This window comes from Acinetobacter sp. NS-4, from assembly GCF_037402435.1.
Lineage (GTDB): Bacteria > Pseudomonadota > Gammaproteobacteria > Pseudomonadales > Moraxellaceae > Acinetobacter.
Genome location: NZ_JBBEUE010000011.1, coordinates 57,672 through 113,547 on the forward strand (window position 1 = coordinate 57,672; position 55,876 = coordinate 113,547).

The 55,876-nt window shown below is 40.8% G+C and carries 51 protein-coding genes, 3 tRNA genes and 4 pseudogenes (1 of these 58 running past the window's edge); 27 read left to right on the forward strand and 31 right to left on the reverse strand.

The annotated features are described in order from the left end of the window. Positions 1 to 351 carry the 5' portion of a D-alanyl-D-alanine carboxypeptidase PBP6B gene (locus WAE57_RS10150; protein ID WP_337710547.1) on the reverse strand. 960 nt of this gene lie to the left of the window's left edge, so the window shows 351 of its 1,311 coding nt (coding positions 1-351); it begins with the start codon at positions 349 to 351; its stop codon lies off the left edge, out of view. 179 nt (positions 352 to 530) lie between these two features. Here WAE57_RS10150 and WAE57_RS10155 point away from each other — a divergent pair, with 179 nt between their 5' ends. Beyond that, complete coding sequence (locus WAE57_RS10155; RefSeq protein ID WP_337710548.1) at positions 531 to 2,237, forward strand: M61 family peptidase; 1,707 nt, start codon at positions 531 to 533, stop codon at positions 2,235 to 2,237. 343 nt (positions 2,238 to 2,580) lie between these two features. Here the strand turns inward: WAE57_RS10155 and WAE57_RS10160 are convergent, their stop codons facing one another. The 3 genes from WAE57_RS10160 to WAE57_RS10170 form a co-directional block, all read right to left on the reverse strand. Beyond that, positions 2,581 to 3,471 (reverse strand): hypothetical protein, encoded by an 891-nt coding sequence (locus tag WAE57_RS10160; protein WP_337710549.1) that lies wholly within the window; start codon positions 3,469 to 3,471, stop codon positions 2,581 to 2,583. 66 nt (positions 3,472 to 3,537) lie between these two features. Beyond that, entirely contained in the window at positions 3,538 to 3,936 is a 399-nt protein-coding gene (gene uraH, locus WAE57_RS10165; protein WP_337710585.1) for a hydroxyisourate hydrolase, read from the reverse strand. 113 nt (positions 3,937 to 4,049) lie between these two features. Next, on the reverse strand, positions 4,050 to 4,838 hold the full coding sequence (locus tag WAE57_RS10170) for an rRNA large subunit pseudouridine synthase E (RefSeq protein WP_337710550.1): 789 nt from the start codon (positions 4,836 to 4,838) through the stop codon (positions 4,050 to 4,052). Between the two features lie 195 nt (positions 4,839 to 5,033). Here WAE57_RS10170 and icd point away from each other — a divergent pair, with 195 nt between their 5' ends. Together icd and WAE57_RS10180 are read left to right on the forward strand one after the other, a co-directional pair. Next, positions 5,034 to 6,287, forward strand: a complete 1,254-nt coding sequence (gene icd, locus WAE57_RS10175) for an NADP-dependent isocitrate dehydrogenase (RefSeq protein ID WP_337710551.1) — start codon at positions 5,034 to 5,036, stop codon at positions 6,285 to 6,287. Between the two features lie 155 nt (positions 6,288 to 6,442). Continuing rightward, on the forward strand, positions 6,443 to 6,988 hold the full coding sequence (locus WAE57_RS10180; protein WP_337710552.1) for a M23 family metallopeptidase: 546 nt from the start codon (positions 6,443 to 6,445) through the stop codon (positions 6,986 to 6,988). Positions 6,989 to 6,999: 11 nt separating this feature from the next. Here the strand turns inward: WAE57_RS10180 and WAE57_RS10185 are convergent, their stop codons facing one another. Next, positions 7,000 to 8,178, reverse strand: coding sequence for a YbfB/YjiJ family MFS transporter (locus tag WAE57_RS10185; RefSeq protein WP_337710553.1), 1,179 nt, complete (start codon positions 8,176 to 8,178; stop codon positions 7,000 to 7,002). Between the two features lie 231 nt (positions 8,179 to 8,409). On the opposite strand from WAE57_RS10185, the gene WAE57_RS10190 reads away from it, so the two are divergent. Further along, a complete protein-coding gene (locus tag WAE57_RS10190) occupies positions 8,410 to 10,386 on the forward strand; it encodes an acyltransferase family protein (RefSeq protein WP_337710554.1) in 1,977 nt (658 codons plus the stop codon). A gap of 65 nt (positions 10,387 to 10,451) precedes the next feature. On the opposite strand, the gene WAE57_RS10195 is transcribed toward WAE57_RS10190, so the two are convergent. Then, positions 10,452 to 11,882 carry a pyridoxal phosphate-dependent aminotransferase gene (locus tag WAE57_RS10195; RefSeq protein ID WP_337710555.1) on the reverse strand — a complete coding sequence of 477 codons (1,431 nt, stop codon included), beginning with the start codon at positions 11,880 to 11,882 and terminating at the stop codon, positions 10,452 to 10,454. Between the two features lie 228 nt (positions 11,883 to 12,110). Here WAE57_RS10195 and msrB point away from each other — a divergent pair, with 228 nt between their 5' ends. After that, positions 12,111 to 12,530 carry a peptide-methionine (R)-S-oxide reductase MsrB gene (gene msrB, locus WAE57_RS10200; RefSeq protein WP_086175922.1) on the forward strand — a complete coding sequence of 140 codons (420 nt, stop codon included), beginning with the start codon at positions 12,111 to 12,113 and terminating at the stop codon, positions 12,528 to 12,530. Continuing rightward, positions 12,527 to 13,009, forward strand: a complete 483-nt coding sequence (locus tag WAE57_RS10205) for a glutathione peroxidase (protein ID WP_337710556.1) — start codon at positions 12,527 to 12,529, stop codon at positions 13,007 to 13,009. The genes msrB and WAE57_RS10205 overlap by 4 nt, the downstream gene beginning before the upstream one ends. A 139-nt stretch (positions 13,010 to 13,148) precedes the next feature. Here the strand turns inward: WAE57_RS10205 and dapC are convergent, their stop codons facing one another. From dapC to WAE57_RS10230, 5 genes are all read right to left on the reverse strand, one after another. Then, positions 13,149 to 14,318: a succinyldiaminopimelate transaminase gene (dapC, locus tag WAE57_RS10210; RefSeq protein ID WP_337710586.1), complete on the reverse strand. Its 1,170-nt coding sequence runs from the start codon at positions 14,316 to 14,318 to the stop codon at positions 13,149 to 13,151. A gap of 25 nt (positions 14,319 to 14,343) precedes the next feature. Next, the gene (glnD, locus tag WAE57_RS10215; RefSeq protein WP_337710557.1) at positions 14,344 to 17,010 is read right to left on the reverse strand and encodes a [protein-PII] uridylyltransferase; all 2,667 of its coding nucleotides are present in this window, start codon (positions 17,008 to 17,010) and stop codon (positions 14,344 to 14,346) included. Positions 17,011 to 17,040: 30 nt separating this feature from the next. Continuing rightward, a complete protein-coding gene (gene purT, locus WAE57_RS10220) occupies positions 17,041 to 18,255 on the reverse strand; it encodes a formate-dependent phosphoribosylglycinamide formyltransferase (RefSeq protein WP_337710558.1) in 1,215 nt (404 codons plus the stop codon). Positions 18,256 to 18,418: 163 nt separating this feature from the next. Continuing rightward, complete coding sequence (gene ygaH / locus WAE57_RS10225; protein ID WP_337710559.1) at positions 18,419 to 18,766, reverse strand: L-valine transporter subunit YgaH; 348 nt, start codon at positions 18,764 to 18,766, stop codon at positions 18,419 to 18,421. Further along, positions 18,756 to 19,511, reverse strand: a complete 756-nt coding sequence (locus WAE57_RS10230; RefSeq protein ID WP_337710560.1) for an AzlC family ABC transporter permease — start codon at positions 19,509 to 19,511, stop codon at positions 18,756 to 18,758. Before WAE57_RS10230 ends, ygaH begins: the two co-directional genes overlap by 11 nt. 104 nt (positions 19,512 to 19,615) lie before the next feature. On the opposite strand from WAE57_RS10230, the gene WAE57_RS10235 reads away from it, so the two are divergent. Next, positions 19,616 to 20,095 carry a hypothetical protein gene (locus tag WAE57_RS10235; RefSeq protein ID WP_237786572.1) on the forward strand — a complete coding sequence of 160 codons (480 nt, stop codon included), beginning with the start codon at positions 19,616 to 19,618 and terminating at the stop codon, positions 20,093 to 20,095. A gap of 229 nt (positions 20,096 to 20,324) precedes the next feature. Continuing rightward, positions 20,325 to 20,501: a hypothetical protein gene (locus WAE57_RS10240; protein ID WP_337710561.1), complete on the forward strand. Its 177-nt coding sequence runs from the start codon at positions 20,325 to 20,327 to the stop codon at positions 20,499 to 20,501. Between the two features lie 116 nt (positions 20,502 to 20,617). Here the strand turns inward: WAE57_RS10240 and WAE57_RS10245 are convergent, their stop codons facing one another. Further along, on the reverse strand, positions 20,618 to 21,319 hold the full coding sequence (locus WAE57_RS10245; protein WP_337710562.1) for a Crp/Fnr family transcriptional regulator: 702 nt from the start codon (positions 21,317 to 21,319) through the stop codon (positions 20,618 to 20,620). A 97-nt stretch (positions 21,320 to 21,416) separates the two neighbouring features. Here WAE57_RS10245 and WAE57_RS10250 point away from each other — a divergent pair, with 97 nt between their 5' ends. After that, the gene (locus WAE57_RS10250; RefSeq protein ID WP_337710563.1) at positions 21,417 to 21,950 is read left to right on the forward strand and encodes an Mpo1-like protein; all 534 of its coding nucleotides are present in this window, start codon (positions 21,417 to 21,419) and stop codon (positions 21,948 to 21,950) included. A gap of 54 nt (positions 21,951 to 22,004) precedes the next feature. Here WAE57_RS10250 and WAE57_RS10255 read toward each other — a convergent pair whose 3' ends face one another. The 9 genes from WAE57_RS10255 to WAE57_RS10295 all read right to left on the reverse strand — a co-directional run bounded on the left by WAE57_RS10255 (position 22,005) and on the right by WAE57_RS10295 (position 31,314). Beyond that, a complete protein-coding gene (locus WAE57_RS10255; RefSeq protein WP_237786568.1) occupies positions 22,005 to 22,319 on the reverse strand; it encodes a hypothetical protein in 315 nt (104 codons plus the stop codon). A gap of 518 nt (positions 22,320 to 22,837) precedes the next feature. Beyond that, positions 22,838 to 23,929 carry a redox-regulated ATPase YchF gene (ychF, locus tag WAE57_RS10260; RefSeq protein ID WP_086175911.1) on the reverse strand — a complete coding sequence of 364 codons (1,092 nt, stop codon included), beginning with the start codon at positions 23,927 to 23,929 and terminating at the stop codon, positions 22,838 to 22,840. Positions 23,930 to 24,040: 111 nt separating this feature from the next. After that, positions 24,041 to 24,700 (reverse strand): methionine ABC transporter permease, encoded by a 660-nt coding sequence (locus tag WAE57_RS10265; RefSeq protein ID WP_337710564.1) that lies wholly within the window; start codon positions 24,698 to 24,700, stop codon positions 24,041 to 24,043. Continuing rightward, a complete protein-coding gene (locus tag WAE57_RS10270; RefSeq protein ID WP_337710565.1) occupies positions 24,681 to 25,751 on the reverse strand; it encodes an ATP-binding cassette domain-containing protein in 1,071 nt (356 codons plus the stop codon). The genes WAE57_RS10265 and WAE57_RS10270 overlap by 20 nt, the downstream gene beginning before the upstream one ends. 10 nt (positions 25,752 to 25,761) lie before the next feature. Beyond that, positions 25,762 to 26,598 (reverse strand): MetQ/NlpA family ABC transporter substrate-binding protein, encoded by an 837-nt coding sequence (locus WAE57_RS10275; RefSeq protein ID WP_337710566.1) that lies wholly within the window; start codon positions 26,596 to 26,598, stop codon positions 25,762 to 25,764. Between the two features lie 11 nt (positions 26,599 to 26,609). Next, positions 26,610 to 27,440, reverse strand: coding sequence for a MetQ/NlpA family ABC transporter substrate-binding protein (locus tag WAE57_RS10280; protein WP_337710567.1), 831 nt, complete (start codon positions 27,438 to 27,440; stop codon positions 26,610 to 26,612). Positions 27,441 to 27,455: 15 nt separating this feature from the next. Further along, complete coding sequence (locus WAE57_RS10285) at positions 27,456 to 28,877, reverse strand: LLM class flavin-dependent oxidoreductase (protein ID WP_337710568.1); 1,422 nt, start codon at positions 28,875 to 28,877, stop codon at positions 27,456 to 27,458. Continuing rightward, on the reverse strand, positions 28,877 to 30,100 hold the full coding sequence (locus tag WAE57_RS10290; protein ID WP_337710569.1) for an SfnB family sulfur acquisition oxidoreductase: 1,224 nt from the start codon (positions 30,098 to 30,100) through the stop codon (positions 28,877 to 28,879). The genes WAE57_RS10285 and WAE57_RS10290 overlap by 1 nt, the downstream gene beginning before the upstream one ends. 11 nt (positions 30,101 to 30,111) lie before the next feature. Then, a complete protein-coding gene (locus WAE57_RS10295) occupies positions 30,112 to 31,314 on the reverse strand; it encodes an SfnB family sulfur acquisition oxidoreductase (protein WP_337710570.1) in 1,203 nt (400 codons plus the stop codon). 380 nt (positions 31,315 to 31,694) lie between these two features. On the opposite strand from WAE57_RS10295, the gene WAE57_RS10300 reads away from it, so the two are divergent. Together WAE57_RS10300 and WAE57_RS10305 are read left to right on the forward strand one after the other, a co-directional pair. Beyond that, a complete protein-coding gene (locus WAE57_RS10300; protein ID WP_237786559.1) occupies positions 31,695 to 32,459 on the forward strand; it encodes a glutathione S-transferase family protein in 765 nt (254 codons plus the stop codon). A gap of 283 nt (positions 32,460 to 32,742) precedes the next feature. After that, positions 32,743 to 33,213 carry an Lrp/AsnC family transcriptional regulator gene (locus WAE57_RS10305; protein WP_086175902.1) on the forward strand — a complete coding sequence of 157 codons (471 nt, stop codon included), beginning with the start codon at positions 32,743 to 32,745 and terminating at the stop codon, positions 33,211 to 33,213. 364 nt (positions 33,214 to 33,577) lie between these two features. On the opposite strand, the gene WAE57_RS10310 is transcribed toward WAE57_RS10305, so the two are convergent. Further along, on the reverse strand, positions 33,578 to 34,327 hold the full coding sequence (locus tag WAE57_RS10310) for a YebC/PmpR family DNA-binding transcriptional regulator (protein ID WP_086175900.1): 750 nt from the start codon (positions 34,325 to 34,327) through the stop codon (positions 33,578 to 33,580). 113 nt (positions 34,328 to 34,440) lie between these two features. Beyond that, complete coding sequence (locus WAE57_RS10315) at positions 34,441 to 35,022, reverse strand: 1-acyl-sn-glycerol-3-phosphate acyltransferase (protein ID WP_086175899.1); 582 nt, start codon at positions 35,020 to 35,022, stop codon at positions 34,441 to 34,443. Between the two features lie 965 nt (positions 35,023 to 35,987). Here WAE57_RS10315 and WAE57_RS10320 point away from each other — a divergent pair. The 10 genes and pseudogenes from WAE57_RS10320 to WAE57_RS10365 form a co-directional block, all read left to right on the forward strand. Further along, positions 35,988 to 36,064 (forward strand) — tRNA-Ile (locus WAE57_RS10320). Positions 36,065 to 36,357: 293 nt separating this feature from the next. Further along, positions 36,358 to 36,699: pseudogene (locus WAE57_RS10325) on the forward strand (DUF1064 domain-containing protein); the annotation flags it as partial. A gap of 11 nt (positions 36,700 to 36,710) precedes the next feature. Continuing rightward, the gene (locus WAE57_RS10330) at positions 36,711 to 37,151 is read left to right on the forward strand and encodes a hypothetical protein (RefSeq protein ID WP_337710571.1); all 441 of its coding nucleotides are present in this window, start codon (positions 36,711 to 36,713) and stop codon (positions 37,149 to 37,151) included. A 150-nt stretch (positions 37,152 to 37,301) separates the two neighbouring features. After that, positions 37,302 to 37,589 (forward strand): hypothetical protein, encoded by a 288-nt coding sequence (locus WAE57_RS10335; RefSeq protein ID WP_337710572.1) that lies wholly within the window; start codon positions 37,302 to 37,304, stop codon positions 37,587 to 37,589. Positions 37,590 to 37,683: 94 nt separating this feature from the next. After that, positions 37,684 to 37,760, forward strand: a tRNA-Met gene (locus tag WAE57_RS10340). Positions 37,761 to 38,043: 283 nt separating this feature from the next. Beyond that, on the forward strand, positions 38,044 to 38,280 hold the full coding sequence (locus WAE57_RS10345; protein WP_237786556.1) for a hypothetical protein: 237 nt from the start codon (positions 38,044 to 38,046) through the stop codon (positions 38,278 to 38,280). Between the two features lie 399 nt (positions 38,281 to 38,679). Next, positions 38,680 to 38,756, forward strand: a tRNA-Arg gene (locus WAE57_RS10350). A gap of 292 nt (positions 38,757 to 39,048) precedes the next feature. Then, positions 39,049 to 39,267 carry a hypothetical protein gene (locus WAE57_RS10355; protein WP_237786555.1) on the forward strand — a complete coding sequence of 73 codons (219 nt, stop codon included), beginning with the start codon at positions 39,049 to 39,051 and terminating at the stop codon, positions 39,265 to 39,267. 99 nt (positions 39,268 to 39,366) lie between these two features. Next, the gene (locus tag WAE57_RS10360) at positions 39,367 to 39,591 is read left to right on the forward strand and encodes a hypothetical protein (protein WP_337710573.1); all 225 of its coding nucleotides are present in this window, start codon (positions 39,367 to 39,369) and stop codon (positions 39,589 to 39,591) included. Positions 39,592 to 39,633: 42 nt separating this feature from the next. Next, positions 39,634 to 39,951: pseudogene (locus tag WAE57_RS10365) on the forward strand (hypothetical protein); the annotation flags it as partial. Between the two features lie 80 nt (positions 39,952 to 40,031). Here the strand turns inward: WAE57_RS10365 and WAE57_RS10370 are convergent. From WAE57_RS10370 to WAE57_RS10400, 7 genes and pseudogenes are all read right to left on the reverse strand, one after another. Then, a pseudogene (locus tag WAE57_RS10370) lies at positions 40,032 to 40,154 on the reverse strand (IS3 family transposase); the annotation flags it as partial. A gap of 37 nt (positions 40,155 to 40,191) precedes the next feature. Next, positions 40,192 to 41,401: pseudogene (locus tag WAE57_RS10375) on the reverse strand (IS256-like element ISAba26 family transposase). Positions 41,402 to 41,605: 204 nt separating this feature from the next. Beyond that, a complete protein-coding gene (locus WAE57_RS10380) occupies positions 41,606 to 43,009 on the reverse strand; it encodes an LLM class flavin-dependent oxidoreductase (RefSeq protein ID WP_237786553.1) in 1,404 nt (467 codons plus the stop codon). A 120-nt stretch (positions 43,010 to 43,129) separates the two neighbouring features. Beyond that, positions 43,130 to 44,281 (reverse strand): hypothetical protein, encoded by a 1,152-nt coding sequence (locus WAE57_RS10385; protein WP_337710574.1) that lies wholly within the window; start codon positions 44,279 to 44,281, stop codon positions 43,130 to 43,132. Positions 44,282 to 44,438: 157 nt separating this feature from the next. Then, complete coding sequence (locus WAE57_RS10390; protein WP_337710575.1) at positions 44,439 to 45,323, reverse strand: MetQ/NlpA family ABC transporter substrate-binding protein; 885 nt, start codon at positions 45,321 to 45,323, stop codon at positions 44,439 to 44,441. A gap of 20 nt (positions 45,324 to 45,343) precedes the next feature. Next, on the reverse strand, positions 45,344 to 46,030 hold the full coding sequence (locus tag WAE57_RS10395) for a methionine ABC transporter permease (RefSeq protein ID WP_337710576.1): 687 nt from the start codon (positions 46,028 to 46,030) through the stop codon (positions 45,344 to 45,346). 12 nt (positions 46,031 to 46,042) lie between these two features. Continuing rightward, entirely contained in the window at positions 46,043 to 47,074 is a 1,032-nt protein-coding gene (locus tag WAE57_RS10400; RefSeq protein WP_337710577.1) for a methionine ABC transporter ATP-binding protein, read from the reverse strand. Positions 47,075 to 47,310: 236 nt separating this feature from the next. Between WAE57_RS10400 and WAE57_RS10405 the strand changes: the two genes are divergently transcribed. From WAE57_RS10405 to WAE57_RS10430, 6 genes are all read left to right on the forward strand, one after another. Beyond that, the gene (locus tag WAE57_RS10405; protein WP_337710578.1) at positions 47,311 to 48,558 is read left to right on the forward strand and encodes an SfnB family sulfur acquisition oxidoreductase; all 1,248 of its coding nucleotides are present in this window, start codon (positions 47,311 to 47,313) and stop codon (positions 48,556 to 48,558) included. A gap of 12 nt (positions 48,559 to 48,570) precedes the next feature. Continuing rightward, on the forward strand, positions 48,571 to 49,827 hold the full coding sequence (locus tag WAE57_RS10410) for an acyl-CoA dehydrogenase family protein (RefSeq protein WP_131277196.1): 1,257 nt from the start codon (positions 48,571 to 48,573) through the stop codon (positions 49,825 to 49,827). A gap of 195 nt (positions 49,828 to 50,022) precedes the next feature. After that, a complete protein-coding gene (locus WAE57_RS10415) occupies positions 50,023 to 51,276 on the forward strand; it encodes an SfnB family sulfur acquisition oxidoreductase (protein ID WP_337710579.1) in 1,254 nt (417 codons plus the stop codon). A gap of 144 nt (positions 51,277 to 51,420) precedes the next feature. Further along, complete coding sequence (locus WAE57_RS10420) at positions 51,421 to 52,443, forward strand: ATP-binding cassette domain-containing protein (protein ID WP_337710580.1); 1,023 nt, start codon at positions 51,421 to 51,423, stop codon at positions 52,441 to 52,443. Continuing rightward, positions 52,444 to 53,115 (forward strand): methionine ABC transporter permease, encoded by a 672-nt coding sequence (locus WAE57_RS10425; RefSeq protein ID WP_337710581.1) that lies wholly within the window; start codon positions 52,444 to 52,446, stop codon positions 53,113 to 53,115. Positions 53,116 to 53,169: 54 nt separating this feature from the next. Continuing rightward, entirely contained in the window at positions 53,170 to 53,982 is an 813-nt protein-coding gene (locus tag WAE57_RS10430) for a MetQ/NlpA family ABC transporter substrate-binding protein (protein WP_337710582.1), read from the forward strand. A 442-nt stretch (positions 53,983 to 54,424) separates the two neighbouring features. On the opposite strand, the gene WAE57_RS10435 is transcribed toward WAE57_RS10430, so the two are convergent. Next, the gene (locus WAE57_RS10435) at positions 54,425 to 55,708 is read right to left on the reverse strand and encodes an acyl-CoA dehydrogenase family protein (protein ID WP_337710583.1); all 1,284 of its coding nucleotides are present in this window, start codon (positions 55,706 to 55,708) and stop codon (positions 54,425 to 54,427) included. Positions 55,709 to 55,876 lie beyond the last annotated feature (168 nt).

A 55,876-nucleotide genomic window follows, 5' to 3' on the forward strand; every position in this document is an offset into this window, starting at 1 on the left:
ACCTGCCAGAAGCTGATCTACAGTAATCTGATCACCTTGTTTAAGATACATCTGTGATTCATCCCACTGCACCATTTTTACCACCGGTGTCGCCGTGATGATCTCATCTTTCTTTAAACGACCCGCTTCAATTTCTTTCAGTGCGATATAAGCGACCATCATTTTGGTCATGGATGCCGGTGCACGTTGCTCATGGCTGTTGTGCTCGGCGATGACTTGTCCAGATTGGGTATCTAGAATAGTCCAAGCTGGGGCTTCAACACTTTCAGGTACAAGGTTCAGTAATGCAGCATTGACTATCGTGGAGCACAATAAACTTAAAGATGCGATGAGGTAGATCAGGTGTTTCAATGAAGTTCCTTATTGACTAATCCCTTAGCCATAAATACAAAAAAATCTTAGGCATGCTATGCCTTTTTTTTGGTGCTGACTAGTCCAAACTGTAGACAATTGCGACAGTTCAGCATTGCAGGCTAAAAAAATGCTAAGCTAACCTTAAGTTAGGTTTTAAAAATTTTATATTGCCCATTATGTTGCATTATCAAATCGAATTTGACGATTATCGTCAACATCTGCTCCATGTCACTTTGCGTTTTGTCGCTGATCCAACCCAAGTATTGTCATTGCCGACCTGGATTCCGGGAAGTTACCTGATTCGTGAATTTTCAAAGCATATTGAATCCGTCCGTGCTTATGATGAAGATGGCCGTATTTTACAAATCCAGAAATTTGAAAAAAATAAATGGCGCTTATTTAACACCGATCATGAACTGATTACGGTGGAATATGATGTTTATGCCTATGATTTATCGGTACGTGGCGCCTATGTCGATCAAACCCGACTGTATGTGAATCCGGCCTGTGCATGCCTAGGTCTGCAAGGGCAGGAAGATAAAGCGGTTGAAGTTGAAGTATTCTTGCCAGATGAGCTGAAACATTTCCAATTGGCTACAGGCTTAGCTTCTAAAAGTTTAGTGAAAGGTCGGTTTACGCTTAAAGCAGAAAACTATGCCCAGTTGATTGATTCACCATTTGAATTGGCAGAGCAAACGCGCTTTAGCTTTGAAGCCAATGGTATTCCGCATGAATTTGTGCTGTCTGGCAAACATGCCATGAATGCCGCGCGCATGCAGCAAGACATCGAAAAAATCTGTAGCACTGAAATTTCAATGTTTGGTTCTGCGCCATTTTCCGACTATACCTTTATGACCATGGCGACAGGCAATAGTTATGGCGGTTTGGAGCATCCGAACAGTACCAGTTTAATTACCCCGCGTGATGACTTGCCGAAAGCGGATGAACCTGATGAACCGTCTGCAGATTATCAGCGTTTCTTGGGGCTATGTAGTCATGAATATTTCCATTCATGGTTGGTGAAATTTATCCGTCCTGAAAATTTCGTCAATTATGATTTAAACAAAGAAGGCTACACTTCGCTGCTTTGGATTTTTGAAGGTTTCACTTCGTATTATGATGACCTGATTTTGCTACGTAGTGGTGTGATTTCTCAAGAATCATATCTGAAATTATTAAAGGCACAGATTGATCGTTACTTACAGAATCCGGGGCGTGCGATTCAAACTGTTGCAGATTCAAGTTTTGATGCTTGGGTGAAATTCTACCGTCAGGATGAAAACTCGAATAACGCCGGGACCAGCTACTACAACAAGGGTTGTTTGGTGGCTTTGTGTCTGGACTTGGGTTTACGTTTACGAGGTTCAAGCCTGGATGCCTTAATGCGTAAATTGTATAAAAATGCGCAAAATGGTGTTCAAGTTAATGAGCGTACCATCTTCGAGTTGTGTAATGAATTAACCGGTGATAACTGGCTTGAACAGATCAATCATTTGATCAATACCACAGATGAATTGCCGCTGGATCAATTACTGCCTGAGTTTGGTCTAAGTTTTGACATTAAAAATGACAAGTCATTGCCATTTGGCTTAAAAGCTGTAGATAAGCCTGAAGGCGTGGTTATTCAAACTGCGCGTCGTGATGGTGCAGCTGCTCAAGCAGGATTGTCTGCCAATGATGTCATTATCGCGATTGATGGCTTGAAAGCGACAGCTAAACTTGTTGAGAAGTATGCAAAACAAGAGGGTACTTATACTGTGCTTGCTTTCCGCCGTGATGAGTTGATGACTTTTGAAGTTCAGGCAGGCGGTTCTGAATTGACTGAAGTTGAACTGAAAATTGAAGATCAAGTTAAGGCTGAGAAGTGGTTAGTGGCAATTTAATCCGCCTTTAAATACTTTGTATAAAAGAGGATGTTTACATCCTCTTTTTTTGTTCTATGCTTTATTAAAGCCTCATTTTAAAAAGTATAAAAATGAAAAAGAGCAATAATTTCGATATCCCGATCTGGGGATTAATATTGCCTATGGTATTGGCTCACCCGGTCAATATTTACTTTCTGGATGGGAAGTATTTATTTGATGCAGCACTTTTGTTCGCTTGTATTTTTACAATTGTTGCTGTGGTCAGCATTAAGCTTGTGTACGATTTTTTTAAGAATAAATTTCGTTCTAAATAACCTAAGTTTTATTTGATGATTTAATAAAAATTATGTAAAACCGATGCTTAGGCATCGGTTTTTAAATTACTATATAATGTTTCTAACGAAGGTAAATTTAGACAATATTTCCAATGATCTCTTATTTTTTCTAAAGATATTGAATTTTGTTCATCTAAAGATTCTTGAGGAATGAGGTATTCAATGTTGTCTAATATTATTGGTAAGTCTGTAGCTCGATAATCAGAACGTAAAGATAGATTAGTAAATGTTATTTGATCACCTTCTATTTTATATCTGACATTTGTGTGTATATTTCGGTTTTCATCCAGTAAATAGTCAATACTCACGTTTTCTAGAGGCTGATTGTAATTGTCTTTGAAACTAGTGATTCCTCTTTTTAAATCATTAAAAAGTTTTCCGAGAATACCTAAAATGTATACATGATTAATATGTTGATTATGTCGTAAGTAAATATTAATTATTCCATAAAATATGTTTAGAACACTTTTAGGCATCTCTAAGATTTCAAGGTTGTAAGTAACTTTAATAGATGTTTCTGAAAATAAAACATTTTCTATTCTGTGAGTTATATTATTTCTTATAAAAACTGCAAGACGATAGATTTCAGTCAGTATTTTATCACTTGCTGTACTTTGATTGTTTTTTAGTTTTTTATACTTTTCTTTGTATGTTAATGCTTTATCTAATTCATGATTATTAATATATACTGATATTCTTTTATCTACATAAAAATCTAATAGTGAAAAAATACATATAAATTTTGTATAAGGAACGGTTTCTATTTCACTAGACCCATAATTCTCTAGAACCTCCATATTGAGTGAAATTTTTGAATCCTCAATTACAGAATAGGAAGAATAAGTTATATTAGTGATTTCTATATTTGAATTTTCGAGAAAATTGAGATTAGTTTGAATAAAGGCTACTTGCATCATTTAATTGAACTTATTGCTAAATATTTTTCAATAGCATAACAAATTCGATAAGAAATATTTAGCTATTTAATTCCCCCGATAAGTTGAATATCCATAAGGACTTAATAAAAGCGGAATATGGTAATGCTCTAAACTGCCATCAATCACAAATACCACAGGCACTTCAGGGAAGAAAGTCCGCTGATTTTTTGTTTTAAACCAGTCACCGGTTTTAAAGGTGACTTTATAAACACCTTTCTGAAGATTGGTGTCTTTGGGGTATAAGTCTGTAACCCGGCCTTCGGCATTCGTTTTAGCTTCATTGAGTTTGGTCCATTTATCACCTTGTTGTGCTTCCAGTACTACGGATACATTTGAAGTAGGTAAACCGGTATCCAGATTCAACACATGAACACTTAAAGGATTTTGAGCAAAACTCAAAGTCGAAAAACTGGCGATTAAAATAGAAAGAATAGTTGTTTTCATCATGCTGACTTCAATTCAAATTTTAAATCGGTTTACATCATATAAAACACTTCTATTTTGGGATTGGCTATAAAAAAAGGGTGCATGGAGCACCCTTTTGTAAAAGAATATAATTAACTGCGACCACGCCCACGACCACGTGGTGCTTTGGCATTCGGACGAGTCGTACCGTTGGTCTTACGACGCGGTTTCTCACTTTCATCCATTTGCCAGATACGTTTAGTCCCCGATTTTTTCACAGAACCATCTTTGTTCTTGCGAACCATTGGCTTGCCACCTGTACCACCCGGTTTTTTCACATAAGAACGTGAACGGTATGGCTCTTCGGCAGGTACATCTTTAAAGTCTGGGTATAATAAAGGTTCAATTTCTTTTGTTTCACCAGGCTGAAGACCCAGTTGAACTAAATCAATAGCGCCAATCTTGGTACGGATTAAACGTAAAGTTGGAAAGCCTACAGCAGCAGTCATACGGCGAACCTGGCGGTTACGGCCCTCACAGATTGAAATTTCAACCCAAGAGGTAGGCACAGATGCACGGAAACGAACCGGTGGATCACGATCCCATAACCATTCTGGCTGTTGCACTTTAATGGCTTTGGCCGGAAGAGTTATACCATCTTTCAGTTCAACACCTTTACGAAGTTGTTCTAATGCTTCTTCAGTAACATCACCTTCGACTTGAACAACATAAGTTTTAAACTTCTTGTTGGCCGGATTGGTGATGTATTGGTTTAAACCGCCGTGGTCGGTTAAAAATACTAAACCTTCTGAGTCCATATCAAGACGACCCGCCAAACGCAAAGTCGGGTCATCTACGAAGTCCGCCATGGTCATGTGCGCTTCGTCTTTACGGAATTGGGAGAGGACGTCATAAGGTTTGTTGAGAATGACGATTTTCATAGGAAATAACTTCTTTAATTACATAATACTAAAAAAGGTTAAGTTTTATTCAATGGGGAAATGTTGTTATTTCCCGTATAAATCTTAAACACAGTGGAATTCAATTAAACTATTATGCGTTAAGAAAGGATGAAAGTATTGCCTAATCGGCAAATATTTTTTATATGCGCGAGCTACAAAGGGAGAACCTATACAATGGGTTATAAGAAGATCGTTGTTCCTGTAGATGGTAGCAAAATTACCGTAAATGCAGATTTGTCACTCAATGTTCCAAACAATCCTATTATTCCTTTTATTGAAGGCGATGGTATTGGGGTGGATATTACCCCAGCAATGAAAGCAGTGGTTGATGCTGCGGTGCAAAAAGCTTACGGTGGCAAACGTTCGATCGAGTGGATGGAAGTATATTGCGGCGAAAAGGCAGATAAAATCTACGGTACTTATATGCCGGAAGAAACTTTTGAAGCACTTCGTGAGTTCGTTGTTTCTATTAAAGGTCCATTAACTACTCCCGTTGGCGGTGGTATCCGTTCTCTCAATGTAGCATTGCGTCAAGAATTAGACCTATACGTATGTGTACGTCCAGTGCGCTGGTTTGAAGGTGTGCCTTCTCCAGTTCAACACCCAGAATTGACTGACATGACGATCTTCCGTGAAAACTCTGAAGATATCTATGCGGGTATTGAATGGAAAGCAGATTCACCAGAAGCTAAAAAAATTATCAAATTCCTGAAAGAAGAAATGGGTGTAACTAAAATCCGTTTTGAAGAGAACTGTGGGATCGGTATTAAACCGGTCTCTAAAGAAGGTACGCAACGTCTGGTTCGTAAAGCCATTCAATTCGCGATCGACAATGACAAGCCAAGCGTGACTTTGGTTCACAAAGGCAACATCATGAAGTACACCGAAGGTGCATTCAAAGAATGGGGCTATGAAATCGCGCTTGAGCGTTTTGGTGGTGAACTTCTGGACGGTGGTCCATGGGTTAAAATCAAAAATCCTAAAAATGGTAAAGATATTATTATTAAAGATGTCATTGCTGATGCGTTTCTGCAACAAATCCTGATGCGTCCTGCTGATTATTCAGTCATTGCAACACTGAATCTGAATGGCGACTATATTTCTGATGCCCTTGCTGCTGAAGTAGGTGGTATCGGGATTGCTCCTGGTGCAAACATCGGTGGTGCAATCCAGATGTACGAAGCCACTCACGGTACTGCGCCTAAATATGCAGGACAAGACAAAGTAAACCCGGGATCAATCATCCTTTCTGCTGAAATGATGCTGCGTGACATGGGCTGGACTGAAGCTGCTGACTTGATCATCAAGGGTATTTCTGGTGCGATTGCCAATAAAACAGTGACGTATGATTTTGAACGCTTAATGCCGGACGCGACTTTGTTGCGTTGTTCGGAATTTGGTCAAGCGGTCATTAACAACATGGAATAAGTCATATGACTTGAGAATGTGTTAGAAAAAACCTGCGCATGTCGCAGGTTTTTTTATGCTTACAGAAAACTTATTTCATTAACCAAGAGCGAAACCCTATGATGAAATCTGAAAAATAGGATGAATATTTAAACTTTATGTTCCCGCATCGAAACATGGTTAGCAAGATAGTCTGCATAAACCTGATTGCAACTTTTGTGCTTATTTCCGGCTGTCAGCCTCCAGCATCCGGTGATGCAGCAGGCATGCGTTATCCCATTTTATATATGCAATTACAAAAAACAGATTTGCCTACACAGCTACCAATTCCAGTGGAAAATATTAAACCCCGACAAATACAGGACACCTGGGGAGCCGCGCGTAGCGAAGGGCGTAAGCATGAAGGTATTGATATTTTTGCCAAACGTGGAACAGCTGTACATAGCACCACTCAAGGCATTGTATTGCAGATGGGAAGCAATCATATGGGCGGAAAAGTGGTCTGGATTATGGGGCCAGATTTAAGCCGGCATTATTATGCTCATTTAGATGATTATGCAGGCCAGATCCAGGCAGGAGATTGGGTGGAAGCCGGTCAAGTGATTGGTTATGTAGGCAATAGCGGTAATGCCAAAAATACCCCGCCACATTTACATTATGGAATCTATATGAAAGGACAAGGTACTATTAATCCTTATCCATATTTAGCGCCATCTTCCTGAATAAAAACAGGTTATGTTTGCTCACTGGTCTTGAATTTAGCCGGGCGAGTATTCCAGGCCAGTTGCAAGGTTCCCAATAATAGAACCACTGCAGCCAAGATAAACTGTTGATGATAAGTCACGCCGAAATGTTGCAGGGTACTAAAACTTAATCCGCCAATCAGCTGCACAGAGGCAAAACTGAGTGTGGCAATGCTCCAGAGCTTTTTATACGCCAGACCATACAGTTGTAGGATGGTATAAGAAGTTAGAAAGACCACTGCCGGATTCAGCATGCCGGTAAAAAAGGACGAGGCAAAAGTCAGCAGCGGACTGGTGTTTAAAGTGGCAATGAAAATTGCCAGGATGTACAGGCTATAAAGAATTTTCAGGGCAGTAAAATTGCCAAATTTTCTTGCCAGTGAGTAAGCAGCAAAAGCTCCCAAAGCACTGCCTAAGCCATAAAGAATCCAGTTAAAGTTGATCCAGAATAGGTTCAGTCCCAGTTCATGGCTCAAGTAGTCAATCCAGAACAATGAGTGCGGAATATAGGCAAATGCACTACAGGCATACACAATCAGCAAGCTATAAAAGATCGTATTCAGTGGGGTTTTAGATTGAGTCTGAACTGTTTGTGCAGACAGATGATGCTTAAATTGTTGCAGCAAAATACTTAAGCCACCACAAATAACCAGCGCGAACCCACATAAAATAAGCCAGGCTGTCTGTATGGAAATCTGGTCCAGATAAGGCAGGAACAGTGTAGCCAATAATACTCCAAGGCCAATTCCGCTAAAGCCAATAAAATTGATTTTAAAACGGTCCTGAATCTCACAGCACTGCGCGACGATACTAGGCGAAAGAATCATCAACAAGCCACCACTTATTCCCGAAATCACACGCCACACGATATACCAGGCCTGCGGAAAACTTGCGAAAGCACAGCACATTAAACTGAACATGCCGGCAATTGCGGCAATCTGAATATATTGGGTCATGCTTTTGTTTTGAGGCAGTCGCATGGCTGCAAAAGCACCCATTAAATAGCCCAGCAAATTGGCACTGCCTAAAAGACTGGCAAAACCTGTTGACCAATCAAATGCTTCACGTGTGCTGGGTAATAGCGCGGTATAAGAGAAGCGCAAAATACCAATCCCTAAGCACATGCTTAAACATAGAAAAATACTGAGCTTGATATTGTTTGAGGACATCCATGTGCTCGCAGCTATTTCGCGTTAATTCATCACAATAAATAACATGAGTGTCCAATAATGAATAGGACCAGTACGAAGAAATACTATAAAAACTTGGCTACACGCGTTATTAAGTAATATTTAAGACTACTTTTATAGCATTGTGGGACATATAACCCTTTATTTTGAAAATTGAATTTTTTCAATAAAGGCATACAATGCCGCTACTTTATTGTACTTGTTTGAATTATGAATTTTTCATATCGCGCTGATATTGATGGCTTAAGGGCTATCGCTGTTTTATTGGTGATTTTTAACCATATCGGATTGTCTTTCTTTTCTGGAGGATATATTGGTGTCGATGTCTTTTTCGTGATTTCAGGTTATTTAATTACCATCATTTTAACCCACGAGATTCAGTCCAAACGATTTTCTATCGCACGATTTTACAAGAAGCGTGTGGTACGTTTAGCACCGGCTTATTTTACCGTACTCAGCGTTGTGAGCATCATTGCCTGGCAGGTCATGCTGCCTGGAGATCTGACCCAATATTTTGATAGTGTCATGTATGCCACCTTGCTGATGGCAAATATCTATATGCGCAATGAAGTGGGCGATTACTTTAGCCAGACTGCCGAAGGGATTCCTTTATTGCATTTATGGTCGCTGGGGGTAGAAGAGCAGTTCTATATTTTCTGGCCCTTGTTGTTATTGCTGTTTGTAGGAAAAGCATCGCGTAAATATACCTGGGCGATCGTCACGACATTAATCATAACCTTATTGCTTTATGCCCAGCACAAATTAACTCAAAATGCAGAGAAGGCGTACTATAGTATGCCGGTTCGTGCCTTTGAGTTGCTTATTGGTGCATTGATTGGCTTTCTGCCACAGCTCAAACTGCCAAAAAAGATACTGCAAATTCTGGTTTGGCTAGCTTTAATCACATTGTTTGCAGCAGCAGTGTATTTTAACAAACAGACGCCATTTCCTGGAGCAATGGCCCTCATCCCGTGTCTAGCGACAGCGTTGATTATTTATTTAGGGCAATGTTCACCCTCAAGTAATTTATTGTTGAGCAATCGTTTGAGTACCTGGATTGGAAGAATTTCTTATCCTTTGTATCTATGGCATTGGCCAATTATCGTGTTATTCGGCATTTATATGCGGCCTTTAACCGCAGAAAATCAGGCCGTGATTGTAGTATTGTCCATTATATTGGCATTTTTAACTTATCAGCTTATTGAAAAACCAAGCAAACGTTTTGTCATGGCAGCGAATTATAAAGTGATTATCATCGGTTTTCTGGTGCCAGCCCTGAGTTTTATTGCCATTGCCAAGACCATCAATATCAATAAAGGTTTTCCAGACAGGTTTCCACAGTCTATTTATATCAAGCAAGAAGCACTGAATTCATTTGCGCATGTAATTCGAAATAAATGTATGGATATTGAAGATCCGGAAGCTTTACCGGATCAGGATGATTGTGTATTGGGCAAAGCCAAAGCCAACATAGATTTTTTATTGCTCGGTGATTCTCATGCCAATGCTTATACCGCGATGCTGGATGTATGGGCTAAAGATGCGAATTTGCGCGGCTATGATGTCACACAAAGTTCGACTTTCTATCTGCCGGGAGTACGGCGTTTTGAATCTAATTTTAATCGCTGGGAAGAGCTGAGCGAGTTTAAATTAAGAAATGAGGCCATTACTGCGCATCTTGCAAAAACCCATTATCCAACCATTATTTTAGCGGGTTCATATGTACCGTATTTTGGTCATGAAGTGAAGCTGGAAGATGGTATTCATCATTCCAATGCAGAAATATTTAAAATGGGTTTTATGAAAGCATTGAAAATGGCCTATCAGGCCAGTGATCAGGTTATTCTGCTGAATGATGTCCCTCGGTTAGATAGAGATGGGGTGCCGGCAGACTGTAATCTTCGCAATGAAATTTTACATACCCATGCGCCATGTAGTGTCTCAAGAAAGAATTATGAGGCACAGCTACTACAATTTAACCGAATTGTTGCAGAGGCAAAACAGCAATACCCTGACTTGAAAATCATTGACCCGACCAAGGTCATCTGTAATCAGCAAGAGTGTAAAATTATGATCAATAATGTGCCTTTATATCGAAATAAAGACACGAACCATATTAATAATCAAGGCTCTCGGCAATTGGGCATTGCATATTTAAAACAGTTTGGTAATCCGCTGAAGGATTAAAAAACAGCCATAAAAAAACCGCGTTTGATAACGCGGTTTTTTTATCTATCTGGGAAACTAGAAAATCAGCGCATTTTGGAAAGGAAACGACCTAAGCGGCCAATCGCTTCACGAAGTTCATTTTCGGCAGGCAAGAACACCACACGGAAATGATCTGGAGTTGGCCAGTTGAAACCGGTTCCTTGCACCAGTAACACTTTTTCAGCACGCAATAAATCGAGCATGAATTTTTCATCATCTTGAATTGGATAAATTTCAGGATCAAGACGCGGGAAGCAATACATGGCACCTTCAGGTTTTACGCAACTTACCCCTGGAATGTCATTTAACATTTCCCAGGCAATATTGCGTTGTTCATATAAGCGGCCACCCGGACGAATCAGGTCATTGATGGACTGATAGCCGCCCAAGGCTGTTTGAATGGCATATTGCGCCTGATGGTTGGCACATAAACGCATAGATGCCAACATGTCTAAGCCTTCAATATAATCCATGGCACGTGATTTATCACCGGTAATGGCCATCCAGCCTGAACGGAAGCCGGCAATACGGTAGGCTTTAGACAAGCCATTAAAAGAAATACAAAGCTGGTCACCTGCAAGTGCGGCGACCGCGACATGTTCAATGCCATCGTAAATGATTTTGTCGTAAATTTCGTCAGCAAACAAAATCAGGTCATATTTTTTTGCAAGATCAACGATTTGTTGCAATATATGGCGTGGGTAGACCGCACCGGTCGGATTGTTTGGATTGATAATCACAATACCGCGGGTATTTGGCGTGATTTTACTTTCCATATCCGCAATATCCGGATACCAGAAGTTTTCTTCATCACATTTATAGTGAATTGCGGTACCGCCAGACAGGTTGACTGCAGCTGTCCATAATGGATAGTCCGGCATTGGAACCAGCATTTCGTCACCATCATCCAGCAAGCCTTGCATCGCCATCACGATCAGTTCAGACACACCATTCCCCACATACACATCGTTGACATGCATGTTGAGAATGCCTTTTTGCTGATAATACTGGCAAATGGCTTTGCGCGCAGGGAATATCCCTTTTGAGTCGGTGTAACCAACAGCATTAGGCAGGTTTAAAGCCACATCATTAATAATTTCTTGTGGCGCTTCGAAACCAAATGGGGCGGGGTTTCCGATATTCAGTTTAATAATCTTATGCCCGGCCTCTTCCATTTCGTTGGCCGCTCGTAACACAGGTCCGCGAATGTCGTAGCATACATGCTCGAGCTTAGACGATTTTTTAATTTCGCGAGGGGGTTGGAAAGTGTTCGGCATTTTGATGTTCTCGGAAAGAGTGGAGGTCACTTTTGCATAACGATATAAATAACTTTTAAATGTCTCAGTTGTGACTAGATCGAGATTATGTTCATCTCTTAGTAAAGCAACAATTTTTTCATGCGTAAATCCTAGCTGTTGATACTGTTTAATCACAGGTAGTAGATTTTTAAAAATTACGCTCTTTTTTTGCGACATTTTTTAATCCTGAGCAAGAATGGTACTAAGCCTACCACTAAATTTGCTCACAAAAAAGCATTTAATAAATAAAATGCTTACTTTGTTTTTTATTTTTGCTTACTTTTTGCTTTTTTAGATATTATATGTCTTTTGTAAAATGTTAAATAAAGACTAGAATTTTTAAAATGAATCACGTAAATATAGGATTATCCTATTTTAAATAGCAAGATAGAAAGGTGCGTAATCATGGGAAAACTCAGTAAATCAGACAGAGAATGGCAAAGAGAGTTATCACCTGAAGAATTCCGTATTACACGTCAAAAGGGGACGGAGCCAGCATTTACCGGTAAGTACTGGAATACTAAGCAAACAGGAACCTATCTTTGCCGTTGTTGTGGCGAAGAATTATTCTCTTCCGAAACCAAATATGACAGCGGCAGTGGCTGGCCAAGTTTTTATCGTCCTGTAAATAGTTCAGCTGTTGAAGAACATCAGGATTCGACCCATGGTATGGTCAGAACGGAAATTGTTTGCCATCATTGTGGCGCGCATTTAGGGCATGTTTTTGAAGATGGCCCACAACCTACAGGATTGCGCTATTGCGTTAATTCAGCTTCTTTAGAATTAAAAACACAAGAAAAAAATGATGAGGAAACCTATCCATGACCAACATTTATCAGTTTGAGGCTGAGTTGTTAGATGGAAAAAATAAATCATTTGCCGATTATCAGGGCAAAGTTTTATTGATCGTAAATACTGCAAGTAAATGCGGTTTTACTCCCCAGTTCGCAGGTCTTGAAAAGTTGTATGAAAAATACAAAGATCAGGGATTAGAAGTTTTGGGTTTTCCTTGTAATCAGTTTGGTGGGCAAGATCCCGGTTCGAATGAACAGATTGGTGCATTCTGTCAAAAAAATTATGGTGTGAATTTCCCGATGTTTGCCAAAGTGGATGTTAAAGGACCTGAAGCACACATCATCTTTCGCTATTTAACCAATAATAGTAAAGGGGTCTTGGGAAATGGCATTAAATGGAATTTCACTAAGTTTTTAATTAATAAAAAAGGTGAAGTCATTAATCGCTATGCACCCACCACCAAGCCAGAAGATCTGGAAATGGATATTGAAGCGGCTTTGACCAAGTAATTTTGATAATAAAAAACATATAGGGCGATCCATGGATCGCCTTTTCTCATTTTATCTGCTGGGTTTAAGTGGATGTGCAAAAAAATTATCCACTGTTGTAGCAGTGGATAATAGTTGATCTTATTGCTTATTTAACCCATTAAAGAATGGCTTTCAAACGCTGAATGGCTTGTTCACATTGTGCGATATCGGCAACCAATGCCATACGGACATGATTTTCACCTGGATTGCCTTGTTCAGTATCACGTGACAGATAACGACCTGGTAACACTTTAATATGGGCTTTTTCCATCAGTATTTTGGCAAAGGCTTCATCATTGTCCACTTTTAGCCAGTAATAGAAGCCTGCATCCGGTTTTTTCAGTGGCAATAAATGACCCAGCTCATTCTGGAATAATTCAAATTTGGCACGGTACAGCTTACGGTTTTCTTCCACATGTGCTTCATCATCCCAAGCGGCAATAGAGGCCAGTTGATGCTGAACCGGCATGGCAGCACCATGATAGGTACGATATTGCAAATAAGGTTTAAGCAATGCAGCATCACCTGCGACAAAGCCTGAACGCATGCCTGGCAAGTTTGAACGCTTGGAAAGGGAGTGGAACACGACACAGTTTTTATAGTCATCACGACCAATTTCAGCGCAAACTTCAAGCAAACCTACAGGCGCTTGGTCAAACCAGAGTTCCGAATAACATTCATCTGAAGCAATCACAAAGTTATATTGGTCTGAAAGTGCAATCAGTTTTTTGAACTGCTCTTTTGACAATACCGCACCGGTAGGATTACCCGGCGTGCAGACAAACAATAATGCGGTTTTTTCCCACACTTTTGCAGGAACGGCATCAAAATCACCGAGATAATTGTTTTCTTCGGTGCAGTTGATGAAGTACGGTTTTGCGCCTGCAAGCAAGGTTGCACCTTCATAAATTTGATAGAAGGGATTCGGCATCACCACATAAGGGGCATCTTCGCGGTTGATTAAAGCCTGAACAAAAGAAAAGATGGCTTCGCGAGTACCGGATACAGGCAGAACATGGTTTTCAGCGCTAATGCTATTCAGCTTGAAGCGACGGGTTAACCAGTTGGCAATGCTTTGACGTAGTTCAGGCAAACCTTTACTGTTCGGGTAAGTCGATAAATGTTTGAAGTTGTCAATAATGGCCTGTTTCACAAACTCTGGTGCAGGATGCTTTGGCTCACCAATCGATAATGGAATGAGTGGTAAATCTGCAGGTTGAATCCCCAGAAAAAGTTTATTTAACTTTTCAAAAGGATAAGGATGTAATAATGACAAACTAGAGTTCATGAAATCGGTACCGCGTAAATTTAAGTTAATGTTGGCCAGAGACAAGATTTGAGGCTTCATCCAGTGCTAACTTCAATTGAGCAGCAAAAGTTTTAGCTTCTGAATCGGACATTGGGATGCCATCTTTTTTAGTGACAAAGAAAATATCTTCTGCACGTTCACCCAAGGTCGCAATTTTAGCAGAATGGATATCTAAACCTTGCATCATAAATAAACCACCTACTTTGGCAAGTAAACCCGGATGGTCGAGCGTTGAAATTTCAACCATGTTTTGTTGAAGTGCAGCATTCAGGGTGATATCCACGGTATTTTCAATATCAAAATGGCGTAATTGGCGTGGAATACGACGTTGCATCAGACCAGGATATTTGTCCGATTGGCTTAAAGCTTTAACCAAAGCCTCAATCACGGTTTCTTCACGTTCCGGGTCGGTGAGCAAGGTGCCAAAACGGTCAAGCACCACATAGGTATCCAGGCTAAAGGCGGTTGATGCAGTAATAATCCGTGCATCTTGCACGTCCAGATTCATCCGGTCAAAAATCGCCACGGTAGTGGCAAATAAATTGGGTTGATCCTGAGTGTAAATAAAGATCTGTACCGCATCTTGTGCTGACTGACGATGGGCACGCATCAATACCAGAGGTTCCGGATTATTGCCATGTTGCAAAATGGCACGGGTATGCCAGGCAATTTCATCGGCTGATTCTTTAATGAAGTATTCATCACCGAGCTCTTGCCAGACTTTTTCTACCTCTTCGAGCGCAAAGTCATTGACCAGCATTTCACTGGCAGCAAATTTGGTGTCTTCAATCAGCATTTGATAATCCACCGGATGTCCAAGACCGGTACGAATCACATCACGCGCATGAGTATACAACTGACGCATCAAGGACGCGCGCCAGGTATTCCATAGTTTTGGATTGGTCGCGTTGATGTCGGCAACGGTGAGTACATACAGATAATCCAAATGCTCCATATCCCCCAGCTTTTGGGCAAAATCTTGCACCACATCTGGATCGGAAATATCTTTTTTCTGTGCCGTCATCGACATCAGCAAATGATTTTGAATCAGCCAGGCCACCAGATTACATTCACGTTCGGTAAAGCCGTGGGTTCGACAGAATGCAATTGCATCTTCTGCACCCAGCTCACTATGGTCACCACCACGACCTTTGGCAATGTCATGGAATAAAGCAGCCAGATAAACAATGTCGCGACGGCGAAGACGCTGGAACACCGAACTGACCACAGGGAAGTCTTTGGCAAACTCGGGTTCCTTAAAGCGATTCAAATTACGCAATAACAATAAGGTATGGGCATCTACGGTATAAATATGGAACAGGTCATACTGCATCAGTCCCATAATTTGACCGAATGCCGGAATATAATTGCCCAATACCCCATAACGTTTCATCGCCACCAGTGTGTTATACAGGCGATGCGGTGAACGCATGATGGCCATGAATAGCGCTTGATGTTCAGGATTATTACGGTAGTTCTGGTCAATACGTTTTGCTGCAAGAGTCAAAAGGCGTAAGGTACGGGCACGGATGCCTTCAATTTCAGGACGGTTTGCCAATAAATAGAACAGTTCTAAAATTGCACTTGGACGTTCCGAGAAGATTTTATGGTGCTGAACTGCAAGTTTGCCATCAACCAGTTTGAAATTTGCATTAATTTCTTCAATCTTGCGCTCATAATTGGGTAAACGTGGTGTGATGACAGACTCGTTAAAATAAGCCAGCAACATTTCATTTAAGGTGGATACTTGTTGCGCGCTACGATAATAACGCTTCATGAACTGTTCGATCGGATAATTCGGTGATTTATTTTCTTCACGTGTATAACCAAATAGGGCAGCGATATCACGTTGATAATCGAACAATAAACGGTTTTCATCACGTTTGGTCAAACGGTGCAAATGATGGCGAATCTCCCATAGAAAACTTTCAGCTTCTTCTAATACACCCAGTTCAAAATCTGAAATAAAGCCTAAATGAACTAGGTCATAAATACGGTTGACCCTGAAGTGCCGTTTGGCAATCCAGCCAATCTGGTTGATGTCACGCAGACCGCCCGGTGCATTTTTAATATCCGGTTCCAGGTTGCTTTCGGTATTGTTGTGCTGAGCATAGCGTTTTGCCTGCTCATCCATTTTGGCATCATAAAAGGTTTTATCGGTCCAGGTTTGGGAAACAATACGGCGTGGCCATTTGGCTAAATTTGGGTTGCCCGTAATCAAACGCGACTCAATCAGCGCGGTCGCAACGGTTAAATCATTGGTGGCCTGTTCAACACATTCGAAAATGGTACGTACGCTAATGCCGGGTTTGAAATTACCAACATCCCAAAGTGAGGAGATAAAAGTGGAAATCAGTTTTTCCTGATCGGGGCTAATTTCATCTTCCGATAAAATCATGATATCCACATCAGAATAAGGCAGCATTTCCCGGCGGCCATATCCACCCACAGCAAACAGACCCAGATCGGTCTGATCAAGTTCAGCATGTTTCCAGAGAAACTTTAGGGCTTCATCAATCAGGTTGGATCGGGCCAAAATGATCTCTCGGATAGACTGTCCATTTTCAAAACTTTCCTGAAGCTGATTTTCAACATCGGTGCGCCATTGATTGATCGCCTGTATGTCATGGTTACTTTTAACGTAATTCAGCAGTGGAGAGGTATTGATCATGAACAGTGGTCCGTTAATAAGATAGCAAGTTTAGTTTTGTTTAACACTGACTAGAGATGCAGTCTCTAGTGCAAGTTCACGCGCCTGATCTGTGGTTTCAGCACGTGCAGTTGCAACCCCCATGCGACGACGTTTAAAACCTTCGGGTTTACCAAAAAGGCGTAAATCAGTGTTCGGATTTGTTAAAGCAAGATTTAAGCCAGAAAAAGACAAATTGGTATCATCAACGCCGGCATAAATGACCGCACTGGCTGCAACACTATGACGGGATGTATTCACCGGCAGACCCAAAATGGCACGCGCATGTAATTCAAATTCGCTCTGGAATTGCGATGCAAGGGTGACAAGCCCCGTATCATGCGGACGTGGAGATACTTCACTAAACCATACTTTATCGCCTTTGACAAACAGTTCCACACCGAAAATACCGCAGCCCCCTAAAGCTGTTGTGACTTTATGGGCAATGCGTTTAGCTTCTTCTAAAGCCGCCGGAGTCATGGCTTGCGGCTGCCAGCTTTCTACATAATCGCCAGAATCTTGACGATGTCCGATCGCGTCGCAGTACTGGGTTTCAATTTCACCTGTTTCGGCATTTTTGGCACGTACTGTCAGTAAGGTAATTTCAAAGTCGAAATCAATTTGCGATTCAACAATGACTTTACCCTGATTAACCCGGCCGCCAGTTTGCGCATATTCCCAGGCAGCATCGACTTCATCAAAACTTTTAACCCGTGATTGGCCCTTACCTGAAGAGGACATTACCGGTTTAACAAAGTTTGGATAGCCAATGTCATCACAGGCAGCACGGAAAGATTCTAGCGAGTCGGCAAAGCGGTAGGCAGAAGTCGGTAAGCCAAGTTCTTCAGCAGCCAGACGACGAATGCCTTCACGGTTCATGGTGAGGTTGACTGCTTTGGCAGAGGGAATCACGGTGGCAATATTTTGTTGTTCGATATCGACTAAAACTTGAGTCGCAATAGCTTCAATTTCAGGAACAATCAGATTGGGTTTAATTTTTTCAATCAGTTGTTTGAGTTCTTCGGCATCTGCCATGTTTAAAGTATAAGAATAATGGGCCACTTGCATGGCAGGGGCATGATCATAACGATCCGCAGCATGAACTTCTACACCTAGGCGTTGTAAGGAAATCACAACTTCTTTACCTAATTCTCCTGAACCTAACAATAAAACTTTAAACGCAGAAGGCTGAAGTGGAGTACCAATGGTCACGCTCATGTAAATCATCCATGCTTGATTTTATGGACTTTTAGCATAGCAGAACTGGTTTAAGAGTTAAGGTTTCGTTCACATAAATTAATGATATTGTCCAACAATTTTATTTATAAGTTATCTCTATTTTTAATTCACTCTAAGTCTCCCCTTTAAAAAGGAGAGACTTTTAAAATACTTAGAAGGAAACCGGCAGATAAGTATAAACCAATCCGTACGCAAGCGCTGCGGTTAAGGTCGCCGGGACAATTTTCTTAAACTTAAAATACAGACCCGCCAGGGTGAGAAAACCGACCAGCATGGCAAAACTTTTATTCGGACTTTCCATCAGTGGCGGTAGGGTAGCAACCACCAGCATGGAACTGATTGCAGCAATACCGATACTGCCTAAAGCAATCTTGATCCAGACAGCACCACGTTTTTGTGAATTCTGACGGCTTTTTTGAATGAGATAAAATGGCCCAAAACGCGAGGCAAAATTGGCAATCCCGACAATGATCCCGACCAGAATAATTTCAAGATTCATGCACCTCTCCAAATTCATCATCATATTGTTTTAAAACATAGTGTTTAAATAAGCCAGCCAGAATGCCAGAGAAAATCCCGATAAAAATGGCCGCCGATAAATTAATGAAATAGCAGGCAATAGCGGATACCACTAAACAGACCGTGACAATAAAGCTATGTTTTTTCTCAAAGGCAGCAAGCAGGAAACTCAGGAATAACGCGGGCAGCAAGAAATCCAGTGCGGCCTGTAAAAATTGAGGTAAGGCGCTGACCTGATCGGCAAATAAGCCACCTAAAAACGAACCTAAGGCCCAGGACATCCAGCTAAACAGGCTTAAGCCCAGCATCCAGGATTCTGACCATTCCTGACGGCGTTGCGAAAGTTTAATCATCCCCGCGGCAAAAACTTCATCGGTCAAGCCCCAAGCCCAGACAGCAGTTTTCTTTAAATTCAATTTGTCCTGGATCAGATTTTGTAAAGCTGGCCCGTAAAGCACGTGCCGAATATCTAAAGCAATCACGGTGAGGGCAGTCATCCAGATGGATGTGCCACTGCCCAGTAAAGCTACGACTAAAAACTGACTGGCGCCGGCATACATGGAACAGGATAAAAACAGCGCTTCCCAAGAGCTAAAGCCAAATTGGCTGGCCGAAACACCGAAAGCAAATGAAACAGGAAGATAAGTAAAAATAATGGCTTGGCTGTCTTTAGCACCTTGCCAAAAGCCAGCAGCTTGAACTGGAGGAATTTTGTGCTCAGACACGACACACCTTTGCGGGAGAGTTGAACAACGGGTCAAATGATGATTGAGTATTGTACTCGAATTCACTAGCATAGTGCCGAATTGTTTATCTGGGTGAGCCTGATATGTTGATGTTGAAGACACGTGGAATGCTGATTGTTTCTTTATTATGCAGTAGTGTTTTGCTGCAGGCTTGTGGAAATGATGGCAATAAAACTGAAAAAGCTGAAATTAAACCCGCACCTAAACTGACCAATGATGCAACCACTTATGCCAATGAAGCGTGGAAATTCATTAATCGGGTGGATGGTCTGGTATATGCAAAAAAAGTTGATGCCTTGGAAGAACAGGTCCGTAAACCGGCACGCAAGCTGAGTACAGATTGGCGCATTAATGTCAAAATGACTGATTCCGTAACTGAAGGGAAATATGCTTTATGCCGTAAGGCATTGACCAGTCTGGAAATTTGGGCACGTGAAACCATGGATCAATCCAGTTCAGTGGCGCAGAAACAGGCAGATTACGAGCGTGATAAGCAGCAATGTAAAGATGCAATCGATAACCCGGTACTTGGAAATACTGATCCGAAAAAAATCGGCTCTTAAAATGGAAATCAAAACGAGGCTTATGCCTCGTTTTTTATGTACTCTACTTTTAAAATATACTTTTACTTATAGTTTTAAGGGATGAATAAGATAATAAAACGATAATATGATAAATATATAAAATTATCGTTAAATGATAATTTGTGTATAATAATAACGATTTAATCTATTATTATTTTGATAAAAATCTAAATAATTTCTACTTAGTTGCTAATTAGGAGTAAAAAAGATGTTTAATAAAGTGTTTTTTTCAATAAGTATGGCTATCGCAATCAGCGCTTTTAGTCAGCTAGCGACTGCATCAGCACAAGTACAGGCTGTTCAATCTTCCTCAGAGAGCGAACATGAAGTTGCAGCATGCACCAATGGTTTTGATGATGTGAATGTGTGCCAGTTACTTTCATAAGATCTTATCTGTTCAACCTGCGAATGATCAGACAAGTCACTTCATTTGTTCTGGTTGGCGGTAAATATTTAAAGCTTAATCCTTACTTAATCTGTTGATCAACCAGTATTTTTACTTCAGTTGCCTGGAAAAGCATGGCCAATGCGATGTAGTTCCGCCAAGTTTAAAATTTCAATTTTCTTAAAAGATAGACGCAAAATATTTTGCTGTTCTAAAGCTTGCAGTTCCTGATTGATGGTTTGTCTGGAACAGGTCAGCATTTGCGCCAGCTGTTCTTGCGATAAATGAATAACGTTTTTTTCAATGCTTAAATGATTGCCATATCCATTTAAAATAAACAGCAAGCGTTGTGCCAAGCGCTGGGTCATGTTTTGGGTTTGGATTGAAATTAGCTCTAAAAAAGCAAAGCGTAGTTTTTGACTGGTGAGTTGCGCAATGTGATACCAAAAAACTGGATGTTGTTGCAGCAGAAATTGTAGCGCGGTACTCGGTATATGCAGAATCAGGCTTTTTTGCGTGGCAATGGCATCATGGGAACGCGGCTTGGCATCGACCAGAGATATTTCACCAAACCACATAATCGGTTCTACAATGGCAGCAACTGCGGCTTTGCCATGAATATCAATATAGCCTAAGCGAACTGCACCTTCTAGAACGGCATAGATGCCATTAAATAAATCCCCAGCATGAAAGATGGTTTGTTCCTTGTCGAAATGCAGCTGCACAGCACTGTTCACAATAAAGTCCTTAAACAGTACAGGCAATTGGGTGAACCAGACATTTTGTTCTAAATGATCGATATAAATGGTCTCGAGCACGTTAATTCCTTTTTTTATTTGAGTTGTCGGCTAACTGACAACTTGTCCCTGGATTTTTTTATATAGTAGAACAATAAGTGGAGCAAGGAAGAATAACATGACCAAATTAGAACAGCTGTTAAGCCAGTATGCAGCTTATCACCTCGATCAAAAGAATATTTTTACCCATTTTATTGGCATTCCGCTGATTGTTTTTTCCATCGTCTGTTTGACTGCACGCGCAGGTATACTGTTTGCAGGCTTTGAACTGACCCTTGCCTTATTATTAATGATAGCAAGTTGCATCTATTATTTCATTCTGGACCGCATTTTCGGGATTGTCATGCTGGTCATTTTTGCGCTTATCTATCCATTAGCCTACCAGATTGCACAAATGCAAATGGCGAGCTGGTTCAGCTTGAGTATCGGCATTTTCGTGGTGGGCTGGCTGTTTCAATTTGTTGGTCACTACTATGAAAAGAAAAAGCCGGCATTTTTTGATGATGTGATTGGTCTGGCGATCGGCCCTTTATTTGTGTTGGCAGAATTTGTGTTCTTGTTGGGATTGCGTAAAGATTTAAAGCAAAGAATGGTAGTTGAGGCACGCAAACAACGTGCTGAAATGGATGCCAAGATGGTGAATTTTACTTAGCTTAAAAGCTTCAATATAAAAAAGCCGGTTTATTAAACCGGCTTTTTTTAGCAATTATGGTTTTGGTTTGCTCATCTCGGTATTGGCTTTGTTCATATCCATTTTTGCTTTGTTCATTTCAGTGTTGGCTTTGTGCATATCTTTTTCTGCCGGTTTGATCATATTGCTATGTTCTTTTGCGGCATGTGCTTTGCTTTTTTCATGCTGCGTAGCAGCATGTTTTTTGGCTTCTTTTGTAGTAACACATGTGCCGCCTTTATGATTTGGACCTGTACCACCCGTCATGGTCATGCCTTTAGGGCAAGCAAATGCAGTGGCACTAAGCATTGTGAAGATCGCTGCGGTAAAAATTGTGCTGAGTTTTTTCATTGCTATTATTCTTTGAAAACAGGCATCAGTACCTGTATGTAAAATAGGCAAATTTTATTCACAATTGAGTTGTAGAATCGTTGCTGAAAAGCAATAAGTTACAGTGAAATTGTTGGTGTTTTTTGGGTTTTAAGCAGGTTTTAAGTTTGAGCTGCTGAAACTGAAATAATAGGCCAGATAAAATAGCCTAAGGCCTAAGTTTAATGAGAAAAATAACCAAGTATATCGATGTGCAAATCGTCTATGCTGTTTTAATGCGCATTGATGATTGGACACAGGGCTAATTCTCCAGACAAACCATCGTCAGACCAAGTAGTAATAATTTTAGTAATAATTTAAAGATTTACCCATGATCTAGCCTGCTTGTTCTGAAGCGGGTACTGATATTGGCTATTGAAAAAGTACATTAAATCTAACGATCAATTCACATGCTATACCGATCTTACTGAAAGATAAGCATTCGGCTGATTGAGACAATAAAAAACCCCAATAATGGGGCTTTTTTATTAAATCACGAATTAAACATTAAAACGGAAGTGCAGAACGTCACCGTCCTGAACCACGTAAGTTTTACCTTCCAGACGCCATTTACCAGCTTCTTTCGCACCAGCTTCGCCGTTGTATTGAACGAAGTCATCATAAGCAATACATTCAGCACGGATAAAGCCTTTTTCAAAGTCAGTGTGAATCACACCGGCTGCTTGTGGTGCAGTTGCACCTACTTTCACAGTCCAGGCACGAACTTCCTGTACACCTGCGGTGAAGTAAGTTTGTAAGCCAAGCAAGCTGTAACCGGCACGAATCACGATATTCAGACCTGGTTCTTCCATACCCATAGCTTCCAGGAATTCAGCACGGTCTTCATCTTCAAGCAATGAAATTTCAGCTTCAATCTGGTTGCAAAGCGGAACCACAATCGCATTTTCTTCGGCAGCCAATTTTTTAACCGCTTCTAGATGCGGGTTATTTTCAAAACCATCTTCAGCCACGTTGGCAATGTACATGGTTGGTTTTAAAGTCATTAAACCAAAACCACGTACCAGTTTACGTTCATCATCATCAAGGTCGGCTGCACGTGCAGGTTTGCCTTCATCTAGCAAAGGCAAAATTTTGTCTAAAACAGCTTTAGTAGCAACGGCTTCTTTGTCGCCACTTTTAGCTGATTTTGCTAAACGTGTTACTGCTTTGGTTACAGTTTCCAAATCAGCAAGGGCAAGTTCAGTATTGATGGTTGCAATATCATCCAACGGGTCGATTTTACCGTTCACGTGAATGACATTTTCATCTTCAAAACAACGCACGACGTGTGCAATGGCATCGGTTTCACGGATGTTGGCAAGGAACTGGTTACCCAGGCCTTCACCTTTAGATGCACCAGCCACAAGACCGGCAATATCCACAAATTCCATGGTGGTTGCAAGCACACGTTGTGGTTTAACGATTTCCGCAAGTTTGTCCATGCGTAGGTCAGGTACAGGAACGATACCGGTGTTCGGTTCGATGGTACAGAACGGGAAGTTTTCTGCAGCAATGGCAGCTTTAGTCAATGCATTGAAAAGTGTAGATTTACCAACGTTCGGCAAGCCGACAATACCGCAATTAAAACCCATGAAAAGACTCACAACGTGTTATATAAAAATTGCCGATGATTTTACATGAAAGCCATGACAAAGTCAGGTCATGGCTAGATGGTTTGTTGAAAACTCCTAAAATCGGACAGCTTAAATTTTACGTTTATCCAGTTGGCTGGAGATTGAATCGCCCGCGGCCTGAACCAGCATCACAAGAATCACCAGCACCACAATCACGGCGAGCATGATTTGCATATCAAAACGCTGATAACCATAACGATAGGCAATATCGCCCAAACCGCCTGCGCCAATGGCACCGGCAATGGCGGATGAGTTGATCATAGTCACCAAAGTCACGGTAAAGCCTGCCACAATTCCGGGCAGTGCTTCAGGTAGCAGCACATGCCAGATAATCTGTTTGCGGTTACAGCCAATGGCTTGTGCTGCTTCAATCAGACCCTGATCGACCTCGCGTAAGCTGACTTCGGCAATACGGGCAAAGAAAGGGGTGGCCGCCAAGGTTAAGGGGACAACTGCTGCCCATACACCATAGCTGGTGCCAACAATCCAGCGGGTGAGTGGAATAAGAGCCACCATTAAAATCAAAAACGGGACCGAACGGGTAATATTCACGATCCAGCCCAAGCCCTGGTTGATGCTTTTAGAGGGATAAATACCGTGTTCGGCAGTACTGACTAAAATCACAGCGATAGGCAAGCCAATGATAAAGGCAACAATAGCGGACACACCGACCATCAGCAAAGTATCAATTGTTCCGGTCAGTAATAAATCAATGAGCTGGTCGTGCATAGCCAATGACCTCAATCTGTGCAATGTATTGTTTTAATTTTTGTTGAAGTAAGCCGGTGTTAATATTCAGATCAGGCACCGCTACAATAAAACTTCCGACCAGATGCTTCTGGATAGTATCAACATGGCTCTGATATAAATGTACCGGCGTTTCAAACTGATCAAAAATAAGTTTCAGATCAGGTGAATGTTGAACATCGGAGGCATAGCGCAGTTTTAAAATGCTATGTGAACTTTCAGAAATCACATTCGGGCTGATGGCAAAAGGTAAATCCAGCTGTTCCAGATTTAGCAATTCTTGGGTAATTTCTTGCTGTGGATTGGAAAACACCGACCAGACTTCGCCAGATTCGACAATTTCACCATGTTCAATGACCACCACCTGATCGCAGATTTCACGAATCACCTGCATTTCATGGGTGATCAGCACAATGGTAATACCCAGTTTCTGATTGATTTCTTTCAGTAATGACAAAACCACTGAAGTACTTTCCGGGTCTAGGGCAGAAGTCGCTTCATCACATAGCAAAATTTCCGGATGATGCACCAAAGCACGGGCAATACCGACACGCTGTTTCTGGCCGCCAGATAACTGCGAAGGATAGTGCTGTGCCTTTTCACTTAAACCGACCAGTTGCAGCACTTCATTCACACGTGCATCAATGTCTGATTTTTTATAATTCGCGACTTTGAGTGGCAGGGCAACATTTTCCCAAACTGTTTTCGCTGACATTAAATTAAAGTGCTGAAAAATCATGCCAATGCGCTGACGCAACTGGATCAGTTCGGCATGTTTCAATTCTGCCAGATCCTGCTGATGAATATGGATATGACCTTCACTGATTTGCTCCAAACCATTTAAGGTGCGTATCAGTGAAGATTTACCGGCACCACTTTTCCCGATAATGCCAAAGATTTTACCTTCAGGAATATCTAGATTAATGTCTTTTAAGGCATGAACCGAGTTACCCTGAACATCATAATATTTGTTCAGATTTCGGATTTTGATGTGCGGGACAGAGAAGTCCACCTGAGAACCAAAACTCACCATCGTTTTCTCCTTATTTCCAGCCCGGGAACCACATGTTCTTACCAAAATCTTTGTCTAAAATATTTTGAACTTGTGATGAGTTTTGAAAGGCGTGAATGAATTTTTCTAACTTTTGATTTTTGTCTTGATAATCTTTACGCGTAACAAAAAGGATGGCGTATTTCTTATCAATTGGATCTAAAAACAAAGCACTGTGTGGATCGGCTTTTTTAGCCATATTTAAATAATGGGGGAAACCAAAAATCAGATCCGCATCGTCATATGCAAGTGCTGTTTGAGGACCTTCAACTTCTAAAAATTTGAGTTGCTTCGGATTCGCCACAATATCTTGCAGGGTTGACAGTTCATTGTTGCTGTCTTTGATTTGGATCAGCCCTGAACGATGCAACAAAATCAATGCACGAGCCGAGTTAACAGGGTCACTTGGAATAACCACACGTGCATTTTGTGGCAAGGCATCTAAAGATTTATATTGCTTGGAATATAAACCTACATGGCTGCCACTTCCTATGCCGAAAGCATGTAAGTCGTAGTTGGTTTGTTTAATCGCATTCTTTAAAAACACGCTTTGCTGAAAAAAGTTGGCATCAATATCACCGTTTTGTACTGCCACATTGGGTGCCTGCCAATCTGAAAATTCAACCAGTTTGACATGAATGCCATCTTTCTCTACTTCTTTTGCAACTGTCTGTAATAGTTCTGCATAGGGTGGGCTAATACCAATCGTCAGAACATTATCCTGTTGCTGGTTTTGCTCATAACGATAGGCAAACAATCCTGCAATGACTACAACTATAGTGAGGCCAATCAGCAGATTTTTAATATTAAGCTTGGAAATTTGAGACATTGTTTAAACCCTTATTTCCAGCCCGGGAACCAGAGTTTGGCACCGAAATCTGCATCCAAAGCCTGTTTTACCTTCGGCGAGTTCTGATAGATTTCGACAAATTTCTTCAGTTTGTCATTCTTGTCTTGATAGTCCTCACGTACCGCAAACAAAATGGCATAACGGTTGTCCTTGTTAGAGTCAAATAACAAAGCTTGTTCCGGATCTGCTGTTTTTGCCAAGCGCAAATAGTGCGGGTAGCCAAAAGCCAGATCTACATCGTCAATGGCACGAGCCGTTTGAGGGCCTTCGACTTCAACGAACTGTAAGTTTTTCGGATTAGCTGCAATGTCTTTTAAGCCAGACAAGTGGTTGTTTGGATCTTTAAGGGTCACCAGTTTTGCCTGTTGTAAAAGTAATAGTGCACGTCCCTGATTCACTGGATCGTTTGGAACCACAACTTTCGCACCATCTTTTAACTCATCAAAACTTTTGATTTTCTTTGAATACAAACCGACATGTGTTGCTGCGCCTTTAGCGAAGGCCTTGATCTTAAAGTCTGTTTCTTTTTTAGCATTGTCTAAAAAAGGCTGGTGCTGAAAGAAATTGGCATCAATATCGCCATGATTAAGCGTGATATTCGGTGTATTCCAGTCAGAGAATTCCACCAGTTTCACGTTCAGACCTTGCTGCTTGGCTTCATCAGCTGCGACCTGTAAAGGCTTGGCAAAGGATGGACTAATGCCAATCACCAGTTCATCTGAACCGGATTTCTTTTGTTGATTCCAGACCACCAGTCCGATAACCACTACCGCAATAATCACCCCAATAATGGTGAATTTAGTTTTAGCGCTTTGTGCCATGTTGCACCTCAAAATTTATGCTGATTGTTTTTGCTTTAAGTTGGAATTCGAAGTTGAGGCGGAGCTTTGACATCGAAACTGTTGCACAGGATGTGAGGCAGACAGTCGGTCGCCTTGCTGAAACAGCTTGTGTCTAAAACTGCCTTGTTCATATGCAGTCTTATAGCGTCCGCGTTGTTGTAATTCAGGAATAACCAGACGGATAAAATCCTGATGTGATTCTGGAGCAACGGTGCGGGTCAGGTTGAAACCATCAATGCCAGTTTCATCAATCAGTTGAATCAGTTTTTCAGCCACGGTTGCACCACTACCGACAATCAGGGGATAACGTCCGCCAAGCACATGCTGGGCTTTCAGGTCGTTCGGTGTGATCTGCTGTTCTTTAAACTTGTTATTCACCGAAGCAATGCTATTGGTTTTTTGATAGGGAATTGCTTCATCATCGGCAAATTTAGACAGGTCAATCCCGACAGAACTTGAGAAATGCGCAAGTCCTGCTTCGGGGCTTGCATAAGAGCGGTATTCATCCAGTTTTTGCTGAGCCAGTTCATCCGTTTCTGCGGTAACGACTGTAATGCCTACAAAAATCTTGATCGCTTCAGGATCACGCCCTTGTTCAGTTGCCTGACGACGGATCTGATCGACCTGTTTTTTGATTTTTGCAGGTTGATCACCGCCAATAAACATGCCTTCAGCATGTTGGGTGGCGAAGGCCATACCACGCGGTGAAGCACCTGCCTGGAATAAAACCGGAGTACGCTGGATAGAAGGAGAGACCTGAAACACGCCTTGGCTTTGGTAGAATTGGCCTTGATGTTGAACCGGATGTACTTTGGCTGGATCGGTAAAAATACGATTCAGCTTATCTTTTAAAATCGCATCATCTTCCCAGGAACCTTCCCAGAACTTATAGCAAAGTTGTAAAAACTCCTCGGCCTGTTCATAACGCAGGTCATGGTCTTTTAAACCTTTTTCACCAATCAGACGTTGGGCACTGTCCAGATAACCAGTTACGATATTCCAGCCAATCCGGCCTTGGGTCAGATGATCCAGACTGCCGAAGCGACGGGCAAATTGATACGGCGATTCATAGCTTAAATTGACCGTAACGCCAAAGCCTAAATTTTGAGTCACGGCTGCCATGGCAGATACCAGCGTGCTAGGGTCATGGCTCGGTAACTGAATCGATTCCTTTAAAGTCAGGTCAATATTGTTTTGATAAACATCATACACCCCGGTAATGTCGGCAATGAACAGACCATCAAACAGGCCTTTTTCTAGCGTTTGAGCCAGATCAGTCCAGTAGCTGAGCTCATTAAAACGGTGCGACTGATCACGCGGATGGGTCCATAAACCGTGATTGATATGACCGACACAGTTCATGTCAAAAGCATTCAACAAGATTTTTTTTGCTGAAGTAGGTAATGAGTTTGTCATTACAATGTCCCCCGGCGTGGTGGCAATACCCCATTTAAAATATGGTTGGCAATGAAATAATATTTCCAGCGCGAAGCATCATGTAGGGTATGTACGCGTGCATTACGCCAGAAGCGATCTAGGCCGTCTTCACGTTGGCTACCACGGCTGCCTGCCAGTTCAATCAGTTTTGAAGATGCCTTTAATGCTGTTTCGCTACTATGTGCACGAACCTTAGCCACATCTAAAGAAGCTTTAGCCACATTTTCTGCTGTAGGTGCAGGCTTTGCGGCATCAATCGAACGCGCTGCCTGTTTGAGTAACACTTCTGAGGCGCGGACATCGGCCACAATTCGGCCCAGTTCAAATAGGGTAAGCGGATCATCAGTCGCTTTGTCTACGCCTGAATCAATCCATGGTCGTGCCAGACGGATGCGGTTCAAGGTTTCTTCAAATGCCGCACGGGCAATCCCGGTTTCAATAGAGGCATGCATCAATTGCGCAAAAGGCCCCGAGATGGTCGGCTGAGAATAGGCAGTATCGAATCGAACCACATCTTCCTCTAATACCTGCACGCTATTAAACTTTACCGTTCCACTGCCTGTAGTGCGTTGGCCAAAACCGCTCCAGTCATCAATCAAAGTCAGACCTTCGCTATCACGCGGCACAAAAGCCAGGAACTGCTGATCCTGTTCATCGACCACCAGTGTGGGAATCCGATGTGCGAACAGGCTGCCGGTGCAATAGAACTTTTCACCATTAATTACATAGCCTTCAGCATTTTTTCGGATAGCTGTTTGGCGTTGTGCGGCAGTTTTGGTTTTGAATTCTGCCAAGGCATTGCCAAAACGGGCACCTTTTAACACTTCGGCATAGAGTTTTTGTTTTTGCTGTTCTGTGCCGTTATTGCGCAGGATTTCCAGACCATAGAAATGGTTTTGTGGAATCTGGCCAATTGAACCATCTACACCACTCATCAGTGCAATTACTTGAGCTACGGTATAGCTGGATACCTCTGCACCACCATACTGTTTTGGTACGGTAATGGCCCAGAGTCCAGACTGGCTATAGGCTTCAATTTCTTCAAATGGAAGGATACGCTCGGCATCGCGCTGAACGGCTCCAGCTTTGAATTGTTCAGCTAAATTGCGTGCAATTTCTAGCGCTTCTGCATCAGACTGAATAATGTGTGCATGCGCCAGCTGTTCGGAATTAAATGAAGTAAGATTTTGATATGAAGTCATGGTGAATATCCTTAAATCCAGGCGTGGCGGGCAGGGAGTTTATGATTCAGGTAATAATCCCCAAGCGCATGCAATTTCCAGCGCACCGGATCATGCAGGGTATGTACACGGGCATTGCGCCAGTGCTGATCCAGATTGTGCTGACTCAGACTTGAACGGCTACCGCCGAGTTCCAGTAATTTTTCAGATATATGTAGCGCTGCATCATTGGCATAGACTTTGGCTTCAGCAACTAAAATAGAGGCTTTTGCAGCCTGCTCATCTGTCACCGATTCCAGTTGATCAAGCTCATCCAAATATTCAGCTGCTTCATCCAGCAGTAAGATGGCTGCATCTAAAAGAACGCAAGATTTCCCTACTTCCTGTAAGGTGTAATGTTCAAAACTGGCTTTTTCGACTTGTGCATCGACAATCGGACGCGCTTTATGAATCGTGCTTACGGTATCGGCAAAAGCTGCTTCGGCTATGCCGACATCAATTGCCACCTGTAATAATTGTGAATAAGCACCGCGATAGCTTGGAATATTTCCAAGTAAACGTTCATCAAAAATCAGTAGCGGATCAACTTCAACGTGTTGAAGTCTGACTGTGCCACTAGATGTGGTGCGTTGACCGAAACCATTCCAGTTATCAACCACGTCAACACCGGTAGCCTCACGATTCACAATGGTTAAAACCACATGGCCTTCAGGATGAATAGCTTTAATCGCCAGCCAGTGAGCAAAGCTACTACCAGTAGAATAGAATTTTTCACCATCGACAAAATAGCGACCATTTTCAAAGCTTAAGGTGGTTGCTAGGGTCCTGGTATCTTTGGTATTGCGCTCCGGACCACCGTTGGCCAGACGTTTGCCTTGTAAAATTTCCTGATAAATAAACTGTTTCTGCTGCTCTGTCCCCATAATTTGAATCATATTCAACAGCGCAATTTGATTCTGTGGAATTTGTCCTACACTGGAATCTGCTTTGTTGATGATGCGAAATACATGAGCAAGGGTTTTATTGGAAACAAATGCACCACCGTATTGTTTAGGAATACGAAGACCACCTAGGCCTTTCTGGCTGAACAGATCAATTTCAGCAAAAGGTAGCAAGCGCTGTTGATCACGTTGATTGCGACCTTCCAAAGCAAAATCTGCTACATGATAAGCAGCATGAAATGCATCGAGATCGTTCTCAATCACATGAACATTTTCAGAAATTAAACGAGACATAATGACACCTTAAATCGATGTCAGAACGCTACAGGCAATTGAGTTTGAAAATAAGCAATTGCTTTTGCAAAGCTTAGAAGAAATATGATTTAGGATAAAAACTGCTAGATTTTTATTTATTTGGAATATATTAAGTGTTTAAAAATCAACATTATTTCACTGGTTTTAAATTTATCTTCCTTGATTTTACTGAAGATATATCAGCTTTAAAGATAATGAAGACAAAAAAACATATAAAAATAAGACACAGGCGATTCGATATTTAGCCATTTAATTTGAATAAAAAGTACATTGTAATTCCGAAGCAGGGTGACTAAAGTATCGGACTGAATTAGATGGTTTTGATTTGGCAGAACTAAAAAAATAAACGCGGAGCTTTTATGCGAATTTTATACCAGTTTCCTTTATCTCATTTTTGTGAAAAGGCGCGCTGGTTGCTTGATCATAAAGAATTGGATTATGTCGCACAAAATTTAGTACCGGGTGTACATCGTGCTTTCGCACAGCTAAAAACGGGGCAGAATAAATTGCCTATTTTACGTGATCAAGACCTCTGGATCGCGGATTCGACTGAAATTGCCTTATATCTGGATGAAGTTTACCCAGAACATTCTTTATTGCGTGCTGATCCGCAACAACGTCAATTGGCTTTGGAAATCAATGATCTGGCTACCGAACTGGGCAGGCATGTGCGCCGCTGGAGACTTTCTCACGCCTTGTCAGAAAGTGAAGAATCTTTAGATATTTTAATTGGTGAAAAGGGTTATTTACGGCAGTTTGAAAAATATTCCAAACCAATTATTAAAGCTTTGCTTTCAAAAGGCTATCAACTGAATGCAGACAAGGTGGCCGAGTCTAAACAGCAAATGGAGAGCTTAATTCAAAATTTAAATGAAAGATTGATTGAAAATCATGGGCGTTATTTTGTCGGTGAACGTCTGGGCCTTGCCGATATTGCGGTATGTTCGATGCTTGCTCCCATTCTTGAAATTCCGGGTACGCCGTGGGAAAAAGAGTACGAAGAAACATTGTCGGATGAATTTAGACAATACAAAGAGTATTTAACGTCATTACCCTTAGGACAATATGTGCTGCGCATCTATCAAACCGAACGTAATGCACGGGTGGATTGGCGTGGTGTCTAGACTTTTCGCTCATCTCATCTTTGTGCTTTGAATAACAGACACAAGACTAATAAAAAGTTAAAAAAAGTATTTTTAATGAGAAAAAAAGATTAAATAAAAATTAATTCTGGTGATTATTTTTACAAATAAGTAAATTTATGAAAAAAGTTGCCATCCGCTCTTTCATTTTATTCTGTTGAGACAAATAATAGAAAGCCCAAGAAATTTATCCCGATCGTGATTAAGTCCGGTGTCCGCGATGCTAGCTTTCATCATTTTAGAACAGAAAAATAGGGAGTCCATGATGGAGCTCGACCGTTTTGACAAACAGATCCTTGAAATATTGAGTCATGAAGATGTGAACTTAAATGAGCTGTCTGAGCGTATTAATCTTTCGGTCAGTTCTGTACATCGACGTATTAAGCATTTGATTGAAGCAAATATCATGACGCATTTAAAGCGTGATATTAACTATGCCAAGTTGGGTTTTAGTTTGCATGTGCTATTGCAGGTTTCTTTAAATAAGCATGATACCGATACTTTTGCCAAATTTTTAGAAGAATTGGAAAGTATTCCAGAAGTGATTAATGCTTTTTTGGTGACGGGGCAATCTGCTGACTTTATTGTCGAAGTGGTGGCTAAAGACATGGAAAATTATAGTGAAATTCTGTTAAAGCGCATCGGGAAAATTGAACATGTGGTGGCATTGCATTCCAGTTTTGTGATTAAAGAATATAAGGTGTTGAACTGTAGTGGCTTACTCAATCGGGTCTGATAGTAAATTTGATGTTTAAAAAGGTACTACCATGTGCCCAAATCATTTACATTTGTTTAGTCAGTCTGTTGTTATGGCTACTGATTGATATGCTTAACATGAAAATGCATGGGTATTGGGGGGAGTCGAACAGTCGCTATATTGCTGTGGATTGCTCAATATTTAACTTTTCTTTATATTCTAAAAGATCGTTTTAAGAATAAATCTGTATTGAAAGCATGGTATTTAAGAATTTTTATTTCATTTCTAATACTGATTGGTTTTACGATTTTACTGATTCCCATTTTATTTAGTTTTCATATCTGGATGGGTGGGCCATTATAAAAAAACGCACCCTCAGGTGCGTTTTTAAATTCAGTCAGTATTAGCCTTCAAGCTGTTCTAATACTTCGTCTGAGAATTCAACATTGGTGTAAACATTTTGAACATCATCAAGATCTTCAAGCATATCAATCATTTTCATGATTTTTTTCGCTTGGTCAATATCTGTGATTTCAGCTTTAGTAGAAGGACTCATGACCACTTCAGCATTGTCAGATTTTAAACCTGCTGCAGCTAAAGCATCTTGTACTTCACCGAACGCTTCAGGAGTAGTAATGACCAGAATTTCATCTTCATCTACTTCGATGTCTTCAGCACCAGCTTCTAATGCGACATCCATGATTTGATCTTCTAAAGAAACATCTTCAAAGCTAATCTCACCGCGTTTAGTAAATAAGAATGCAACCGAACCGTTAGTACCTAAGTTACCATCAGTTTTAGAGAAGCAGTGACGTACATCAGGAACAGTACGGTTTAAGTTATCAGTCATTGTTTCAACAATAACGGCAACACCACCAACACCATAACCTTCGTAAGTGACTTCTTTTAAGTCGTCGTTGTCTTCACCACCCGCACCACGCTGAATAGCACGGTTGATCACGTCACGTGTCATGTTTACAGAGAGTGCCTTTTCAACTACAGCACGTAAACGTGGGTTGCTTGCGGCATCACCACCGCCAAGTTTTGCAGCTGTGGTTAACTCACGAATGTATTTGGTAAAAACTTTACCACGGCTAGCATCTTGTTTTGCTTTACGATGCTTGATATTGGCCCACTTGGAATGACCCGCCATGCGAACTATGCTCCTTGTAGATTGGCTTTATGCCTAATCGAATGTTTTAAATTCTACCATAAGCCCTTTTTTCTTAGAAAGGGCTAGCTTTTGAGTTTTTAAACAAATGCTACTTAGTTTTTGGTTTCAGGAATATTTTTAGGTTCGGGAATAATAATATCCAATCCTACTTTTTCTTTGTAAAGCTGTTTTAACAAAGCCAGGTCATGATTAATTTCCGTAGGATAAATTTTACCTAAAATTCCACCTTGTTTAGTTTGTGAATTGGCATACATTAAAACGATAGGTACACCTGCAGCTTTGGCTATATGCCAAAAACCTGTGCGGATGGGTTTTCTGGTTTCACCTGTTTTGGCCCGGGTCGCTTCAGGGGCAATCACCAGATTGAATTTTTCATTCTGCTGAAAATGTTCAACCATTAATGACACGATATCTTTATTGGATTTACGATCGACCGCAATCCCACCAATGGCTTCTAATAAAGGTTTCATCGGGCCTTTAAATAATTCTTTTTTAATCAGGGTATGAATTTTTATATCATAAATCTGGAATAGAGCTAGTGAAAGCACGGCATCCATCATGGAAGTATGTTCAAACCCAACAATTACCTGCTTATTTTCAAGTACATCTGGTTCAACGTGATAATTCCATCCTGCAAGTTTAAATGCAGATTCACCAATAAATTTTTTTAACATGGATATGAGGGATATTTGGTAATATGAAAGTGGGCTAATTTCTGCCTGTTCGTATTTATAGTCAAGTGCTGATGCGTTAAAAATAATCAAATAAATACATTTTACATAGCTTTTAAAAATACAGCCATTAATTGGTTTTATATATAAAATAGTTCGAATAAAGACTTAAAAAATATCATGAAATATAAATTAAGACTGAATAATGGCTATCCAGATTAAAAAATACCTATTAGACTTTTGTCGAAGATAAAGTTTTTTTAAACACATGACCCGACCGGGCAGATGTTTAATGAGGATTGAAAAGAATGATGTATGTTTCGGCTTTTCTATTAGCGTTTTGTTTGTTTATGCTCGTGGTTGTGTGGTCTTTAATCGAAATTCGCATTGAAGAGCATAAGCAACGCAGTTTTGAGTCTTGATCACCAGTCAAAGCTTAAAAAATTTTACTATTTTGATTTTTTAAATCGTTATTTAAAATTTATATAAAAATTTAAATAAGAGTTTTTAGATATAAGTTATCCATCTTTTTCCCATGATTTAAATTTCAAAAATGTGATGAGAGGGATGACTTGATTTAGTTTGGTTATTTTTAAAACTGAATACTCAATCACAATCTGTTAAAAGGTAATTGTTAAAAGCGACACGATCATCATTCAATTTTCTTCATTTACTAACCTTTCTTAAAAATTGTGAGTTGTTCTCAATTTATTAGCGGGAAATATTGGTATAGCATCTTCATATAAATGTTTTTAGAATTTATTATAGATACACAAGCTCAGTAAATTTGTAGATTGTTTAGGGTAGGATGGAACTGAGTTCTATGAAAAAATAATAACCTTTTAAAACGTGCTAAATAATTGTTGTGTTACTGTGCAAGTGAAAGCAAAAATGCTTGTTTTTTGAAAAAATCTTCGTTAGTATTGCCTCGCTTGAACTTGTTGATATATAACAAATTCAGCTTATAAGGGCCTATAGCTCAGTTGGTTAGAGCAGCGGACTCATAATCCGTTGGTCGACAGTTCAAGTCTGTCTGGGCCCACCATATAAAACAACCACTTACGTGCATTAATCGTAAGTGGTTTTTTAATATCTGAATCCATGTAAGCACTATGTAAGCAATAAAAATAAATACGTGTAAGCAGAGTTGGCAATAAAAAAGCCACTATTAAAGTGGCCTTCTTCAATGATCATCACACACCAATCAAATTACGAATATCCGTCAAACGCCATTTGGCACCATTTTGTGTACGAACTGGGGTTAAATCACCCTTTCCATAACTAGCCTATTTACGAAGGGTGACAGGCTTATATGGCAGTGGTTGAAAGACTACCACCAAGCGCAACAAATTTAACGCTGTGAAGATTGAGAAGGATGGAATGAAGTTTGATAGCCAAAAAGAGTATGGGCGCTATATCGAGCTTACAGCGTAAATGCAAAGAGGTGAAATTCAAGATTTAAAGTGTCAGGTCAAATTTGAGTTGGTACCCAAAGTAAAAATTGCAGGTGAAAAGAGGGCCAAATCTGCTTTGAGGTATTTTGCAGATTTCACATACCTGAAGGATGAGCAGCTAATCATTGAGGATGTGAAGTCACCAGCAACGAGAAAATTGCCAAGTTATCGAAACAAGAAACACTTAATGAAATCAGTACACGGCATAGACGTTAGAGAGATTTAAGGGAAATAGGGATGAATGCGATGGTTAAGACTCAAGTAATGGAGTGGTCAAAATTTACAGCGGAAGAGTGGCTGAAGCAGTACGGTGCATATATCCAGACTTGTCGCATGAAGTCGGGTAATGAGCCAGATAGTTTAGGCGTTAATCAGATCTACTGGTTGATCTGTGAAAATAATAAAGGGGTGGCTGCGCGTAAGGACCAGATCATTTGCAAGATTAATGATTTTGAAGCTGAGCAAGTGCGGAAGCTCATCATTGATGTAAAACAATCAAAACTGATTTGTGATTCAGCGAAGGTGGCAGTTCAGTTATTTATTGAGAGAAATGTACGAGGTTTGTCAGATCGAAAAATGGAAGATGAATTTAAACTGGGCCGGAACGTTTTAAGAAATATGATCTATGCTGGGAAGTTTTATTTGGCCGGACATGATAAGCGATTACGTATTGATTAGTATTTGACTGGCATGCCGAGATATGGTGTATTTCTGTTATAATGACCGAATTGTATGTGATGCACTAAGTTAATTAAGAAGCTCGCCAAATGGTGGGCTTTTTTCATATTGTAGATGGTATAGTGGGCTACCAACTCAGTAATTTGTTTTATGTCAGAATTTTATAAATACCGATACACTCAAATAAGTGTATTGGGTTCATTACCAACACACAAAGTGCTTATAAGTAACATCCCTAATAAAGCAAAATTGGTATTTGCCGATAATACTTTTATATATGGCTCAATTTCTGATTGGGTGTTAGGTAATTCAGATTTTGATTCACGAGTATCAACATGGCTAGAAGAGCCAAAGGCTTTTTTGGAAGATGAGAGAAGAAGATTGAGCCTTTATAGGACTTCTCATCCGTTGTTTAAGACTGAGCCGAGTATGGGTTAAGATGTTTAATTAATCTAATTGCCTCTGTAAGTGACTATATTTCTAATAAAGTTTGCTTTGATGCTACTTATGACGTATAAAGTCACCTCGTTGATGCGGGATGGAGCAGTCTGGTAGCTCGTCGGGCTCATAACCCGAAGGTCGTTGGTTCAAATCCAGCTCCCGCTACCAACGAAAAAAGATTCAAAGTTTATAGCCCAGCCTACCCAGACTGGGTTTTTTTATGGCGGCTTTATTTATAAGGCAGCAGTATGAATATTTGTATTGGTGGTGATCTAGATGGGTAAACTTTTGAATTCGATAAAATTCGATTCAAAGCCCAAGATCGGATCGAAGCCATATTAAGAAAGCCAAAGAATTAAATTTAAGAGCTCATCGAAAGGTGGGCTTTTTTGATATGAGATATTCATAAAATTAAAGTATGATGTTTTTTTAATGTTTGGGTTCAATTCAAATGCCAAATATCAATGTAAAAAAACTAGATAAACTTATTGGTGATATGGTCTCAAAAAATCAAACACCTGAAAAAATATTAATTGGTTATAAGGCGTATGGTGAGCTGATGAAAGATCGCAAATTCTTTGAAGAAGTAGTCGGTTCAGCTATGGAGCCTAGTAAGCGAAAATATAAGAAGCTTAAAATTAGAGTTACTCAAGATGATTATCAGCTTGAGGTGAAGTGTTTAACCTAATTTTTTCTATACCAACAAAAGCTTGCCAGATGGTGGGTTTTTTATTTAATACACATAAATTTACTTGCCATACAAAAAACTATCGAAACGTGCTTGGAGTGTAATGAATAGAGGTGATAGTTATATATGCTTGCATTTCTGATTGATTGAGGTGAAAGATGAAACTATTAACTTTGATTGGTACAGGTGTGGTAGCCGGATATTGTTATAAAAAGCTTAAAGATAAGAAGAAGAATTCAAAAAACAATAATTATCATTATATGAAGGGGGATACTAAGTCTTCATAATGCAGATGGGATTGTTTATGCCCTGAGAAATGTTATGTGTAAGCAATATCAGGGCATCTATGGCGGTTCCTATTAATTTCTAGTGGTTTTTAAATTAATAACCGCCACCATTGCGCCATTAGCTCAATTGGAAAGAGCATGGGTTTTCTATGCCAATGGTTGTAGGTTCGAGTCCTACATGGCGTGCCAATGGGCCTTAAGCTTAAGTGGTATAAGCATCCCGCTCATAACTGGGAGATAATCAGTTCGAATCTGATCGGGCGCACCAGATTAAGGAGAAACAAATGCTCCGATTCTTAATGTGTTTATTCGGCCTACATGGTGCGACTGAAATCGATTACACAATTGATGATGAAGAAGTCAAAGTGTGTCGGGATTGTTTGAAAGAAACAAGTACTTCTTGAAAGTATAAAATTATTCTTACATTAAGGAGGGTGTATCTAAATTATAATTGTATTTTGGGTAATCAATGGTGACTAAAATGACTAATATTACCACAAGCAAATACGAGGAATTATTTATTAAACTCCATGAAGTTATTGCTAAACGAAAGGAAAATCCAATTCGTTTAAAAGTACCTCTAAATACTATTGATAAGGGTACTATTTTACAATTGGGTGAATACTTCCGCAAACATGCTTTTAATTTTCAAACTTATTTAGAGGGCGAGAATACATTTGTGATTGCTGTGGAGTATTAAGTTGATACTGTTTTAGATGATTTGAAGTGGTGTTATGAAGATGGGTTGAATTAAGTTTTAATGATAAATTATAGGGCTAAATCAACACAAGGCACTACAATGAAAATTATAGCTAAAGATCAAGATACAGGTGAAATAATAGAGTTTATAGCTGAAGAGGATGTTAGCGAGGGTTTTTTGAATTTCTTCTATCATGATCCAGAAGGAAATTTTTTACGGTCAACTACTCGCCCTTACAAGAAGCTGCCTAGAAATTCAGTAATGCCTAATATGAGTTTTATTATTGATGACAGGACAATCTTGATTATTGAAATAATAGAATGAAATATAACCTCCCCCGGGAGGTTTTTTTAATGGCTGAAGTTTATGGATCAAAGACTCTATAAAACCTTAACCGCTAAAGGCCCAATAAAGAAAAAACCTCGTAATAAACCACTACCTAAAACCGGTGAAAAATACTAAGAAGCATTCGAGCGATTTAAAGAAATCCTTGATCGCATGGAAATCAAGTACGAAGAATATTTTCATTTCAAAAGCACTAAACATTGGCGTTTTGATTTTAATTTGATTGAGTATCGAATGTTGATTGAAATCGCTAGTGGTCCATGGTCAGGTGGTCGTAAAGGTCGTCTTGCTACAAAGGCTTGGAGCGTTGATCGTTACGACCATGCTGAAGAAATGGGATAACCGCCTCATTAGGCGGTTTTTTTATATCTGGAGTTAGCACTGAGCAAGTTCAGGCAACTGCTATTAAAGAAGGGTAACCACGCGTAATAACCACTGTGATGAACATCTAACGTTGAACATAAACGACGAACAGGCCATATATGCTGGTTGTTCTGAATAACGGCGTACCTCATTTGGACTGGCTTGCAAAGTACACCGCGGCCGAGCCTGTAAATTATTTTGTGTAAGTTTCATTTTTTATAAATGATCTTTTAATCGATCATCGAACTGAATCGTAAACCAATTCATTGCTAAACGCCAATTTTGAATTGGCATCGTCCATTTTTTAGCAGCATTTGATGTTGCTAAGTAAATGACCTTTTTCACTGAGTCATCAGATGAGAAAATTTTCCTCTTCTTCGTTGAATGGCGTATTACGCTATTCAACGACTCAATCGCATTTGTTGTATAAATTGCATGACGTATTTCGGCTGGATAGCTAAAGATCGTTCGGATATTTTTCCAATTTTCCCGCCAGGATTCTCCAATTTTTGGATACTGGTGATTCCATTGATCACAGAAGATATCTAGGGACTTTAAAGCATTTTCCTCTGTACTTGCCTGATAGATCGCTTTCAGACCCGATGTAACAGCCTTGTAGTCTTTCCAGCTTAACAAATCTCAGGCTATTGCGTACAACATGCACGATACACAGTTGAATATCAGTATGAGGGTAAACAGAAGCTATCGCGTCAGGAAAGCCTTTTAGCCCATCTACACAGGCAACAAGAATATCTTGCACCCCTCGATTTTTAAGTTCAGTCATGACTGACAGCCAGAATTTGGACCTTCTGTCTGAGCAATCCACATACCCAGTAATTCTTTTTGCCCATCCATATTGATGCCTAAAGCAAGGTATACGGACTTGTTAATCACATTGGAGTGCTGACGGACTTTTACAACAATACAGTCAAGATAGACAACAGGATACAGACTATCTAAGGCTCTATTTTTCCACTCAGTCACTTGCTCAATCACAGCATCGGTAACTTTGCTTATGAGTGATGCTGAGACATCGGCATAGTACATTTCTTTGAAGAATGCGACAATTTCCCTATTAGTCATTCCTTTTGCATACAGTGAGAGGATTTGGTCATCCATACTGGTAATGCGTGTTTGGTGCTTCTTGATAATTTGTGGCTCAAATGAACCTTCTCGATCACGGGGAATATCTAAAGCGAGTTGTCCATCTTCAGTTGTAATGGTTTTAGAACTAAACCCATTACGGCTATTTGAGCCTTTCTTGGGCTGATGCTTTTCATAACCGAGATGGTCTGAAAGTTCAGTATTGAGTGCAGTTTCAATCATGAATTTTTTTAAAGACTGCTGTCATTTGGTTTAAGTCTTCTGGTGTTTTTAGACCTTTAGCCAATTCAGCAGCCATACTTCTGATTGTTGCTTCATCCATGTGAAGTACCTTTTGTAATTATCCTATGAAGGATAAATGAAAATTAAGTACTTACACAAAATTTAGAACAGTCCCTATTCCGACCTTCAAGACTATATTATTTTTGAATATATTATTCCTCGTAGTGGTTTGAGCTTCTTTCAGTTTACATCAAAAATCCTTGAGAAACTGAAAGATGGCTGTGGTAAGTTTTGGGTTTAAAAGTTAAGCTATTTTTGATGTAATTTCTGTTTTATTCTCTTGGGTATTATAACGGAAGCTGGCTCCTCTATGATTTTTAGGCAACAGCGGTCCTTGTCCAAAAAGTTTTTCGCGTAAAGTTCCTGTTGCATATTCAGTCTGATAAACACCACGGCGTTGAAGTTCAGGAACCACATACTCAACAACATCTTCAAATGTTTTATGGGCCAAAATATAAGCGAGGTTAAAACCATCAATATCGGTATCTTCTACCCACTCTTGCAGACGGTCAGCAATGGTTGCAGGAGAGCCTACTAATACAGGTCCATTACCTCCAACACTGATAAATTTAGCAATTTCTTCAATTGTCCAAACACGTTCTGGATCTGCTTTAACATACGAATCGAGCATAGATTGAATTGCATTGGTATGAATATATTCTACTTGGTCTTGCGCATTAAATTGTGAAAAATCCACACCAGACCAACCAGAAGCTAAGGTTAATCCACCATGATAGCTTCCATATTTTTGATATTCTTTGAATTTAGCTTGCGCTTCTTCATCTGTTTCATCTACAACAATAGAAAGCATAGTGTAAATTAAAATGGAATGTGGATCTTTACCCTCTTCTACAAGTTTAGTGCGAATTCCTTGAACTAGTTTTTTTACGCCTGCTTTTGTTGGCGCAGAAATAAAAACACATTCTGCATTTTGACTGGCAAAAGATTGCCCACGACTAGATGCCCCAGCTTGATACAGTACAGGCGTACGCTGCGGAGAAGGCTCGCAAATATGAATACCAGGAACTGTAAAATATTCACCTTCATGATTAATAGGGTGAACTTTGGTGTGGTCAGCGAAAATTCCTTTTTCTTTATCGCGAAGGACTGCATCTTGTTCCCAAGAACCTTCCCAAAGCTTGTAGAGTACTTCTAAGTATTCATCGGCAATATCGTAACGGTTATCATGACTGACCTGATTTTTTAAGCCTAAATTTTTAGAGCCACTTTCTAAATATGAGGTCACGATGTTCCAGCCCGCACGACCTTTTGTTAAATGGTCTAATGTACTCATGCGACGTGCAAATGGGTAGGGATGCTCAAATGAAATAGAGGTTGTGACACCAAAGCCCAAGTGCTTGGTTACAGCAGCCATGGCAGGAACAATCTGTAAAGGGTCATTCACTGGTACTTGAACTGCACCAGTCAGCGCATGTTCTGCAGACTGGTTATATACATCGTAAATACCAAGTACATCTGCAAGAAAAATACCATCAAATTTACCGCGTTCTAAGATTTGAGCTAAGTCAGTCCAATATTCTAAGTCTTTGTATTCGGTAGAGCGGTCTAGCGGATGACGCCATAACCCCGGTGATTGATGGGCGATACAATTCATTTCAAAGGCATTAAATCTAATTTGCTTAGTCATATTGGTCTGTAATAACGTCAAAAATTTAATTAATTTTAATAAAAAAATATTGAAACTTTTAATAATAAAAATTTCAATATTTATCATAATCGTTGTTTATGAAAATAACGTATTTAGTTATTAGAAATAATAGCCTAGTGAAAGGAATAACATATTATTCCAGTTGTTATCTTTGCTTGTGGCATAACCATCACTAGAACCAAATGCAGTATCATTTTTTGCATTAATATATTCTAAATAGAATTGAAGATTATCTTTGTATTTTGTATATACACCATTGATTAGGCGTTCAGAGTCAGAATAATCATTATTGTCTTTAAAATATCTGGAGTAATTTGAGTATAATATTGGACTGCTAAAGTTTTTGTAATTTAAGGGCAGTGCGTAGTTTATTTCAGTAGATAAAAAGTTGGCCTTATTTGCAACATTATAATAGCCATCAAAGAAACCAAAAGTTGAATATTTAGGATGATCTATATCTTTATTTTTAATATTTTGTCCACCATATATAATATTAAAACCTAATGGTCCAGCTTGTGTTTTCTGGAATACGGTCCAAACATTTCGATCACCTGTAGCATTGGTTTTTAAGTTGTCAATTTGACTGTGTAAATATGATGCACCAGCTTTTGTTGTAATTTTAGTATCTGAAATATTGTAATTAAAATCTTTATCTAATTTAATTGTGAACTGATTTTTTTCTTCTGTTTGTGTGCCATCTGCAAAATCAGGTTCTGCGGTTAAATTACTAGAATAGTGCGATGATTTTTTACTTTTACCTGTATAGCTCCCTGCATCACTAAAGAAATAACCTGCTGTTAAATTAAATGATTTTGGTGTGTATTGATAAGTTAAGCCGATATTATTTAAGTCTTCTAAACCTAAATTATAAAGTTGAGTTAAATTGTAAGTCGTACCGTAATAGCGGTCTAAACCAATTGGTACAGGTTGTAGGCCGGCAGTTACTTTATGTTCAGGTGTGAACTGATAGGCCAACCAAGCATTTATAGGAAAATGTATACCAGCTAATTTATCATGTGCTTCATATACACGATAATCTAAATGACCACTTAGGGCATTATTCTGATAATTTAACCATAAAACTGCATCGCTAAAATCAATTTTATTTCCACTGTTTTCTAAATAATCATTATGTGTATATTGGAAGCGAATAGTTCCACTTACATCTAGACCATTTTCATTATTTTCTGCATGTGAAATTTGATTGAATATTGAAAGAATAGATATTGATAAAATCAGTTGTTTAATCATGGCTTAAATTTAATTTAAAAGGTATTGTGTAATTATATGTTTGTATTTTGTTTTTAAGTATTAATATAAAGTGATAAATTAATTCTGATTATTTATATAAGACTTTAAAATGAATATTTATGGCATATAAATATGCCATAGATGTATTAAGTAATAATTAATCTTCTGATACTGGGGTTAAAATGCCTTTTACATTTAAGTCATCAGTGGTTTTCAGATATTCAGCGATGCGAGGGTCAGCGAAGATCTTTTGCAGTTTTACAATTTGCGGATCATCCTTTTTTGCCTCAGCAATGACTAAACGGCTGGCGAAAGTACGCGGTGCTGCTGGAAATAGAATGCCTTTGCTGCGCGGGATTTTACCTGCATCAAACTGAGCGACATAGCCAATTGCCGCATCAACAGAGTCTAGAGTGCGCGCCATAGACATCAATTCAATTTCAGTAAATTTAAAGCTGTGGGGATTCTCCTGAATGTCTTTAATTTTTGCTGTACGTGGTTCAATCGCAGGATTCAGTTTAATCAGGCCTTCACGCTGTAACAACCATAGCGCTTGACCTTGGTTGGCTAAATCGCTAGGAATGGCAAATACTGCATTTTTTGGCAGCTCATTAATGTTCTTATAACGGTCTGAATAAATTCCGAACGCCCATTGGAAGACTTCAGCTGTCGGCAGGAGTTTAAAGCCATTGGCGTCTGCGACTTGTTTCAGCCACCATTGATGCTGATAGATGGTGCCGGCAAATTCACCATCATTGACTGCGCGGTTGGCCTGAACTGGGTCCTGTACACCAACGGCTTCCAGCGTCACTCCATAATCAGGCGCAATATGTTTGCTGGCATATTCAATCAGGCTTTTTTCACCGATCATGGTCGGTTCATAATGAACTTTTAGCACATTGCTTTCTGCGGATGCCTGATGAGAGGAATTTTGCTTAAACAGGGCAAGGCCTGCAATGACGGCGATCACGACAATCGCGCCGATGATCAAAGGCAATTTAGTTTTTTTCTTCAGTTCAAATGGGTGCTGCGGGGAAGTCATAACAATGTCCGTATGTTGAATTAAGCATGTTTTAAGGAGGTGCTGATGCGGTTACCGATAAACTGCACCGCTTGAATGGTCGCGATCAGCGTGATAATCGTGGCGATCATGATGTGATGGTCAAAGCGCTGATAGCCGTAAAGCACCGCCAAATAGCCAATGCCGCCTGCGCCGATTGTGCCGGCAATTGCAGAGTATTCAATCATGGCAATCAGATTTAGTGTGGCGGCTGAAATCAGGCTAGGCAGCGATTCTTTCAGCTGTACCTGATGAATGATCTGCAGGGAAGTGCCGCTAGATACACGTCCGACAGAAGTGATCTCAGGTGGCAGTTCATTAAGTGCATTTTCGACCAAGCGGGCAAAAAATGGAATGCCAGCGATGGTCATGGGAACCACAGCCGCAGCAATACCAATAGTTGTTCCAGTCAGCCATTTGGTTAGCGGAATAATGGCAGCCATCAGCACCAGAAAGGGTAATGACCGGCCAATATTGACAATTGCACTAAGTGCGCCGTACAGCTTTCGGTTTTCGAATAGTCCGCGGTCAGAGCTGTTGAATAAAGCAATGCCGGTAATGCCGCCGATAATAATGACCAATGTCATCACGATGCCGACCATGGTCCATGTTTCTAAATAAGCCGGCAGCAGCATTTCAGGTATTTCTGTCCAAGGTGTATTTTGATCCAGTACGATATCTTTCGACATGATGTTTATTCCTTAAGCGGCTGCATACTGGGAACAGGGTGGTGCAGATTGAATGACTTTGAATTGCACATTCCATTTGGCCAGTTGGCTTTCTATCTGTGTTTTATGTTTGTTGTACAGCGCATCCGGCAGGCTGAAAATAATTTTGCCGACAGTGGCATTGCTGATCACTTCAACTGTAGATGTGTGCACATCCAGACCATATCCTGCGTAGATACTCAGCTGGCTGAGCCAGTTCAGTGGTGTATCCAATGCTGAGGAGTAGGTCGCTGAAAATATGGTATGGTCAGTCGGCAATACTGCTGGAATATGCAAGGGCAAAATTTTAGCGCCGATGGCCGATTCAGGATTTAAAATCAGGTCCAAGACACTGCCTTGTTCCGCGATTTCACCATGCGAGAGCACTGCGACATCGTCTGCAATTTGACGTACGACGTCCATTTCATGGGTAATTAAAATTACGGACAGCCCGAGTTCATCGCGCAGTTCAGTTAGTAGTTTTAAAATGGATTGTGTTGAATCAGGATCTAGGCCTGAAGTGGCTTCATCTGCAATTACGATACTAGGTTGCAGTGCTAAGGCGCGGGCAATCCCGACACGCTGCTGCTGACCACCAGAAAGCTGCGCAGGATAATGGTTGGCGCGGTCAGATAGCTTCACATTTTCCAGCAGGTAAGCGACCCGGTCTTTGATTTGATGATCCACCACGCCAAGAAATTCTAGGGGCAGGGCAATATTTTCAGCTGCTGTACGGCGCTTGAGGAGTGCTGAAGACTGAAAAATAAGGCCAATCTTCTGGCGCTGCTGGCGGAGTGCTTCAGCTGATAGCTTATTTAACACTGTGCCGTCTAAGATCAGCTCACCTGAACTCGGATGTTCTAATAGGCTTAAGCATTTGGACAGTGTGGATTTGCCTGAACCACTGGGGCCAACAATCGCAGTAATTTTGCCTTTTGCAATGCTGAGATTGATATCTTTCAGCACCTGTGCCGCGCCGCCATTTTTCAGCGGATAGCTTTTATTAAGATTTCGAATTTCATACACTGTGCAAAAACTTCAACTGAAACAAGAGCTGAAATTTAATCTGAATTTAATATGTTTATTAAATATAAATTTCTGCAGATTATATGCATTTAAAGGCATATATAAATAAATGAAAAGCTAATAATATTTAATAGAAATTATTTTAAATAAAAAGATTTCTTTCTCTAATTAATGTATAAAAAAAATCAGAAAATGATGCTAGCTTATTTTTATGACAAACAAGAGAGCATTTTATAATGACTTCTAAAATCGAAATAAAATTGACAGATGCACAGAATGTCCCTCGGGATTTTTATCAACATGATTCTTCGGCTCATGTAATACGATCTGATAAAGAAGCCATTGAAACAGCGCAGCGCTTAGCTGCTGATTTTGCTAAGGAAGCGTCGAAACGCGATCATGAACGTCGCCTGCCATTGCAGGAAGTACAGCAGTATTCTGCTTCCGGCTTATGGGGCATTACCATACCGAAAGCTTTTGGTGGTGCAGGTGTCAGCTATAAGACATTAGCCGAAGTCGTTAAAATTATTTCTAGCGCCGATTCATCTTTAGGTCAGATTGCGCAAAACCATTGGGCATTTCTAGAGCACATCCGTTTGGATGCCAGTCCAGAACAGCAGGAATTTTTCTTTGATCAGGTGTTAAAGGGCAAGCGGTTCGGCAATGCATTTTCAGAAAAAGGCTCTAAAACAGTAGCGGATTTAACCACAACGATTGATTTTAAATCCGATCATGCAGTGATTAATGGGCAGAAGTTTTTTGCCACCGGTGCACTACTGGCACATTGGGTGCCGGTGGTTGCCGTCAGTGATGGCAAGCCTTATGCCGCGCTGGTGCCCCAGCATACGCCTGGACTTACAATCATTAATGACTGGAGCGGATTTGGCCAGCGCACCACAGTTAGCGGTTCAGTGCTTTTAGAAAATGTTCAGGTAGATCTGAAGTACATAGTGCCGATTCATCAAGCCTTTGAACGTCCGACAGCTGCAGGCGCAATTTCCCAGTTTATTCAGTCTGCTGTAGATGCTGGCATTGCCCGAGGCGCGATTCAGGAAACCATTGACTATGTGCGTCAGCATGCGCGTCCATGGATTGATTCAGGCTTAGATAATGCTTATCAAGACCCGTACACCATCGCCAATATCGGAGAGCTGAAAATCAAGCTTCGCGCTGCTGAAGCTGTACTGGATTTAGCTGGCGAAGCGATTGACCGCGCGCTGGAAAATGCCACAGAAGAAACAGTGTCGGAAGCCACACTGCTGACCGCAGAATCCAAGGTGCTGACCACGGAAATTGCGCTGCTGGCGGCCAATAAGCTGTTCGAACTGTCAGGCACACGTTCGACGCTGTCTGAACTGAATTTAGACCGTCATTGGCGCAACGCGCGCACGCATACACTTCATGATCCCGTGCGCTGGAAACTTAATTTAGTCGGTAATTACTATTTAAATGATATTCCGCTGCCGCGCCATGCGTGGAGCTGAGAGGGAAAAACTATGACCATTCAAAATAAACAGAACTTATCTCTTGGCACGAACTATGAGCAGGTGGCTGGTAAATTCCGCCCGATCTTCCAGCGTATTGCAGAAGGAGCTTTGGCGCGTGAGAAAAACCGCGAGCTGCCGCGGGAACCGATTCAATGGCTGAAAGAAGCTGGCTTTGGTGCAGTGCGTGTGCCGACAGCGTTTGGAGGTGACAGCGTATCTCAAAAACAGCTGTTCCAGCTGCTGATTGAATTGGCCAAAGCGGATTCAAATGTCGTTCAGGCGCTGCGCGGTCATTTCGCTTTTGTCGAAGACCGTTTGAATGCGCATAAAACAGAAGATCAGAGCCTGTGGTTTCAGCGTTTTGTTGAAGGTGATTTGGTCGGTAATGCTTGGACGGAAATCGGCAAAGTTGAGATAGGTGATGTCGTGACCCGCGTGACTGAAAATGCGCAGGGGCAGCTGACGGTGAATGGACGCAAATACTATTCGACCGGCACCATTTTCGCGGATTGGATTGACTTATTTGCGTTAGATGAAACCACCAATCAGCATGTGATTGCAGCGGTTTCGACCCATGCATCTGGCATTAAAATCAGTGATGACTGGGATGGTTTTGGTCAAAAAACCACAGGTAGTGGAACGCTGGTGATTGAAAATGTGCCGGTCAGCCGTGAATATATTTTGCCTTTTGATCAGCGTTTTAAATACCAAACTGCTTTCTACCAGGTGGTGCATTTGGCAACGCTGGCAGGGATTGCGCAAAGCGCTGTTGCAGCCTTCAGTGATGAAGTTCGCAAGCGTACCCGTATTTACAGCCACGGCAATGCAGAGCTGGTGCGTGATGATGCGCAGATTCTGCAAGTGATCGGCAAAGCATCTGCTCAAGCGTATGCCAGTGAATCCATTGCGCTGCACGCAGCTGAAGCTTTGGACGGCGCATACTTGAGCCATTTCCAAAATGATCAGCTGCTGGATCAAAAGGCCAATGACCTTGCTGAACTTGAGTCTTCTCAAGGGCAGGTCGTAATTTCTGAACTGGTATTAAACTTGACCACAGAATTGTTCAATGCGCTTGGCGCATCTGCCAGTACAACCGAAAAGCAGCTCGACCGTTTCTGGCGCAATGCGCGCGTGGTGTCTTCACACAATCCGCTGATTTATAAACAAAAAGTCATTGGTGATTGGGAGATTAATAAAGCGCCGCTGCCTTATGTATGGCAAATCGGCAATAGTCCCGCAGCCAAACAGCAGGAAATTGCAGCTTAAAGTCTTTTTAAATGAAAAACTGAGAATTAAAACCGCATGATTGCGGTTTTAATTCTATTTATATCTTTAAAAAATATAATAGGGCTTATTTTATTTCGTGTTTTGTAAATATTTATAAATTCTAAATGATTAAATAAATTGCTGATATTTTAATACGAATAAATTAATTTTAATGATGCAGAGTTTTAAGCCATTATGAATATTAAACTTCAAGACCTTCAAATTGAAAATAATCAGGATATTCCTGAATCAGTATTTGTACAGCAGCAGCTGGTGCATATTATCCAAAATGATGCCGAAGCCATAGAAACAGCAAAAAAGCTTGCTGAACGTTTTAAGCAGCAGGCATCACACCGTGATGCCAACCGCTTGCTGCCGCTGCAGGAAATTGTTGAGTTTTCACAAAGCGGGTTATGGGGCATCAACATTCCTAAACAGTATGGCGGCGCGCAAGTGAAGCACCGCACGCTGTCACAGGTGATCCGCATCTTAGCCAGCGCCGATCCTGCACTGACACAGATATCAGAAAATCATCTTTCGTTTTTGGAACAAGTGCGCTTAGATGCCACTGAAGCACAGAAGCAGCTGATTTTCGGCAATATCCTGAAAGGTCAGCGTTTGGGCAATGCGCTGTCTGAACGCGGTGGTAGAACTGTAATTGACTTGAAAACCCGAATTACACCGAACGAGCAAGGCTATGCGGTAAACGGCAAGAAATTTTATGCCACAGGTGCAATCTTGGCGCATTGGGTTTATGCGGTAGGACTGGATGATGACGGCAATGAACTCACTGCATTGATTCCGCATCATGCTGCGGGACTGAACATTATCAATGACTGGTCGGGCTTCGGCCAGCGCTCTACGGCCAGCGGTACGGTGATTTTGGACAATATTCAAGTGGATGCTGAATATGTTATCCAAACGGGTGCAGGCGGTGAAAGCATTAATCTCGTCGGGACGATTTCACAGCTGATTCATTCATCAATTGATGTCGGCATTGCCCATGCAGCCATTGAGGATACAATTGAATTTGTAAAGAATTATACCCGTCCTTGGATTGATGCTGATCAGGAACATGCTGTGGATGATCAATTCACTCAAGCTGCAGTAGCTGATCTGAAAATCAAATTGCATGCGGCAGAAGCGCTGCTGGACCGTGCCGGTGATTATGTCGATGCTGCCTTGGAAAATTTGAACGAAGACAATGCCAATGCGGCTACTCTAGCGGTGGCTGAGGCCAAAGTGCTAAGTGCAGAAATTGCAATTTTAGCGTCGAATAAATTGTTTGAATTGGCCGGAACACGCGCAGCGCTGTCAGAGCTGAATTTAGACCGTCATTGGCGCAATGCGCGCATTCATACGCTGCATGATCCTGTGCGCTGGAAGTATAAGCTGATTGGAGAATATTATTTAAAAGGCAAATATTTGCCGCGCCACCCGTGGAGCTGATGAAAGGATTTGTTTATACGCAAAATTAATAATCAATGCAGCCTTTATTAATTCTGTTTTTTGCATATCAAAATAATATTTAAATTATTTTTTAAACAAGCATTTTTGTATATTTTTGCAGAATTGAAATATAGAACTGCTGCCATGATTAATATTGCAAATGCTGATAAGTATTTTAATGCAAAGAATAATAAAATCTTTGCATTAAAAAATATTTCCCTGCAGATTGACGCATCGAAAATAGTTGGAATCATCGGCTATTCCGGTGCGGGTAAATCAACATTATTAAGGCTGATGAATGGGCTAGAGAAAGCCGATGCTGGTCAAGTGGAGGTGTTGGGCCAGTCCATTCAGGATGCGTCTGAGCGTGAACTGAAAGCACTGCGAAAACAGATTTCCATGATCTTTCAGCATTTCAATTTACTGAAGACCAAAACAGTATTTGACAACATTGCATTTCCGTTACGTTTAGACAGCAGCTTAAACAAAAAACAGCTAGAGCTGCGTGTAGAGGAATTGGCGCATCAAGTTGGCTTAACCGAGCATTTGCATAAATATCCGAAACAGCTTTCAGGTGGTCAAAAACAGCGTGTCGGCATTGCCCGAGCTTTGGCAAATTCACCGAAAATTCTGCTGTGTGATGAAGCGACCAGCGCACTTGATCCGATTACTACACATGAAATTTTAAACTTGCTGCTGCAAATCAACCGAGATTTAGGCATTACCATCGTGCTGATTACACATGAAATTGACGTGATCCGCCGTATTTGCGATGACGTTGTGGTGCTGGAAAAAGGTCACATTGCAGAACAGGGGCCAGTGGATCAAGTGCTGCTGCATCCTGCGCATGAGATTTCCCGCTCTTTGATCTTAGAAAATACCGATATTGATGAAGTACATCTGTTGCCAAACTCACAGATCATCCGTGTTACTGCAATTGGTGAGCTGGCGCAGCGTCCAGTGTTTGAAACGTTGGCGATTAAGCATCAGGTGAATTATCAAATTCTGCATTCCAAAGTCGAACGCACCAAAACTTCGCTGTATAGCCAATCCATTCTGTCACTTCACGGGCTGGGTATCACTTGTTACCTTGAGCAGATGGAACAGCAGGGTGCACATATTGAAATCATTCACGGCGCTGCGCCACGCATAACGGAGGCAGCCTAAATGCTCGAATTAATTGCAAATTTGGATTATCAAGAACTGTTGGATGCGACTAAAGCGACATTGCTGATGCTCGGGCTTTCACTACTGTTTATTGTGCTACTGGGCCTGCCTTTAGGTGTGGCGATTTATTCGTTTGCCAACAGCCGGATTAAGAAGCATCCCGTACTTTATTCCATCCTGTCGTTCTTCATTAATATCATCCGCTCAATTCCGTTCATTATTTTAATGATTTTGCTGATGCCTCTGACTGCGATTATTACAGGTACAACTATTGATGTTGCCGGTGTTATTCCACCGATTATTGTTGCAGGTATTGCATTCTTTGCGCGCTTGACTGAAACAGCACTGCATGAAGTCGATACAGGCGTGATTGAAGCGGCGCAATCCATGGGGGCGAGCTACTGGCAGATGGTGAAGGGTGTTCTGCTGCCAGAGGCACGTGCGCCGATCATTGCTGCGGTTACGGTGACCAGTATCGCGCTAGTGGACTATACGGCGGTATCTGGTGTAATTGGCGGCGGCGGTTTAGGGGACTTAGCCATTCGATACGGCTATCAGCGTTACCAAACCGAAATTATGCTGGTGACAGTCATTCTGCTGATCGTGATTGTGCAAATCATGCAGTTCATCGGCAACAAAGCAGTGTTGTATTTTTCCAAAAACTACACTTAAGCCATCCAAAAATTCAAATACAACACATTGAATACTTAACTTAAAGGAACAACGATGAATACGTTAAAAAAATTAGCAGCAGTTATTAGTATTGCTGCGGTATCTGCAGGGGCTTGGGCAAATCAAAGGGTCACGATTGGTGCCAGCGCAACACCACATGCTGTAATTTTAGAGCACATTAAACCTGAGCTGGCAAAGCAGGGTGTTGATCTGAAAATCAGAGTCTATTCAGATTATGTACAGCCGAATACCCAGCTGGTATCGAAAAAACTGGATGCCAATTATTTCCAGTACCGCCCGTTTTTAAATGATTTTAATGCCAAAACAAAATCGAATTTAGTGCCTGTAGTGCCAGTACATATTGAACCGTTTTTGCTATATTCATCAAAAATTACCAATTTAAAACAGCTGAAAGATGGCGCAACTATCGCGATTCCGAGTGATCCAGTCAATGGCGGGCGTGGCCTGCTGCTTTTAGCTAAACTGAATTTGATCACTTTAAAGCCAGGCTTTAAACAGCTGGCAGTACCAACAGATAAACTACCGTCAGTCCGTGATATTGCATCTAATCCAAAGAAACTGAAAATTAAAGAGTTGGATTCAGCAATGCTGCCGCGAACTTTGTCTCAGGTAGATTTAGCTGCATTGAACTGCAACTACGTACTGGAAGCGAAGCTGGATATTAAAAAATCGCTATATATTGAAAGCGGTCAGGACGGTAAAAACATCTGGGCTGAATATTTAGTTGTACGCCCAGGCGACCAAAAGAAACCTGAAATCCAAAAAGTCGCAAAAGCGTTGAACAGCGATTCAACCCGCCAATTTATCAAGCAGCACTTTAAAGGTGAAATTTATACTGCATTCTGATGAGCTGAAAAATAAAAAAGGCATTGTGATCAATGCCTTTTTTATTGGCTATATATTATGAACAGAGTGTTTGGCTATTTGATTATTCAATCTAAACGGAAGTGTATTACTTCTTTCGCTGTTTGTGCGGGCAATTTAAAGGAATTCTTTAGATCATGGAGAGAGGCTGAGTCAAGGTGTGGATGCTTTAAATTGATATCCAATCTCGATCAATAAATGTATCGTAAAATTGTGTGAATAATTGGGATCTATGCAAAATGCATTTGGCCGCAGCTTATGCAAGAATGTGTATTCACGATTAATTTCATAACGGCATAACGGGAAAAGAAATACGTATAAGATCCAATGATGTTTCCCAATAAAAATACAGATTAAAAAAAACGCTTGGAAAATCAATCCAAGCGCATGCTGAGAAAAGTAAAACAGAATTATTTTGTACTGACTACACTTGGCCGATACGCCATTGGTAAGGAGGCAAAGTTCCATTCACACTGAAATCACCCACAATGCGGTCTTTATAGATGCGCGGGTTGTGAGAAGCCAATGTGCGGATGTTTCGCCAGTAGCGGTCTAGTGCCAAGTCTTTATCTGTTGCAGAAGCGCCAAGTGCATCAAAGATAATCGTTGATGCATTTAAGGCCAAATCAGAAATAATCGTTTGAGATTGCGCGATTTCCAATTCTGCAATTGCATTTTGATCTGCTTCTTCAGCGAGATTATTAAGGAAAGCAGATTCATAGGCGCGCTGCAAAGCTTGCGCATTTTTCTCAATGATTGCGCCAGAGGTGTAGGCTGCGCCTCGGATTTTTCCTACGACTTGCAAGATTTGCGGGTCATGGCGCACATGCGTTGAATTAGCATGACTGTAGTTACGAGTGCGTTTTTCTACTGCTTTGGACACATCATAAGCAGCGGAACGAGTTAAACCGGTGATAATTGATAGCTGAATCAGTTGGTAAAAACCTGCTGAATATTTAAACCTATCATCATCGGGAAGTACATCCGCAGGATCTACTTCAACATTATTGAAAATAGTTGTGCCGCTAGCAGTTAAGACTTGGCCAAAGCCATTCCAGTCATCAATCACGTCGACGCCTTCTGCATGGCGTGGGATGATGATTGAAGCTGAATTACCTTCTAAATCCGTAATGCCGACGTCAATCCATTCCGCATATAGGCTGCCTGTGGTGTAATATTTTCTGCCGTTCAGCACCACGCGTCCTTCTGCAGTTTTGGAAAGATGCGTGCTGAATTTTCCGATAGATTCCTTGCCGCCTTCAGACCAAGCGCTGCCGACAGTTTGACCTTGACCGATACGTTCTAGCCATAGGCGTTTGTAGTCAGAATCTGCAAGCAGCAGGATATCTTCAGTAAAGCCGAAATGCACACGGAGTGCTTGCGGCAAGTTGGCATCAGCTTGTGCTAGTTCAATGAGTAGGGCGAACAATTCTGGAATCGTCGCATCAAAACCGTTATGACTTTTAGGCAGGCGTAGGCGTGTAAATCCAACATCTTTCAGCCATTGCAACTGTTCAAATGGCAGCGTATGCGTTTTTTCACGCGCATTCGTGCTTGTACGGATTTTGTTGAAAATTGGACGGAAATTTTCCGCCAGCTCATCATAGCGTGAGGAAGGTCCTTGTCCCCATACTTGATAAATAGAAGACTCTTGTGAAAGCTGATGTTTTAATTGCGTAGGCGGATTTAAATTAGTAAGCGCTGTCATAATAAAATAAGTAAAACAATAAAGATAAAATACTAATCGAGCAGTTTATTTTATAAAGTAATAAAACAAGATATTGAAATGAGAAAATAATATTAAATGAATTAATTTAACCCGAATCGCGGATAAGAAATTGACTTGAAAAATAGGATACTGGGAGCAGTCCAGTCA

Bases quoted from the DNA above. Each gene is read 5' to 3' on its own strand.
- WAE57_RS10155 (WP_337710548.1), top strand. From the start codon at position 531: ATGTTGCATTATCAAATCGAATTTGACGATTATCGTCAACATCTGCTC.
- WAE57_RS10160 (WP_337710549.1), bottom strand. From the start codon at position 3,471: ATGATGCAAGTAGCCTTTATTCAAACTAATCTCAATTTTCTCGAAAAT.
- uraH (WP_337710585.1), bottom strand. From the start codon at position 3,936: ATGAAAACAACTATTCTTTCTATTTTAATCGCCAGTTTTTCGACTTTG.
- WAE57_RS10170 (WP_337710550.1), bottom strand. From the start codon at position 4,838: ATGAAAATCGTCATTCTCAACAAACCTTATGACGTCCTCTCCCAATTC.
- icd (WP_337710551.1), top strand. From the start codon at position 5,034: ATGGGTTATAAGAAGATCGTTGTTCCTGTAGATGGTAGCAAAATTACC.
- WAE57_RS10180 (WP_337710552.1), top strand. From the start codon at position 6,443: ATGGTTAGCAAGATAGTCTGCATAAACCTGATTGCAACTTTTGTGCTT.
- WAE57_RS10185 (WP_337710553.1), bottom strand. From the start codon at position 8,178: ATGTCCTCAAACAATATCAAGCTCAGTATTTTTCTATGTTTAAGCATG.
- WAE57_RS10190 (WP_337710554.1), top strand. From the start codon at position 8,410: ATGAATTTTTCATATCGCGCTGATATTGATGGCTTAAGGGCTATCGCT.
- WAE57_RS10195 (WP_337710555.1), bottom strand. From the start codon at position 11,882: ATGTCGCAAAAAAAGAGCGTAATTTTTAAAAATCTACTACCTGTGATT.
- msrB (WP_086175922.1), top strand. From the start codon at position 12,111: ATGGGAAAACTCAGTAAATCAGACAGAGAATGGCAAAGAGAGTTATCA.
- WAE57_RS10205 (WP_337710556.1), top strand. From the start codon at position 12,527: ATGACCAACATTTATCAGTTTGAGGCTGAGTTGTTAGATGGAAAAAAT.
- dapC (WP_337710586.1), bottom strand. From the start codon at position 14,318: ATGAACTCTAGTTTGTCATTATTACATCCTTATCCTTTTGAAAAGTTA.
- glnD (WP_337710557.1), bottom strand. From the start codon at position 17,010: ATGATCAATACCTCTCCACTGCTGAATTACGTTAAAAGTAACCATGAC.
- purT (WP_337710558.1), bottom strand. From the start codon at position 18,255: ATGATTTACATGAGCGTGACCATTGGTACTCCACTTCAGCCTTCTGCG.
- ygaH (WP_337710559.1), bottom strand. From the start codon at position 18,766: ATGAATCTTGAAATTATTCTGGTCGGGATCATTGTCGGGATTGCCAAT.
- WAE57_RS10235 (WP_237786572.1), top strand. From the start codon at position 19,616: ATGTTGATGTTGAAGACACGTGGAATGCTGATTGTTTCTTTATTATGC.
- WAE57_RS10240 (WP_337710561.1), top strand. From the start codon at position 20,325: ATGTTTAATAAAGTGTTTTTTTCAATAAGTATGGCTATCGCAATCAGC.
- WAE57_RS10250 (WP_337710563.1), top strand. From the start codon at position 21,417: ATGACCAAATTAGAACAGCTGTTAAGCCAGTATGCAGCTTATCACCTC.
- WAE57_RS10255 (WP_237786568.1), bottom strand. From the start codon at position 22,319: ATGAAAAAACTCAGCACAATTTTTACCGCAGCGATCTTCACAATGCTT.
- ychF (WP_086175911.1), bottom strand. From the start codon at position 23,929: ATGGGTTTTAATTGCGGTATTGTCGGCTTGCCGAACGTTGGTAAATCT.
- WAE57_RS10265 (WP_337710564.1), bottom strand. From the start codon at position 24,700: ATGCACGACCAGCTCATTGATTTATTACTGACCGGAACAATTGATACT.
- WAE57_RS10270 (WP_337710565.1), bottom strand. From the start codon at position 25,751: ATGGTGAGTTTTGGTTCTCAGGTGGACTTCTCTGTCCCGCACATCAAA.
- WAE57_RS10275 (WP_337710566.1), bottom strand. From the start codon at position 26,598: ATGTCTCAAATTTCCAAGCTTAATATTAAAAATCTGCTGATTGGCCTC.
- WAE57_RS10280 (WP_337710567.1), bottom strand. From the start codon at position 27,440: ATGGCACAAAGCGCTAAAACTAAATTCACCATTATTGGGGTGATTATT.
- WAE57_RS10285 (WP_337710568.1), bottom strand. From the start codon at position 28,877: ATGACAAACTCATTACCTACTTCAGCAAAAAAAATCTTGTTGAATGCT.
- WAE57_RS10290 (WP_337710569.1), bottom strand. From the start codon at position 30,100: ATGACTTCATATCAAAATCTTACTTCATTTAATTCCGAACAGCTGGCG.
- WAE57_RS10295 (WP_337710570.1), bottom strand. From the start codon at position 31,314: ATGTCTCGTTTAATTTCTGAAAATGTTCATGTGATTGAGAACGATCTC.
- WAE57_RS10300 (WP_237786559.1), top strand. From the start codon at position 31,695: ATGCGAATTTTATACCAGTTTCCTTTATCTCATTTTTGTGAAAAGGCG.
- WAE57_RS10305 (WP_086175902.1), top strand. From the start codon at position 32,743: ATGGAGCTCGACCGTTTTGACAAACAGATCCTTGAAATATTGAGTCAT.
- WAE57_RS10310 (WP_086175900.1), bottom strand. From the start codon at position 34,327: ATGGCGGGTCATTCCAAGTGGGCCAATATCAAGCATCGTAAAGCAAAA.
- WAE57_RS10315 (WP_086175899.1), bottom strand. From the start codon at position 35,022: ATGTTAAAAAAATTTATTGGTGAATCTGCATTTAAACTTGCAGGATGG.
- WAE57_RS10330 (WP_337710571.1), top strand. From the start codon at position 36,711: ATGAATGCGATGGTTAAGACTCAAGTAATGGAGTGGTCAAAATTTACA.
- WAE57_RS10335 (WP_337710572.1), top strand. From the start codon at position 37,302: ATGTCAGAATTTTATAAATACCGATACACTCAAATAAGTGTATTGGGT.
- WAE57_RS10345 (WP_237786556.1), top strand. From the start codon at position 38,044: ATGCCAAATATCAATGTAAAAAAACTAGATAAACTTATTGGTGATATG.
- WAE57_RS10355 (WP_237786555.1), top strand. From the start codon at position 39,049: ATGACTAATATTACCACAAGCAAATACGAGGAATTATTTATTAAACTC.
- WAE57_RS10360 (WP_337710573.1), top strand. From the start codon at position 39,367: ATGAAAATTATAGCTAAAGATCAAGATACAGGTGAAATAATAGAGTTT.
- WAE57_RS10380 (WP_237786553.1), bottom strand. From the start codon at position 43,009: ATGACTAAGCAAATTAGATTTAATGCCTTTGAAATGAATTGTATCGCC.
- WAE57_RS10385 (WP_337710574.1), bottom strand. From the start codon at position 44,281: ATGATTAAACAACTGATTTTATCAATATCTATTCTTTCAATATTCAAT.
- WAE57_RS10390 (WP_337710575.1), bottom strand. From the start codon at position 45,323: ATGACTTCCCCGCAGCACCCATTTGAACTGAAGAAAAAAACTAAATTG.
- WAE57_RS10395 (WP_337710576.1), bottom strand. From the start codon at position 46,030: ATGTCGAAAGATATCGTACTGGATCAAAATACACCTTGGACAGAAATA.
- WAE57_RS10405 (WP_337710578.1), top strand. From the start codon at position 47,311: ATGACTTCTAAAATCGAAATAAAATTGACAGATGCACAGAATGTCCCT.
- WAE57_RS10410 (WP_131277196.1), top strand. From the start codon at position 48,571: ATGACCATTCAAAATAAACAGAACTTATCTCTTGGCACGAACTATGAG.
- WAE57_RS10415 (WP_337710579.1), top strand. From the start codon at position 50,023: ATGAATATTAAACTTCAAGACCTTCAAATTGAAAATAATCAGGATATT.
- WAE57_RS10420 (WP_337710580.1), top strand. From the start codon at position 51,421: ATGATTAATATTGCAAATGCTGATAAGTATTTTAATGCAAAGAATAAT.
- WAE57_RS10425 (WP_337710581.1), top strand. From the start codon at position 52,444: ATGCTCGAATTAATTGCAAATTTGGATTATCAAGAACTGTTGGATGCG.
- WAE57_RS10430 (WP_337710582.1), top strand. From the start codon at position 53,170: ATGAATACGTTAAAAAAATTAGCAGCAGTTATTAGTATTGCTGCGGTA.
- WAE57_RS10435 (WP_337710583.1), bottom strand. From the start codon at position 55,708: ATGACAGCGCTTACTAATTTAAATCCGCCTACGCAATTAAAACATCAG.